Source organism: Microbacterium galbum (genome assembly GCF_032464915.1).
GTDB lineage: Bacteria > Actinomycetota > Actinomycetes > Actinomycetales > Microbacteriaceae > Microbacterium > Microbacterium galbum.
This window is the reverse complement of record NZ_JAWDIS010000001.1, coordinates 166,835-222,899: the sequence shown is the minus strand read 5'-3', so window position 1 is coordinate 222,899 and position 56,065 is coordinate 166,835. Positions and strand designations below refer to the sequence as shown.

The 56,065-nt window shown below is 70.6% G+C and carries 55 protein-coding genes (2 of these 55 cut by a window edge); 49 read left to right on the top strand and 6 right to left on the bottom strand.

The features are described 5' to 3' along the window. Positions 1-363 carry the 5' portion of an NUDIX domain-containing protein gene (locus RWH45_RS01135; protein WP_315993093.1) on the bottom strand. 174 nt of this gene lie to the left of the window's left edge, so the window shows 363 of its 537 coding nt (coding positions 1-363); its start codon is at positions 361-363; its stop codon lies off the left edge, out of view. 95 nt (positions 364-458) lie between these two features. Between RWH45_RS01135 and dapA the strand changes: the two genes are divergently transcribed. The 10 genes from dapA (at position 459) to RWH45_RS01085 (ending at position 10,984) form a co-directional block, all read left to right on the top strand. Continuing rightward, complete coding sequence (dapA, locus tag RWH45_RS01130; RefSeq protein ID WP_315993092.1) at positions 459-1,436, top strand: 4-hydroxy-tetrahydrodipicolinate synthase; 978 nt, start codon at positions 459-461, stop codon at positions 1,434-1,436. Between the two features lie 76 nt (positions 1,437-1,512). Next, complete coding sequence (locus RWH45_RS01125) at positions 1,513-3,189, top strand: ribonuclease J (RefSeq protein WP_315993091.1); 1,677 nt, start codon at positions 1,513-1,515, stop codon at positions 3,187-3,189. Between the two features lie 160 nt (positions 3,190-3,349). Beyond that, a complete protein-coding gene (locus RWH45_RS01120; protein WP_315993090.1) occupies positions 3,350-3,841 on the top strand; it encodes a GNAT family N-acetyltransferase in 492 nt (163 codons plus the stop codon). 50 nt (positions 3,842-3,891) lie between these two features. Then, positions 3,892-6,606, top strand: a complete 2,715-nt coding sequence (locus tag RWH45_RS01115) for an FtsK/SpoIIIE family DNA translocase (protein WP_315993089.1) — start codon at positions 3,892-3,894, stop codon at positions 6,604-6,606. Then, entirely contained in the window at positions 6,606-7,193 is a 588-nt protein-coding gene (gene pgsA / locus RWH45_RS01110; protein ID WP_315993088.1) for a CDP-diacylglycerol--glycerol-3-phosphate 3-phosphatidyltransferase, read from the top strand. The genes RWH45_RS01115 and pgsA overlap by 1 nt, the downstream gene beginning before the upstream one ends. Then, positions 7,190-7,717 (top strand): CinA family protein, encoded by a 528-nt coding sequence (locus RWH45_RS01105; protein WP_315993087.1) that lies wholly within the window; start codon positions 7,190-7,192, stop codon positions 7,715-7,717. The genes pgsA and RWH45_RS01105 overlap by 4 nt, the downstream gene beginning before the upstream one ends. Positions 7,718-7,889: 172 nt before the next feature. Next, positions 7,890-8,198 carry a helix-turn-helix domain-containing protein gene (locus tag RWH45_RS01100; protein ID WP_108319449.1) on the top strand — a complete coding sequence of 103 codons (309 nt, stop codon included), beginning with the start codon at positions 7,890-7,892 and terminating at the stop codon, positions 8,196-8,198. A 12-nt stretch (positions 8,199-8,210) separates the two neighbouring features. After that, positions 8,211-8,435, top strand: coding sequence for a DUF3046 domain-containing protein (locus RWH45_RS01095; protein WP_108319447.1), 225 nt, complete (start codon positions 8,211-8,213; stop codon positions 8,433-8,435). 372 nt (positions 8,436-8,807) lie between these two features. Further along, entirely contained in the window at positions 8,808-9,860 is a 1,053-nt protein-coding gene (gene recA / locus RWH45_RS01090; RefSeq protein ID WP_315993086.1) for a recombinase RecA, read from the top strand. Then, positions 9,860-10,984 carry a RecX family transcriptional regulator gene (locus tag RWH45_RS01085; protein ID WP_315993085.1) on the top strand — a complete coding sequence of 375 codons (1,125 nt, stop codon included), beginning with the start codon at positions 9,860-9,862 and terminating at the stop codon, positions 10,982-10,984. Before recA ends, RWH45_RS01085 begins: the two co-directional genes overlap by 1 nt. Positions 10,985-11,096: 112 nt before the next feature. Here the strand turns inward: RWH45_RS01085 and RWH45_RS01080 are convergent, their stop codons facing one another. Next, positions 11,097-13,691 carry a LuxR C-terminal-related transcriptional regulator gene (locus RWH45_RS01080; protein WP_315993084.1) on the bottom strand — a complete coding sequence of 865 codons (2,595 nt, stop codon included), beginning with the start codon at positions 13,689-13,691 and terminating at the stop codon, positions 11,097-11,099. Positions 13,692-13,862: 171 nt separating this feature from the next. Here RWH45_RS01080 and miaB point away from each other — a divergent pair, with 171 nt between their 5' ends. From miaB to dapF, 4 genes are read left to right on the top strand one after another with little or no spacing between them, the layout of a single operon-like run. Continuing rightward, positions 13,863-15,410, top strand: a complete 1,548-nt coding sequence (miaB, locus tag RWH45_RS01075) for a tRNA (N6-isopentenyl adenosine(37)-C2)-methylthiotransferase MiaB (RefSeq protein ID WP_315993083.1) — start codon at positions 13,863-13,865, stop codon at positions 15,408-15,410. Beyond that, a complete protein-coding gene (gene miaA / locus RWH45_RS01070) occupies positions 15,407-16,339 on the top strand; it encodes a tRNA (adenosine(37)-N6)-dimethylallyltransferase MiaA (protein ID WP_315993082.1) in 933 nt (310 codons plus the stop codon). Before miaB ends, miaA begins: the two co-directional genes overlap by 4 nt. After that, positions 16,336-16,776, top strand: coding sequence for a GNAT family acetyltransferase (locus tag RWH45_RS01065; protein WP_315993081.1), 441 nt, complete (start codon positions 16,336-16,338; stop codon positions 16,774-16,776). Before miaA ends, RWH45_RS01065 begins: the two co-directional genes overlap by 4 nt. Positions 16,777-16,834: 58 nt before the next feature. After that, a complete protein-coding gene (gene dapF, locus RWH45_RS01060) occupies positions 16,835-17,689 on the top strand; it encodes a diaminopimelate epimerase (protein ID WP_315993080.1) in 855 nt (284 codons plus the stop codon). A 182-nt stretch (positions 17,690-17,871) separates the two neighbouring features. On the opposite strand, the gene RWH45_RS01055 is transcribed toward dapF, so the two are convergent. Next, the gene (locus tag RWH45_RS01055; RefSeq protein ID WP_315993079.1) at positions 17,872-18,516 is read right to left on the bottom strand and encodes a class I SAM-dependent methyltransferase; all 645 of its coding nucleotides are present in this window, start codon (positions 18,514-18,516) and stop codon (positions 17,872-17,874) included. A gap of 97 nt (positions 18,517-18,613) precedes the next feature. On the opposite strand from RWH45_RS01055, the gene hflX reads away from it, so the two are divergent. Then, entirely contained in the window at positions 18,614-20,131 is a 1,518-nt protein-coding gene (gene hflX / locus RWH45_RS01050; protein ID WP_315993078.1) for a GTPase HflX, read from the top strand. Between the two features lie 108 nt (positions 20,132-20,239). Here hflX and RWH45_RS01045 read toward each other — a convergent pair whose 3' ends face one another. Both RWH45_RS01045 and lexA read right to left on the bottom strand, forming a co-directional pair. Further along, the gene (locus RWH45_RS01045) at positions 20,240-22,126 is read right to left on the bottom strand and encodes a S9 family peptidase (RefSeq protein WP_315993077.1); all 1,887 of its coding nucleotides are present in this window, start codon (positions 22,124-22,126) and stop codon (positions 20,240-20,242) included. A gap of 117 nt (positions 22,127-22,243) precedes the next feature. Next, complete coding sequence (gene lexA, locus RWH45_RS01040) at positions 22,244-22,933, bottom strand: transcriptional repressor LexA (protein WP_315993076.1); 690 nt, start codon at positions 22,931-22,933, stop codon at positions 22,244-22,246. A gap of 258 nt (positions 22,934-23,191) precedes the next feature. Between lexA and RWH45_RS01035 the strand changes: the two genes are divergently transcribed. The 6 genes from RWH45_RS01035 (at position 23,192) to RWH45_RS01010 (ending at position 27,564) form a co-directional block, all read left to right on the top strand. Then, the gene (locus RWH45_RS01035; protein ID WP_315993075.1) at positions 23,192-23,542 is read left to right on the top strand and encodes a LysM peptidoglycan-binding domain-containing protein; all 351 of its coding nucleotides are present in this window, start codon (positions 23,192-23,194) and stop codon (positions 23,540-23,542) included. Between the two features lie 83 nt (positions 23,543-23,625). Continuing rightward, positions 23,626-24,720, top strand: a complete 1,095-nt coding sequence (locus tag RWH45_RS01030) for a histidinol-phosphate transaminase (RefSeq protein ID WP_315994575.1) — start codon at positions 23,626-23,628, stop codon at positions 24,718-24,720. Next, positions 24,717-25,331: an imidazoleglycerol-phosphate dehydratase HisB gene (gene hisB, locus RWH45_RS01025; protein ID WP_315993074.1), complete on the top strand. Its 615-nt coding sequence runs from the start codon at positions 24,717-24,719 to the stop codon at positions 25,329-25,331. Before RWH45_RS01030 ends, hisB begins: the two co-directional genes overlap by 4 nt. Continuing rightward, positions 25,328-25,978 (top strand): imidazole glycerol phosphate synthase subunit HisH, encoded by a 651-nt coding sequence (hisH, locus tag RWH45_RS01020; RefSeq protein WP_315993073.1) that lies wholly within the window; start codon positions 25,328-25,330, stop codon positions 25,976-25,978. The genes hisB and hisH overlap by 4 nt, the downstream gene beginning before the upstream one ends. Positions 25,979-26,024: 46 nt before the next feature. After that, positions 26,025-26,771 carry a bifunctional 1-(5-phosphoribosyl)-5-((5-phosphoribosylamino)methylideneamino)imidazole-4-carboxamide isomerase/phosphoribosylanthranilate isomerase PriA gene (priA, locus tag RWH45_RS01015; protein WP_315993072.1) on the top strand — a complete coding sequence of 249 codons (747 nt, stop codon included), beginning with the start codon at positions 26,025-26,027 and terminating at the stop codon, positions 26,769-26,771. Beyond that, positions 26,755-27,564, top strand: coding sequence for an SseB family protein (locus tag RWH45_RS01010; RefSeq protein WP_315993071.1), 810 nt, complete (start codon positions 26,755-26,757; stop codon positions 27,562-27,564). The genes priA and RWH45_RS01010 overlap by 17 nt, the downstream gene beginning before the upstream one ends. Positions 27,565-27,901: 337 nt before the next feature. Here RWH45_RS01010 and RWH45_RS01005 read toward each other — a convergent pair whose 3' ends face one another. Then, entirely contained in the window at positions 27,902-28,327 is a 426-nt protein-coding gene (locus tag RWH45_RS01005) for a DUF1844 domain-containing protein (RefSeq protein ID WP_437127315.1), read from the bottom strand. A gap of 207 nt (positions 28,328-28,534) precedes the next feature. Between RWH45_RS01005 and infC the strand changes: the two genes are divergently transcribed. The 28 genes from infC to cmk all read left to right on the top strand — a co-directional run. Further along, a complete protein-coding gene (gene infC, locus RWH45_RS01000) occupies positions 28,535-29,200 on the top strand; it encodes a translation initiation factor IF-3 (protein ID WP_108317775.1) in 666 nt (221 codons plus the stop codon). A 48-nt stretch (positions 29,201-29,248) separates the two neighbouring features. Next, entirely contained in the window at positions 29,249-29,443 is a 195-nt protein-coding gene (gene rpmI, locus RWH45_RS00995; RefSeq protein ID WP_013583375.1) for a 50S ribosomal protein L35, read from the top strand. A 29-nt stretch (positions 29,444-29,472) separates the two neighbouring features. Continuing rightward, positions 29,473-29,856: a 50S ribosomal protein L20 gene (gene rplT, locus RWH45_RS00990; protein WP_013583374.1), complete on the top strand. Its 384-nt coding sequence runs from the start codon at positions 29,473-29,475 to the stop codon at positions 29,854-29,856. Positions 29,857-29,960: 104 nt separating this feature from the next. Then, positions 29,961-30,758 carry a TrmH family RNA methyltransferase gene (locus tag RWH45_RS00985; RefSeq protein ID WP_315993070.1) on the top strand — a complete coding sequence of 266 codons (798 nt, stop codon included), beginning with the start codon at positions 29,961-29,963 and terminating at the stop codon, positions 30,756-30,758. A 96-nt stretch (positions 30,759-30,854) separates the two neighbouring features. Beyond that, a complete protein-coding gene (locus RWH45_RS00980) occupies positions 30,855-31,616 on the top strand; it encodes an amino acid ABC transporter ATP-binding protein (protein WP_315993069.1) in 762 nt (253 codons plus the stop codon). Between the two features lie 136 nt (positions 31,617-31,752). Next, on the top strand, positions 31,753-32,652 hold the full coding sequence (locus tag RWH45_RS00975) for a glutamate ABC transporter substrate-binding protein (protein WP_315993068.1): 900 nt from the start codon (positions 31,753-31,755) through the stop codon (positions 32,650-32,652). Between the two features lie 71 nt (positions 32,653-32,723). Beyond that, the gene (locus RWH45_RS00970; RefSeq protein ID WP_315993067.1) at positions 32,724-33,380 is read left to right on the top strand and encodes an amino acid ABC transporter permease; all 657 of its coding nucleotides are present in this window, start codon (positions 32,724-32,726) and stop codon (positions 33,378-33,380) included. Then, positions 33,377-34,273 (top strand): amino acid ABC transporter permease, encoded by an 897-nt coding sequence (locus tag RWH45_RS00965; protein WP_315993066.1) that lies wholly within the window; start codon positions 33,377-33,379, stop codon positions 34,271-34,273. The genes RWH45_RS00970 and RWH45_RS00965 overlap by 4 nt, the downstream gene beginning before the upstream one ends. A 55-nt stretch (positions 34,274-34,328) precedes the next feature. Next, entirely contained in the window at positions 34,329-35,369 is a 1,041-nt protein-coding gene (pheS, locus tag RWH45_RS00960) for a phenylalanine--tRNA ligase subunit alpha (protein ID WP_315993065.1), read from the top strand. Further along, positions 35,369-37,879, top strand: a complete 2,511-nt coding sequence (gene pheT / locus RWH45_RS00955; protein WP_315993064.1) for a phenylalanine--tRNA ligase subunit beta — start codon at positions 35,369-35,371, stop codon at positions 37,877-37,879. The genes pheS and pheT overlap by 1 nt, the downstream gene beginning before the upstream one ends. A 471-nt stretch (positions 37,880-38,350) precedes the next feature. Then, a complete protein-coding gene (gene argC, locus RWH45_RS00950) occupies positions 38,351-39,400 on the top strand; it encodes an N-acetyl-gamma-glutamyl-phosphate reductase (protein ID WP_315993063.1) in 1,050 nt (349 codons plus the stop codon). Further along, on the top strand, positions 39,397-40,554 hold the full coding sequence (gene argJ, locus RWH45_RS00945) for a bifunctional glutamate N-acetyltransferase/amino-acid acetyltransferase ArgJ (protein WP_315993062.1): 1,158 nt from the start codon (positions 39,397-39,399) through the stop codon (positions 40,552-40,554). Before argC ends, argJ begins: the two co-directional genes overlap by 4 nt. Beyond that, positions 40,551-41,453: an acetylglutamate kinase gene (gene argB / locus RWH45_RS00940; protein ID WP_315993061.1), complete on the top strand. Its 903-nt coding sequence runs from the start codon at positions 40,551-40,553 to the stop codon at positions 41,451-41,453. The genes argJ and argB overlap by 4 nt, the downstream gene beginning before the upstream one ends. An 89-nt stretch (positions 41,454-41,542) precedes the next feature. After that, positions 41,543-42,694 carry an acetylornithine transaminase gene (locus RWH45_RS00935; protein ID WP_315994573.1) on the top strand — a complete coding sequence of 384 codons (1,152 nt, stop codon included), beginning with the start codon at positions 41,543-41,545 and terminating at the stop codon, positions 42,692-42,694. Then, a complete protein-coding gene (gene argF / locus RWH45_RS00930; RefSeq protein ID WP_315993060.1) occupies positions 42,691-43,614 on the top strand; it encodes an ornithine carbamoyltransferase in 924 nt (307 codons plus the stop codon). Before RWH45_RS00935 ends, argF begins: the two co-directional genes overlap by 4 nt. Before the next feature lie 56 nt (positions 43,615-43,670). Further along, complete coding sequence (locus RWH45_RS00925) at positions 43,671-44,720, top strand: heparan-alpha-glucosaminide N-acetyltransferase domain-containing protein (RefSeq protein ID WP_315993059.1); 1,050 nt, start codon at positions 43,671-43,673, stop codon at positions 44,718-44,720. Between the two features lie 59 nt (positions 44,721-44,779). Then, positions 44,780-46,210 (top strand): argininosuccinate lyase, encoded by a 1,431-nt coding sequence (gene argH / locus RWH45_RS00920; RefSeq protein ID WP_315993058.1) that lies wholly within the window; start codon positions 44,780-44,782, stop codon positions 46,208-46,210. Positions 46,211-46,261: 51 nt separating this feature from the next. Beyond that, positions 46,262-46,909 carry a SatD family protein gene (locus RWH45_RS00915; protein WP_315993057.1) on the top strand — a complete coding sequence of 216 codons (648 nt, stop codon included), beginning with the start codon at positions 46,262-46,264 and terminating at the stop codon, positions 46,907-46,909. Then, positions 46,906-47,613 (top strand): hypothetical protein, encoded by a 708-nt coding sequence (locus RWH45_RS00910; RefSeq protein WP_315993056.1) that lies wholly within the window; start codon positions 46,906-46,908, stop codon positions 47,611-47,613. The genes RWH45_RS00915 and RWH45_RS00910 overlap by 4 nt, the downstream gene beginning before the upstream one ends. A gap of 60 nt (positions 47,614-47,673) precedes the next feature. Further along, positions 47,674-48,582: a DUF2510 domain-containing protein gene (locus RWH45_RS00905; RefSeq protein ID WP_315993055.1), complete on the top strand. Its 909-nt coding sequence runs from the start codon at positions 47,674-47,676 to the stop codon at positions 48,580-48,582. Positions 48,583-48,744: 162 nt separating this feature from the next. Continuing rightward, the gene (gene tyrS / locus RWH45_RS00900; RefSeq protein WP_315993054.1) at positions 48,745-50,058 is read left to right on the top strand and encodes a tyrosine--tRNA ligase; all 1,314 of its coding nucleotides are present in this window, start codon (positions 48,745-48,747) and stop codon (positions 50,056-50,058) included. Between the two features lies 1 nt (position 50,059). Then, complete coding sequence (locus RWH45_RS00895) at positions 50,060-50,851, top strand: DUF4184 family protein (protein WP_315993053.1); 792 nt, start codon at positions 50,060-50,062, stop codon at positions 50,849-50,851. A gap of 229 nt (positions 50,852-51,080) precedes the next feature. Beyond that, positions 51,081-51,983 carry a ParA family protein gene (locus RWH45_RS00890; protein ID WP_315993052.1) on the top strand — a complete coding sequence of 301 codons (903 nt, stop codon included), beginning with the start codon at positions 51,081-51,083 and terminating at the stop codon, positions 51,981-51,983. Beyond that, positions 51,967-52,929 (top strand): segregation and condensation protein A, encoded by a 963-nt coding sequence (locus RWH45_RS00885; protein ID WP_437127314.1) that lies wholly within the window; start codon positions 51,967-51,969, stop codon positions 52,927-52,929. The genes RWH45_RS00890 and RWH45_RS00885 overlap by 17 nt, the downstream gene beginning before the upstream one ends. 4 nt (positions 52,930-52,933) lie before the next feature. Next, positions 52,934-53,581, top strand: coding sequence for an SMC-Scp complex subunit ScpB (gene scpB / locus RWH45_RS00880; RefSeq protein WP_315993051.1), 648 nt, complete (start codon positions 52,934-52,936; stop codon positions 53,579-53,581). Beyond that, positions 53,578-54,375 carry a pseudouridine synthase gene (locus tag RWH45_RS00875; protein WP_315993050.1) on the top strand — a complete coding sequence of 266 codons (798 nt, stop codon included), beginning with the start codon at positions 53,578-53,580 and terminating at the stop codon, positions 54,373-54,375. Before scpB ends, RWH45_RS00875 begins: the two co-directional genes overlap by 4 nt. 55 nt (positions 54,376-54,430) lie before the next feature. Then, positions 54,431-55,564 carry a prephenate dehydrogenase gene (locus RWH45_RS00870; protein ID WP_315993049.1) on the top strand — a complete coding sequence of 378 codons (1,134 nt, stop codon included), beginning with the start codon at positions 54,431-54,433 and terminating at the stop codon, positions 55,562-55,564. Further along, positions 55,557-56,065 carry the 5' portion of a (d)CMP kinase gene (gene cmk, locus RWH45_RS00865; RefSeq protein WP_315993048.1) on the top strand. The gene runs 229 nt beyond the window's last position, so 509 of the gene's 738 nt are visible here — the first part of the coding sequence; the start codon lies at positions 55,557-55,559; its stop codon lies beyond the right edge, outside the window. The genes RWH45_RS00870 and cmk overlap by 8 nt, the downstream gene beginning before the upstream one ends.

The window sequence follows — 56,065 nt, the reverse complement described above, 5'->3', positions numbered from 1 at the left end:
CGCGAGGAAGACGTGCTCGGGGGCCTCGGCGATGCCGTTCAGGGCGTTCATCGCTCCCAGATCGTGCCACTCGGATGCCGTCACCCCGGCCTCCTCGAGCAGCTCGCGTCGCGCCGCGAGGAGCGGATCCTCCCCGTCGGACCCGCCCGCGGGGATCTCGAGCGAACGACCCGTCGTGTACCTCTCGAGCTCGACGAAGCAGACGCGCTCGTCGTCATCCAGCGCGACGACGAACACCGCGGGATTCTGCATGCGCACCACCCCGTAGATGCCGTCGCCGTGCGGGCCGGTCACGTCATCCTCGCGGACGTTGATCCAGGGATTCTCGTACACGGTGCGCGTCGCGCGGGTCGTCCAGGCCATGCGCTCACCCTAGGACGCCCTCGCCGTCACGCATTGTTCACACCGACTGCGGGGGAGGCCGGGGGAGGACGCCGCCGAACCGATAACCTGGGATCATGACGCACTCCGGCAATCCCTTCGGTCAGGTGCTCGTCGCGCTCATCACTCCGATGACCGCCGACGGCGAAGTCGATTGGCCCGCCACCGAGAAGCACATCGACGACGTCATCACCGCCGGGGCCGACGGCATCGTCGTCACCGGCACCACGGGCGAGACCTCGACGCTCACCGACCCCGAGAAGCTGCGTCTGGTCGAGGTCGGCAAGAGCGTGTCGGCCGGTCGCGCCAAGATCATCACGGGCGGCGGCTCGAACGAGACCGCGCACGCGATCGAGCTCTACAAGGCCAGCGAGAAGGCCGGCGCCGACGGCATCATGATCGTCACGCCGTACTACAACAAGCCCACGCAGGCCGGCATCCTGACGCACTTCCGTCTCGTCGCCGACGCGACCGACCTGCCGGTCATCCTCTACGACATCCCCGGCCGCACGGGTGTGCCCATCACGTACGAGACGATCCTGCGCCTCGCGAAGCACCCCAACATCCTCGCGATCAAAGACGCCAAGGGCGACTTCAGCGAGGTCAGCCGGGTGCTGAACCAGACCGACCTGATGTACTTCTCGGGCGACGACGCCAACGTCCTCCCGCACCTCTCGATCGGCGCGTCCGGCCTCATCGGCGTCACGGCGAACATCGCCGCCGCGCCCTACCGGACGATCGTGGATGCCGTGAACGCGGGCGATCTGGCGTCCGCCACCGCTGCGCACAAAGGCCTCGAACCGCTCGTCCGCGCCGTCATGACGCACGTACCGGGCACGGTCGCGGCGAAGTACATCCTGCACGGCCTCGGCCGCATCGGCAGCCCCCGGGTCCGCCTGCCCCTCGTCGGGCCGGAGGAGTGGGAAGCCGCCGTCATCGAAGACGAGTTGGCCCTCGTGAAGAACGTGGCCGGCGCCGACTTCTCCAACTTCCGCCCCGACCGCAACGCGGCCGCCGGCGGCGCGCTGCCGAAGGTGCACGGCACCACGAGATAAGCATCGGCGTCCGCCGAACCGCGGCCAGGGACGCCACACAGAGGGATGCCGCACGGCGGCATCCGAGGAGGCACATATGCCCACTACCCCGTTCGATCCGCCCGCGCTCGCCGCGGGCACCCTCCGCGTCATCCCGCTCGGCGGCCTCGGCGAAGTCGGTCGCAACATGACCGTCTTCGAGTACGACGGCAAGCTGCTCGTCGTCGACTGCGGCGTGCTCTTCCCCGAGGAGCACCAGCCCGGCGTCGACCTGATCCTGCCCGATTTCGAGCCCATCCGGCACCGTCTCGACGACATCGTCGGCGTCGTGCTGACCCACGGCCACGAGGACCACATCGGCGCCGTCCCCTACCTGCTCAAGCTCAAGGGCGACATCCCCCTCATCGGCTCGGGGCTCACCCTCGCTCTCATCGAGGCGAAGTTGAAAGAGCACCGCATCCGCCCGTACACCCTCACGGTGGCGGAGGGGCAGCGCGAGCAGGTCGGTCCGTTCGATCTCGAGTTCGTCGCGGTCAACCACTCGATCCCCGACGCCCTCGCCGTCGCGATCCGCACCCCTGCGGGTCTCGTTCTCGCCACGGGCGACTTCAAGATGGATCAGCTGCCGCTCGACGGTCGCATCACCGATCTCCGTGCGTTCGCGCGTCTCGGCGAGGAGGGCGTCGACCTGTTCCTCGTCGACTCCACCAACGCCGACGTGCCCGGGTTCACGCCCACGGAGCGCGGCATCGGCCCCGTGCTCGACCAGGTGATCGCCAAGGCGCCTCGCCGTGTCGTCGTCGCGAGCTTCTCCAGCCACGTGCACCGGGTGCAGCAGGTGCTCGACGCCGCCCACGCGAACGGTCGACGTGTGGCGCTGCTCGGGCGCAGCATGGTGCGCAACATGGGGATCGCGGCCGACCTCGGCTACCTGAACGTGCCGGACGGCGTGCTCATCGACTACAAGAAGGCGCGCGACCTGCCCGACGACAAGATCGTCTACATGTCGACCGGGTCGCAGGGCGAGCCGATGGCCGTCCTCAGCCGCATGGCCAACCTGGATCACGCGATCGAACCCGGCGAGGGCGACACGATCATCCTGGCATCCAGCCAGATCCCCGGGAACGAGAACGCGATCTACCGCGTCATCGACGGGCTGACGAAGCTCGGCGCGACCGTGGTGCACAAGGGAAATGCCAAGGTGCACGTCTCGGGTCACGCCGCGGCGGGCGAGCTGCTGTACTGCTACAACATCCTCAAGCCCAAGAACGTCCTCCCCGTGCACGGCGAGTACCGCCACCTGATGGCGAACGCCAAACTCGCTCGCGAGACCGGCATCCCCGAGAAGAACACCATCCTCGGCGAGAACGGCACGGTCGTCGATCTGCGCGACGGCGTGGCCGAGGTCGTGGGCCAGGTCGACATCGGCTTCGTGTACGTCGACGGGTCATCGGTGGGCGAGATCACGGATGCCGACCTGAAGGACCGACGCATCCTCGGCGAGGAGGGCTTCATCTCGGTCATCGTCGTCGTCGACTCCGCGACCGGCAAGATCGTGTCGGGACCCGAGATCCATGCCCGCGGCGTCGCGGAGGACGACAAGGTCTTCGACAGCGTGAAGCCGAAGATCGCGGCGGCACTGGCCGAGGCGGCGAAGTCGGGGGTCCGCGACAACCACGCGTTGTCCCAGGTCGTGCGTCGCACGATCGGACGCTGGGTCAACCAGTCGCTTCGTCGTCGGCCCATGATCGTACCGATGGTCATCGAGGCCTGAGCAGCCGAGCAGAGCGGAGCGCCGCGGGGATCCCCCCGCGGCGCTCCGTCGTTCCCGGGTTCCGTCTGCGATCACGCCGTGAGGCGAGGCGGGCCTGTTCGGGGCGCCCGGGCGGTCGTCGTGGTCACGCGGGTATGCCCTCGCTCGCTATCATGCGGGCATGCCCGGTCTCCCGATCCGTGCGGCTGTCCGTTCCGACGGCGCCTTCCTCGCCGATATGACCGTCGAGGCCGCCAACTGGCGCGCCGGTGGTGCCCGCCCCCGTCACGAGGTGCTGAGCAGTCCGGACCATCGCCGATACATCGCCGGGTGGCTGCGGCCGGGCGACGCGGGCTTCGTCGCCGAATCGCCGACGGGGGAGCCGATCGGCGCCGCCTGGTATCGGATGTTCCCGCGCGACGAGCCCGGATTCGCCTGGATCGGAACGGGCGTGCCCGAGCTGATCATCGGCGTGCGGCCCGTCTGGCGGTCTCACGGAACGGGACGAGCCCTGCTGCAGCACCTCGTGGACCACGCTCGCGGCGAGGGGTATGCGCGCCTCAGCCTCAGCGTGGAGCGCGACAACTTCGCCGTGTCGCTGTACCGCTCGGAGGCGTTCGCCGTCGTGCGGCGGGGGATCGGCCGCGACGTCATGGTCAAGCGCCTGCGCTGAACCCCGCGTCGGTACCTGCGAATGTCAGGGGTCGCGCCTACCGTGGAGGCATGGCTCGTACCTCGTCCCCGTCCGGCGGTCGCGCCCCCGCGAAGGGGTCGTCGCGATCGAAAGCCTCGGCGCCCGCGCCGAAGCGCTACGTAGACGAGCCCGAGAAGCCTCCCGTCGCCGCCCGCGCGTGGATGGCGGTCGCCCACGGCGTCGGCGGGATGTTCCGGGCGTTCGGCCCCGAGAACCTGGAGCGCGATCAGCGACGCGACGGCTTCCCGTTCTTCCTGGTCGTGCTCGCCGTCCTCGGTGCGGTCGTCGAGTGGTTCTTCATCGGCACAGAGGCCGCTGCCCTCATCAGCGCCTACAGCTTCGGCGCGCTCTTCGGCCGCGTCGCGTTCGTGCTCCCCGTCCTGCTCCTGCTGCTGGCGGGCTGGCTCTTCCGGCATCCCGCATCCGTGCACGACAACGGCCGCGTCGGCATCGGATTCGGGCTGTTCATCGTCACGCTCGCCGGCTTCTGTCACGTCGCCGGTGGTCGTCCCGTGCCGAGCGAAGGCGGACTGCCCGCCCTCAGCCCGGCGGGCGGCATCGCGGGCTGGATCGTGGGGGAGCCCCTGGCCTTCGCGCTCACCGACGTGGGCGCCTACATCGCGCTCTCCCTGGTGGCAGTGCTCAGCGTGCTGATCCTCACCAAGACGCCCCCCAACCGCATCGGACGTCGGCTCGGCGATCTCTACGCCTGGATGTTCGGGGTCGAGCGCTCCGAGCAGAGCGATGCCACCACGAAGGTCCTCGCCGTCGACGACGCCGACGACGAGCCCGCCGAGAAGTCGCTGCCCTGGTGGCGACGCAACAGGTCGGGCCGCGAAGAGGACGCCGACGGATCCCTCGGCTCCGACGACCTCACGACCCTGCTCTCGCCCGGAACGACGCAGGGTGGTTTCGAGTCGGCGATGGTCGAGCCGGAGCCCGTCGCGCCCCGTGCGAAGGCGCCGACCCCGCCGCCGGTCCCGCCCGCGCCCGATGCCCTCACCGAGGTCTTCGACGCGAGTGCTCTCGCCGGTGCCGTATCCGGCCGCGGTCTGCACGACGACTCGTCGATCGATCTGGGCGACGACGACGATCTGCCGGGCATCTCGGGGCTCGGCGGCGACAGTGCCGGTGCGCCGCCCGCCGCGAACTACCGTCTGCCCGCCGTGACGGCGCTCGCGACCGGGACGCCCCCCAAGGCCCGCTCCGCGGCGAACGACGCGGTGGTCGCCGCCATCGAGAGCGTGATGGAGCAGTTCAAGGTCGACGCGCGGGTGACCGGGTTCTCGCGTGGTCCGACCGTCACGCAGTACGAGATCGAGGTCGGGCCCGGGGTGAAGGTCGAGCGCATCACCGCGCTGACCAACAACATCGCCTACGCCGTCGCCTCCAACGAGGTCCGCATCCTCGCCCCGATCCCCGGCAAGAGCGCGATCGGCGTCGAGATCCCGAACGCCGACCGCGAGATCGTGACGCTCGGCGACATCCTCCGATCGGATGCCGCGACCTCGTCGACGCATCCCATGACCATCGGCGTGGGCAAAGACGTCGGCGGCGGCTTCGTCGTGGCCAACCTGGCCAAGATGCCCCACCTTCTGGTCGCCGGATCGACGGGTTCGGGCAAGTCGAGCTTCGTCAACTCGATGATCACCAGCCTCCTGATGCGCGCCAAGCCGTCCGACGTGCGCATGGTGCTCATCGACCCCAAGCGCGTCGAGTTGACGTCCTACGCGGGGGTGCCCCACCTGATCACGCCGATCATCACGAACCCCAAGAAGGCCGCCGAAGCGCTGCAGTGGGTCGTGAAGGAGATGGACATGCGGTACGACGACCTCGCGTCGTTCGGCTTCCGTCACATCGACGACTTCAACAAGGCGGTCGTCGCGGGGGAGATCCAGCTGCCGGCCGGGAGCGAGCGGGTGCTCAAGCCCTATCCGTATCTTCTGGTCGTCGTCGACGAGCTGGCCGACCTCATGATGGTCGCCCCCCGCGACGTCGAGGACTCGATCGTCCGCATCACCCAGCTCGCCCGCGCGAGCGGCATCCACCTCGTCCTGGCGACGCAGCGTCCGTCGGTCGATGTCGTGACCGGCCTCATCAAGGCGAACGTGCCCTCGCGCCTCGCCTTCGCCGTGACGAGCGTCACCGACTCCCGCGTCATCCTGGATCAGCCCGGTGCCGACCGGTTGATCGGTCAGGGCGACGGTCTCTTCCTGCCCATGGGGGCGTCCAAGGCCGTCCGCGTGCAGGGAGCGTGGGTGAGCGAGCAGGAGATCGAGAAGGTCGTCGCTCACGTCACGCAGCAGGCTCGGCCCGAGTACCGCGCCGACGTGCAGGCGGCCGCCGAGAAGAAGGAGATCGACGCCGACATCGGTGACGATCTCGAGCTCCTGCTCGCGGCCGCGGAGCTGGTGGTCTCGACGCAGTTCGGGTCGACCTCGATGCTCCAGCGCAAGCTGCGCGTCGGTTTCGCGAAAGCGGGGCGCCTGATGGACCTGCTCGAGTCGCGCGAGATCGTCGGTCCCTCCGAGGGATCGAAGGCCCGCGACGTGCTCGTCACCAACGAGCAGCTTCCTGCCGTCCTTGCGCGTCTGCGCGGCGATGAGGCGCCCGAGGCCCCCGCGGCCGTCGGCGACGACGACCGGTACGGCGAGGACCCGATCGAGGCGCAATACGAAGGGCTGCCTGTCGTGGAAGACGACGAGGGCTCCGAAGACGCCTGGCAGCTGACGGGACGCGACTGATGGCCGTGCACCCGCAGCTCCCCAACGCGATCACGATCGTGCGCATCCTGTGCGCACCGGTCTTCCTCTGGCTGCTTCTGGCCGACGCGGGGGAGGGCGGTGCACTCCGCTGGGCCGCCGCCATCCTGTTCATCGTCGCCATCGCGACGGACGGGGTCGACGGGTACATCGCCCGGCGATACGAGATCGTGAGCGATCTCGGCAAGCTGCTCGACCCGATCGCCGACAAGGCCCTCACCGGAGTGGCCTTCGTCGGGCTGTCCATCCTCGGCGAGCTGCCGTGGTGGGTGACCATCATCGTGCTCGTCCGTGAGATCGGCATCACGATCTACCGGTTCATCGTCGTCAGCAACCACGTGCTCGCCGCGGCGTGGATGGGCAAGCTCAAGACCGTCTTCCAGGCCGTCGCGCTTTCGATCGCCCTCATCCCGTTCGCCGGCCTCTCCGACGCGGGAGCATGGCAGGGCACCGTGTGGTGGGTCTCGGTCGTGACCATGACGATCGCCGTCATCCTGACCGTCGCCTCGGGCATCGACTACGTCGTGACCGAGGTCCGTGCTGCACGGCGGAGCCGAGGGCGCCGGTGATCGACGGCGTTCCCGACGACCTCGACGAGACGCTCGTCCGCGACCCGCGCGAGAGCGCGGCGGTGCTGCTGGACCGTCTCGCCGAGCTCGGGTGGACGATCGCCGTTGCGGAATCCCTCACGGGAGGTCTCGTCGTCGCATCTCTCGTCGATGTGCCGGGCGCTTCGCGGGTGGTGCGCGGGGGAGTGGTCGCTTACGCGACCGACCTCAAACACAGCGTGCTCGGAGTCGATCACGCCCTGCTCGACGCGCACGGCGCCGTTCATCCCCGCGTGGCACGCCAGATGGCGCGCGGGGTCAGAGATGTCCTCGGTGCGGACGGCGTCCCCGCCGATGTCGGCGTCGCGACGACGGGAGTGGCGGGTCCCGACGAGCAGGACGGACAGCCCGTCGGCACGGTGCACATCGCGGTCTCGACGCCGCTGGGCACCCGCGTCGACTCGCTGGTCATCGCGGGGGACCGCGACCGTATCCGCCGGGAGACCGCCCATCTGGCCATCCGGCGGGTCCTCGCGGCCCTGTGAATCCTCGTCCGTGGAGCATCGACGCCGAGTGCGGGAACAAATGATCGCACACTCCGGTTTCGTCCAGCGATTCCCATCCGGTGCACAGCGCGCGGCATTAGGGTGACCACAGATGGTGTTTTACAGTTGCTCATCCGGGCAGCGACGGAATCAGCAGTGAGGAGGGCCCCAAATGATCCTGGTTCGTCAAGAGATCGGCGAAGTCCTGCGTGACCTCCGCCAGCAGAAGGGCCGTACCCTCCGCCAGGTCGCCAGTCGCGCGAGCGTCGCCCTCGGCTATCTCAGCGAGGTCGAGCGCGGTCAGAAAGAAGCCTCGAGCGAGATCCTCGCTTCGGTAGCCGAAGCGCTCGACGTCCCCATCTCGACCATCATGCGCCAGGTGGGCGACCGGCTCTCCGTGCTCGAGGGCCTCCAGACCTTCCCCGACGTCGTCCCCGACGAACTCGTCGCCGCGGTCGAGCCCGAGCTGTCGCTGCGCTGACGTCGCGTCCGCATGCGTCGTAGCGAATTCGATCGCGCTGTCGCCGATGAGTTCGGCGCCCGCGGTGGCTCCCTGCTGACCGATCTCGTGTTGTCGGCGGTGGGGGGACGCACCAGTGCCGATGCTCTCGCGGCCGGCGTCGATCCTCGCGACGTGTGGCTCGCGCTCTGCGCTGAGACCGACGTACCGGAGAACCGTCGGTACGGCGTCGGGCGGCTCGAACCGCGTCGGTCCTGAGACGTCGATCTCGGTATCGCCTCGGTCGGCCACCCGTGAGGCCGGCTCCCTTCGACAGCGCGGATCGGGGCCGAACGGGTGCGGGCTGATGCACGCGCCCCGCAGGGCAGCGCGCCGCCGGGCTTTCGGGACTCGCAGACGAGATCCCGGCGTGTCATCGAATCTACGTTCGATTCGGGCGTAGGCTCCTTCACAACGAGCTTCGTGCCCCGTTCATCCACAGGAAGGCCGTCTCCCGACACCAATGTCGGAGGCCCTCTCTAACGTGAGGAACGTCGAACGACACTCTGAACGCCTTGTCGGGTGCCCCCATCGTCGATGGGGGACGCGACAGCCTATAGGCGACCGGAACGCGAGCAGAAAGAAGACGTCATGCCCTCACCCGCAGAGCGCGAAAAGGCCCTCGAATCCGCCCTGGCGCAGATCGACCGGCAGTTCGGAAAGGGCTCGGTCATGCGACTGGGCAGCGACGACCGCGCCCCGATCGAGACCATCCCCACCGGCTCCGTCGCCCTCGACGTGGCCCTCGGTATCGGCGGCCTGCCGCGCGGTCGCATCATCGAGATCTACGGACCGGAGTCGTCGGGTAAGACGACGCTGACGCTCCACGCCATCGCCAACGCGCAGCGTGCCGGCGGCATCGCCGCGTTCATCGACGCCGAGCACGCGCTCGACCCCGAGTACGCCAAGAAGCTCGGCGTCGACATCGACGCTCTGCTCGTGTCTCAGCCCGACACCGGTGAGCAGGCCCTCGAGATCGCCGACATGCTGATCCGCTCCGGCGCGATCGACCTCGTCGTCATCGACTCCGTCGCCGCTCTCGTGCCCGAGGCCGAGATCAAGGGCGAAATGGGCGACTCCCACGTCGGTCTCCAGGCGCGCCTCATGTCGCAGGCGCTCCGCAAGCTGACGGGTGGTCTGAACACGACCAAGACCACGGCGATCTTCATCAACCAGCTGCGCGAGAAGATCGGTGTCTTCTTCGGTTCTCCCGAGACGACGGCGGGTGGAAAGGCGCTGAAGTTCTACGCCTCCGTGCGCCTCGACATCCGTCGTATCGAGACCTTGAAAGACGGCACCGAAGCAGTCGGAAACCGCACCCGCGTCAAGGTCGTCAAGAACAAGATGGCGCCGCCCTTCAAGCAGGCCGAGTTCGACATCCTCTACGGCGTGGGGATCTCACGCGAGGGCAGCCTGATCGACTTCGGCGTCGAGCACGCCATCGTGAAGAAGTCTGGCGCGTGGTACACGTACGAGGGAGAGCAGCTCGGGCAGGGCAAGGAGAACGCCCGCAACTTCCTCATCAAGAACCCGGATGTCGCGGCCGAGATCGAGTCGAAGATCAAGACCAAGCTCGGCATCGGTGGAGCGCCTGCTGTGGCGGCACCCGCCGACGACGAGCTCGCCCAGCGCCGCCCGGCGTGATGAGCGACGACACCAAGGGCCCCGTCCGTCCGCGTTCGTCAGGCGGCGAAGACGGGCGGGGTTCCTCGGCGTCGGATTTGCCGGATTCGCCGTGGGCCCATGTCACCGATACAGGGGTCGCAACCGCGAGCGATGACGGCAGCGCGCCAGCGGATCCACCCGCTTCGCGTCACGACGACACCGGCGCGCGCACAGGCTCGACCGCCTCGAGTGAAGACGCCGACGCGCCCACAGATTCGACCGCCTCGCGTGACAGCGCCGACGCGCGCGCGGGCCGGACGGCTTCCCTGCGTGCTGTCGACACCGATCTCGCACCGGTCATTCCCCTGTTCGGGGTGTCGGCGGCGACGCGCTCCGGTCGCGCCTCCGAGGGCGCCCACCCGTCGCGCGGTCGTGCCGCTGCCGCGGATCCCACGACGGCGGGTGATGTCGCGGTCCCTCGGTCGACGCGTCCGCGACTGAGGGCGCTGAGAAGCGACACATCGTCCGGCGAGTCCGCTCACGATTCCCCCGCCGCGGCGTGGAACCTCCCCGGGGGTGATTCGCTTTCGCTCCGTGCGACAGACTCACGCGGAACCGGTGCAGACGCCGACGTCGACGATGCGCTCGAACGTGCCGAAGCGCTTCTGCTTCGCAAACTCCGTTCGCGCTCGTTGTCACTGGCGGAAGCGCGAACGGCCCTCCGCGGCGTCGACGGCGCGGACGAGGTCGTCATCGAAGAGCTGATCGTCAAGTTCGTGGATCTCGGCTATCTCGACGACGCGGCGTTCGCGGAACAACTCGCGATGTCGGCGATCGAGAAGCGCGGCGAAGGTCGTCGGGCTGTGGCCGAGACGTTGCGCAAGCGCGGCATCCCCCGAGACGTCGCGGAAGCCGCACTCGCAGAGCTTCCCGACGACGACGCGGAGCGCGCGCTGGAATTCGCCCGCACCAAAGTCCGCGGCGTGGACGGCAAAGACTACGATGCGTCGCTCCGGCGGCTGGCCGGTCAGCTGGCGCGGCGGGGATATCCGTCGTCGGTGGCTCTGTCGGCCGCGAAGACGGCTCTGAGCGAGGCGGGGATCGGACGGTCGCGGTCTTTCAGCCGGCCGACGTCAGGCGTGCGTTTCACTCCTGACGACTGACCGGGGTGAGGCGTGCGTTCGCCCTCGACCCCTATGGGGCGTGGGTTCGCCGCTGACCGGCGTGCGTTCACCCCTGACCGGTGTTCATCCCTGACCGGCGTGAGGGGAGCGTTCAGCCCTGACGACTGTTCCCGTCGGCATCCTGCGGGTCAGGCGGACGCGCGACGACACCCTGCGCCACGATGCGCGCGAGCTCGCGCCGCGACGGTGCTCCGACTTTCGAGCGCGCCTGGTACACGTGGGACTCCACGGTCCGGACGGAGAGGAACAGACGAGCGGCGATCGCCCGGTTGGTGAGCCCTTCGTTCGCGAGGAGAGCGATCTCACGTTCTCGGGCTGTGAGCTCCTCGGGCGGCGGGGAGGCAACGGGCGCCGGAGCGGGTGCGGGAGCGGGGATCACCGCTTCGGCGGCGGGCGCCGACCACAGCGCGTGAAGCCGAAGCTCATCGACAGGTCGCGCGTCGTCGGCTCCGACTGACCGGGCCGACGCCCGGCGAACCGCGTTCGTCGCGAGGGGGAGGTCCGTCGTGGCGGCCAGCTGCACGAGCTCGTCGATCTCGTCCTGCACGGCGATGTCGAGACTCACGAGCCGGTACAGGTCGCGAATCCGCAGGGCCGCTGCCGTGCAACCGCGGCTGAGATCGGCGGCGGCGCGCGCGGCGGCACGCGCCTCGGCGACCCGCGCCTCCGCGACCAGGACGGTCGTCTCGACGTAGAGACGGCTGCGACGCACGATGAGCGGCCCGTCCTCATCGACATGCGCGAGGATGGCGCGCGCCTCCTCCAGCCGCTGCGCAAGAGCCAATTCCTCCGCGACATCCAGTCGCAGCATCGCGGCCGTGGAGTCGCCCACCGCGGCCGGGTCCCGGCGCATGGCCGAGACCACCTCGCGATACGCCTGCACGGGTCGCCCGGACGCAGCGAACGCGATGGCTGCGGCGACGCCCGCGACGGTCAGTTCGGAAGAGCCGCCCTCACGCGCGGCCGGACCGAGCTCGCGTTCGAGGCGGTGCTGAGCCGCAGTGCCATCGGCCCCGGCGATCTGGTGCCCCACGAGGAGCGAGAGCAACGTCGCCAGCCGATCTCGGGTGGTGATCCCGGGTGGGCGTGGGTCCGCGTCGAGCAGACGTTGCGCGTCGCGGTAGTGGGTTCGAGCGACGGCCCAGCGGCCCCGAAGAGTCTCCATGGTGCCCGCCGTCACGAGAGCCCGCAGTCGCCCCAGGGGCGAGGCGCCGGGGATCGAGATCGCCAGCTCGGCGAGTTCGCTCGCCTTCGCGGAGTCGAGCCGGTCACCCGCCCGCGCCGCCTCGCCGAGCAGGCGCTCCACCTGGGCGTCCGCCTCGGCCTGCTCGGGCGAGATCCGCGCCGCATCGGTGGAGAGCGGCATTCCCGCCGCCGCTCTGTACGCCTGCAGACGAGCGATCCGGCGGCGGGCGGAACCGTCGGCGACGACGCCGTCCGGGTCGACCACATCGGGCCGCGCGAGAGCGGTTTCGATGTGCAGCGCGGGGTCATCGACGGCAGCGAGGCCGCGCGCGGCGTGGGCGGCCGCATGGGCGGGGTCCCCGCGGTCATTCGCCTCTCGCGCCGCGTCGAGTGCCACCCGGGCGCGAAGCGCCGGGTCATAGGCCGTTTCGCCCGAGGCGTCGAAACCGAGACGGTGCCATCGTTCGGAGACGGCGACCGCGATGGTGGAGCTCCACCAGCGGTCGGCCTCGGCGAGCATGCGTCTGCCGGCGCCGTCGATGATCGCATCGACGACATCGTCGCCGAGTTGCCGGTGCGCCTGGAGCGCGAAGAGATCGTTGGCCGTGAGGCGCTGTTCCGCCGAGGAATCGGCGTGGAGGAGGCCGCTGCCGAGAAGCGCGCCGACGGCCTCGGGGTCGAACAGGCGTGTGGCGACCGCGAACTCGAGGTGGGCCAGGCGGCGCACACCGGCCAGGCACTCGAGGTCCTGCCGCAGAAAGCCGGCGACGTGGCGTTCCACCGCGACGGCGAGTCGGCTGTCGGGGGCGACGGAGCGGACCGCCCGGAGCGGATCGCGGCCGTCGCGGGCAGCCCGGAGCGCCTCCAGCACGAGCTGACGCAGCAGTGTGCGGGAGCCGTCCGCGCGCCAGATGAGGCCCGCCCGCGTCGGCACGTCGAGCAGATCCGCGTCAGGGAAGAGCGCGATCATGCGCCGTGCGTCGTCGTCGGTGAGCTCCGACAGGTCGATGCGTCGAGCGAAGCCGTCCATCCAGAGGTCGAGGAACGTGCGGCGCACCTCGTCGGCGTCATCGGGGCGGTACCGCGACCGAGGGCGAGCGGTGCGCAGCCCGACGACAGCGGTCGCCCGGCCTGCGGCCACCGCATGGGCGAGCGCACGCGCTGAGGCGGGATCGAGGGCGTCGACGTCGTCGATGACGACCACGCCCTCGATCCGCGTCGGTGATCCTTCGCTCAGATGGCGCAGGGCGGGGTGGCCGGTAGCGACTAGGGCTCCGAATGGGACGGCCCTCAGCGCTGAGGCCGGCCGGACGATGATGACCTCGCGTCCGCGCTTCTCGACCTCCGCCGTGATGGCCCGGAGGACGTAGCTACGGCCGCTTCCACGTGGCCCCGCCACCACCATGGAGACGCCGGCCTGCACACGGGATGCCAGGTCGATCACATCCCGATCGGAACCGATCACTGCGCGCGACCACGAGGTCGCCTGTTCTGTCCGCATACTTCTCCCCCCGGATACCCGCAGGCGGACGGGTCAGCGTGGGCACACACTATCGATCAGCTATGCGCGCCGCTAGGCCGGTGAACGAAGGAACGTGGGCGTTTCGCGATCAGCGTCGTCCGGCGGTACGCGTCGAGGTCTGGGGGCACGGGCTTTAGAATTGCTCGCATCATGACCACCCCCGTCTCCTCTCCGACGCTCATCGCGCCCTCCGCCGCCGCCCAGGGCGACGCCGGTGCGCGCACCTATGAAGTCCGCACGTTCGGATGCCAGATGAACGTGCACGACTCCGAGCGCCTCAGCGGGTCACTCGAGAGCGCCGGCTACGTGCGCGCCGAGGCGGGCACCGAGGCCGACGTCGTGGTCATCAACACGTGCGCGGTGCGCGACAACGCCGCGGGAAAGCTCTACGGAACACTGGGTCACCTGAAGTCGCGCAAGGACGCGCGAGCGGGCATGCAGATCGCCGTCGGCGGCTGCCTCGCGCAGATGGACAAAGAAGCCGTCCAGCAGAAAGCGCCGTGGGTCGACGTCGTCTTCGGAACACACAACATGGGCTCGCTCCCCGGCATGCTCGAGCGTGCCCGCCACAACGGCGAAGCGGAGCTGGAGATCCTCGAGTCGCTCGAGATCTTCCCGTCCACGCTGCCCACCAAGCGCGACTCGGTGCACAGCGGGTGGGTCTCGATCTCGGTCGGTTGCAACAACACCTGCACGTTCTGCATCGTGCCGAGCCTGCGCGGCAAGGAGAAGGACCGCCGCCCGGGCGACATCCTGAACGAGATCCGCCTGCTCGTCGACGACGGCGCGATCGAGGTCACCCTGCTCGGCCAGAATGTCAATTCGTACGGCGTCGAGTTCGGCGACCGTCTCGCGTTCGGCAAGCTGCTGCGCGCGGCGGGCGAGATCGAGGGCCTCGAGCGCATCCGGTTCACCAGCCCCCATCCGGCGGCCTTCACCGACGACGTCATCGCGGCGATGGCCGAGACCCCGGCGGTCATGCCGCAGCTGCACATGCCCCTGCAGTCCGGTTCCGACCGCATCCTCAAGGCGATGCGTCGGTCGTACCGCAGCGAGAAGTTCCTCGGCATCCTGGACCGCGTGCGCGAGCGCATCCCGCACGCGGCGATCACGACCGACATCATCGTGGGATTCCCGGGCGAGACCGACGAAGACTTCGAAGAGACCATGCGCGTGGTCGAGGCCTCGCGGTTCTCGAGCGCCTTCACGTTCCAGTACTCGATCCGCGAGGGCACACCGGCCGCGACCATGGCCGATCAGGTGCCGAAGGCCGTCGTGCAGGAGCGCTTCGAGCGGCTGATCGCCCTGCAGGACCGGATCTCGGCCGAGGAGAACCAGAAGCAGCTCGGCCGCACCCTCGAGGTCCTCGTCTCGGCGGGGGAGGGCAAGAAGGATGCCGAGACCCACCGCCTGACCGGCCGCGCCGAAGACAACCGCCTCGTGCACTTCGAGCTGCCGGCGGGCTCGGCCGTGCCGCGTCCGGGCGACGTCGTGTCGGTCACGGTGACCCACGCGGCGCCCTTCCACCTGCTCGCCGACGCCGTCGACGGCGCGCCGCTGCGCATCCGTCGCACCCGCGCCGGCGACGCGTGGGACCGGTCGCAGGCCGAGTCGTGCGCAGTGCCGGCGCCCGCCGGCGAAGCCAGCGCGCCGCGCGCGGTGTCGCTCGGACTCCCCACGCTGCGCGTGGGCGTGTGACGAGCCCGTCCCTCTGGGCGGTCGTCGGAGCCACCGGCACCGGCAAGACCGGTCTTTCCCTCGCCCTCGCGGAGGCTCTCGCGGCCGAGGGGCGGCCGGCCGAGATCGTGAACGCCGACGCGATGCAGCTGTACCGCGGCATGGACATCGGAACCGCGAAGATCCCGGTCGCCGAGCGCCGCGGCATCCCGCATCACCTCTTCGACGATCTCACGGTGACCGACGAGGCCGCGGTGGCCTGGTACCAGGATGCCGCCCGCGCGGCGATCTCCGAGATCCACTCCCGGGGCGCCGAGGCGATCCTCGTCGGCGGCTCGGGGCTCTACGTCTCGAGCGTGCTGTGGGACTTCCGTTTCCCCCCGCGGGATGAGGCATTGCGCGCCCGCCTCGAGGCGGAGCTCGGGCGCGAGGGCCCGGGTGCGCTCTTCGCGCGGCTCCGCGAGGCCGATCCCCGTGCGGCGGCGAACATCGACCCGCGCAACGGGCGACGCGTGGTGCGCGCGCTCGAGGTGCTGGCCCAGGGCGGCCAGACGCACGGCGGTGCCCTTCCGGATGCGCCGGAACCGTGGCATCCGTCGACGCGTATCGTGACGACGCACGTGGAACGCGAGCAGCTCGTGTCGATGCTCGACGAGCGCGTCGAGGGGATGTGGGCCGCGGGCCTCGTCGACGAGGTCGAGAGGCTGCGCGGCGAAGGACTCGAGCGAGGCGTCACGGCGTCACGAGCGATCGGGTACGCGCAGGCGCTCGCCCAGCTGCGCGGCGACCTGACGCGCGCGGAGGCCATCGCGCAGACGCAGGCCCTCACCCGGCGGTACGCGCGCCGACAGGTGTCGTGGTTCCGCCGTTACGCCGATGCCCGCGTCGTCGACGCCCGGACGACGGATGCCGCGCACCTCGTGCGCGCGACAGTGGGAGATGATCGATGACCATCGCGATCCGCGCATTCGTGCCGTCCGACGAGGACGCCGTCGTCGCCCTGTGGGAGGACGCGGGGCTGACCAGGCCCTGGAACGACCCGCGCGCCGATATCCGCCGGAAGCTGACCGTGCAGCCCGAGCTCTTCCTCGTCGCCGTCGACGGGGACGCGCTCGTCGGCAGCGTGATGGCGGGCTACGACGGACACCGCGGGTGGCTCTACTACCTGGCCGCCGCGGCCTCGCACCGCGGGCGGGGAGTGGGGCGGACGCTCGTGGCCGAGGCAGAGCGGCTGCTGGAGGAGATGGGCTGCCCCAAGGTGCAGCTCATGGTGCGCCCCGACAACACCGGAGCGCGGGGCTTCTACGACGCGCTCGGCTACGAGCCGTTCGAGACCTGGGCCACCGGCCGGCGACTGATCGTCGACGGTCCCGGACGACCCGACTGAGGCCGCCCGGCCCTGGCACGGCGGATGGCCGGCTGCGGGTCGTCCGTAGACTGGGCGCATGTCCTCTCTCGCGTTCACCAAGGGCCACGGCACCGGCAACGATTTCGTGGTGGTCGCCGACCCCGACGGCGAGCTCGACCTCTCCGACGCGCAGGTCGCCGCGCTGTGCGACCGTCACTTCGGCATCGGCGCCGACGGGTTGCTGCGGGTCGTGCGCTCCGCCGCGATCCGCGACGGCGCCGAGGCGGCGGCATCCGGGGCCGAGTGGTTCATGGATTACCGCAACGCCGACGGATCCGCGGCCGAGATGTGCGGCAACGGCACGCGCGTCTTCGCCCGGTACCTCACCGACACGGGTCTCGCCTCCATCGACGAGGGACTGCGGATCGGCACGCGAGCGGGCGTGAAGACCCTCACGCGCAGCGACCGCGGGTTCGAGGTCGACCTGGGAGCGTACGCGGTCGAGGCCGACGAGACGCTCGTGCGCGCGAAGGGCCTGAGCGTCGCGCGCCCGGGGGTGGGCATCGACGTCGGCAACCCGCACGTGGTCGTCGCCCTGTCGTCGGATGCCGAGCTCGAGGGGCTCGATCTGACCTTCCAGCCCGTACTCGACCCCGCGCCGCGACACGGCGCCAACGTCGAATTCGTCGTCCCGGCCGACCCGCTCGTGCGCGACGGCGTCGGGGCGATCCGCTTGCGCGTGTTCGAGCGCGGGGTCGGCGAGACCCTCAGCTGCGGAACGGGCGTCGCCGCCGCCGCGCTCGCCGTGCGGCACTGGGCGGGCGCCGCCGCTCCCGATCACTGGGTCGTAGACACTCCGGGCGGCACGCTCGGCGTGCGCGTCGCCGAGGGGCGGGTCTTCCTGTCGGGTCCCGCATCGCTGGTGTTCACGGGCGAGGTCGCTCTCGCCTGACACCGGAACGGGGCGTCGGAGCGGAATCGCGTGACGTCAAACGTCGCGGGGAGACGGCGCGTGCGCGCTCGAGCCGTGGCAGCCGGATGCCGGCTCGCGGCGCGAGCGGATGATTCCACCGCGGACGGGAATCCGCTCCCGTGCGCGCCCCCTCCGGCGACGGCGCGGCGGAAGCCATCGGCTCAGCGGACGACGTCGATGAGTTCGCTCGGGGGCGAGCCGTGGCGGCGCACCCGCAGGACGCGGTACCCGCGGCCGGTGGCGGCGCGCTGGACGCCGTAGCCCTCGGGGAAGGTCGCCGCGAGCCAGCGCTGCAGGGAATCGGAGCCGAGGTTGCGCTGGACGACGAACCAGCCGTCGCTGCGCTCCTGCAGGCGCGGGATCCAGTGCTGGAGCATGCCGTGCAGCTCGTTCTTGCCGACCCGGATCGGCGGGTTCGAGCGGATGGTGCGGAACGTCACGTCGTCGGGAACATCTTCCGGGCGCACGGCGTTGATGTTGGTGAGGCCGAGCGACTCGGCATTGCGCCTCACGAGATCGAGAGCACGTTCGTTGACGTCGACCGCCCACACGGTCGCGTGCGGTGACGCGAGCGCCAGCGACAACGAGATCGGACCCCACCCGCACCCCAGGTCGAGGAAGTTCCCACCGGCGGGCGGGGGAGGCGTGTTGGCCAGCAGCACCGAGGTGCCGGCATCCACGTGCTCGGGGCTGAAGACGCCGCCCGCCGTGACCACCTCGAGTTCACGACCGGCCAGCGTCACGCGGATGCGGCGGAGCTGCTCGGGACTCGACGGCGACGCGCTGAAGTAGTGCTCGCTCCCCATCCGCTCAGGATATCCGACCGGAGCCTCGGGCGCCGGGCCGGATAAAGTGCCAGAACATCAGTACCACCGCGGGCCCCGCCCGCGACGAAAGGAACACATGACCGAACAGACCACACCCCCGAGCATCGACGCGTCAGCCGTGGATCCGGTCGACCGTGTGCTCGCGCGCGCCGAAGCGCACCGCGGGGTCCGGGTCTTCGGTGCCGCTCAGGCCCTTCAAGACAGCACCACCGCGTACGGCGGCGACAGCGACGGCGACCAGTGGGACCGCGAGGAACGCGCGGCGCTGCGCCGTGTCGTCGGCCTGTCGACCGAGCTCGAAGACGTCACCGAGGTCGAGTACCGCCAGTTGCGCCTCGAGAACGTCGTGCTCGTCGGCGTGCACCCTCAGGGGGAGCAGACGGATGCGGAGAACTCCCTGCGCGAGTTGTCGGCGCTCGCCGAAACGGCCGGAGCGGTCGTGCTCGACGGCGTCCTGCAGCGTCGGCCCCACCCCGATCCGGCGACCTACGTCGGCCGGGGCAAGGCCGCGGAGCTTCGCGACATCGTCGCCGCCGTCGGCGCCGACACCGTCATCGCCGACACGGAGCTCGCGCCCAGCCAGCGGCGTGCGCTCGAAGACGTCGTGAAGGTGAAGGTGATAGACCGCACGACGGTCATCCTCGACATCTTCAGCCAGCACGCGAAGAGCCGTGAGGGCAAGGCCCAGGTCGAACTCGCGCAGCTCGAATACCTTCTCCCGCGACTGCGCGGATGGGGTGACTCGATGTCGCGCCAGGCCGGCGGACAGGTCGGTGCAGGCGGAGCGGGCATGGGATCCCGCGGACCCGGTGAGACGAAGATCGAGCTCGACCGTCGCCGCATCCGTACGCGTATGGCCCAGCTGCGCAAGCAGCTGCGCGACTTCGCCCCCGCCCGTGAGGCCAAGCGCGCCGAGCGCAAGCGCCACACGATCCCGTCGGTGGCGATCGCCGGGTACACCAACGCGGGCAAGTCGAGCCTGCTCAACCGCCTCACGAGCGCCGGAGTGCTCGTAGAGAACGCCCTCTTCGCGACCCTGGATGCCACGGTCCGCCGCTCCGAGACCACCGACGGGCGCGTGTACACGCTGACCGACACCGTGGGCTTCGTGCGCAACCTCCCGCATCAGCTGGTCGAAGCCTTCCGCTCCACGCTCGAAGAGGTCGGCGACGCGGACGTCATCCTGCACGTGGTCGACGCGTCGCATCCCGACCCGGCCGCCCAGCTCATGACGGTGCGCGACGTGATGGGCGATGTCGACGCGAACTTCGGGCAGGAGATCGTCGTCTTCAACAAGTCCGATCTCGTGAGCGAAGACGACCGGCTCGTGCTGCGGGGTCTCGCTCCGAACGCGAAATTCGTGTCGTCGCGCACCGGTGAGGGCATCGCCGAACTGCGTGCCGCGATCGAAGAGGCGCTGCCGTTGCCGGCGGTCGAGGTGCAGGCGGTCGTTCCGTACGACCGCGGCGACCTCGTGTCGGCGGTGCACGAGAGCGGCCTCATCGTGGCGCAGGAGCACCGCGAGAACGGCACCTATCTGCACGCTCACGTCGGCGCCCGGCTCGCCGCCGAGCTGGCGGCGTTCGAGGGCTGAGGCCCGCGCGGCACGATGGGCCCCTGCGCGTACGCGCGGGGGCCCATCGCCGTGGGGGCGCTCTTCGGCGCGTCGGCGCCGCGGGTGAGTCGCCCGGAAGGCGTCGGCTCAGTCGAGCTCGAGCGCGGGGATACCCGGGGTCTCGAAGCCGAACACCGCGCCGAGGAAGCCGAGTTCGCGCTCGAGGGAGTCGATCACCGTCTCCGACCGGCGGAACCCGTGCCCCTCGCCCTCGTACAGGACGTACGCGTGCGGGACGCCGTGCGCCGTCAGGGCGTCGCGGATGGCCTCCGCCTGCGACGGGGGTACCACCCGGTCTTCCGATCCCTGCAGGATCAGCAGCGGCACACGGAAGAGCTCCGGGCGGCTCAGGGGTGAGCGCTCGACGTACACGGCCTCGGCATCGGGCAGAGGCCCGATGAGCCCGTCGAGGTAGCGCGCCTCGAAGTCGTGGGTGTCTTCCGCGAGGGCGCGTGCGTCGCCCACCCCGTAGCGGGAGATGCCGGCTGCGAACACGTCGGTGCGCGTGACGGCGGCGAGCACCGTCCAGCCCCCGGCCGAGCCTCCCGCGATGGCGAGGCGCTCGGGGTCGGCGAGTCCCGCTTCCGCGAGGGCGGATGCCGCGGCGGCGACGTCATCGACGTCGACCACGCCCCACTGTCCCTTCAGGCGGTCCCGATAGGCGCGCCCGTAGCCGGTGGAACCGCCGTAGTTGACGTCGAGGACGCCGATACCCCGGCTCGTGAAGAACGCCGTCTTCGCCGACGGAGCGGGGCCGACGTGCGAGGTGGGTCCGCCGTGGACGAGCACGACGTACGGCGGGCGCTCGCCTGTCACGGGGGCGACGTCGGGGTTGGTGGGGGCGTAGGCGAAAGCGTGCACCGGACCGTGCGGTCCGTCCGTCGACAGCGCGCGGGCCGTCGGCATCCATTCGTCTCCCCACGGGCCGGCGCCTCCCGTCACGAGGTCGACAGCGCCGGAATCGAGGTCGACGATCCAGAGGCCCGATCGCCCGCCGGCGTCCGAACCCGAGACGAGCACCTGCGACCCGCGGGCGTCGTCGATCGCGGCGCCGGCGACGACGGGGACGTCGAGGGGACGGACGCCGCTCGGTGCGATCTCGACGACCTCATCGGCCCCGTTCGTCCGGACGGCGACGACGCGCCCGTCGTCGGCCGCTCCGAACCACCGGGTTCCGAGTACCCACAGGCCCCCGCCGGTGTCGGCGTCCGCCGGGGCGAGCGGCTGCGCATCGCCGTCGAGGGGGCGACGGAAGAGGTTCCATCGGCCTTCGGGATCGTCCGCGTAGAGGAGCTCGTCGTCCGCGATCCACACGGGTTGCACGGGCGCGCGGTGCGCACCGCCCGCGACGTCGTGGACCTCGCCCGTCTCGAGGTCGGCGACGCGGAGGACGGTGGCATCCCACGGCATGTCGGGGTGATCCCAGGCCACCCAGGCCAGGCGGCGACCGTCGGGCGAGAGGGCCGGCTGGGCCAGGAAGTCACTGCCCTCGGCGAGGACCTCCGCCGGCCCGTCGAGGGGGATGCGGACGATGGCCCGGGCCGGGACCCGCGACGACCCGTGGGTCTCGCGCACGGCGAGGAGGACCCCGTGCTCCCAGCGCAGTCCGCCGTGTCGCACGGCGTCGTCGGCGGGGGTCAGCGGGCGCGAGGTCTCGCCCGGGCGGAGCGCGTAGACCCGCTGGTCGGCCTTCTCGACGTAGTACAGCTCCCCGTCGTCGGACGCCGTCCAGGCGCCGCCACCGTACTCGTGCACCGCGGAGCGCGCGTCGGCGGGTGCGGGAAGCACCGTCTCGACGGAGCCGTCGCCGCGGCGACGCTTCACGGCGACGCGACCGGCCTCGTGGGGGACGGACTCGCCCCACCACACCTCGTCTCCCACCAGTCGTGCGCCGTCGACGCGCGGCGAGGCCTGGGCGACGGACGCGGGCGTGATCGGGGAGGGCCAGGAACCGTAGGGGAGGGTGTCAGCCATGACTCCAGCCTAGGCAGGGCATCCGACATCGACGGAGATCCCCGGTACTCGCGACGAGCGAGCCGAGAGGGGCGGATGCCACGCCCGAGCGCGCATCCGGCCCCGGGGCGGGGAAGGTCAGACGGCGCGCAGGACGGCGACGACGCGGCCGAGCACGACGGCCTCGTCGCCCAGGATCGGCTCGAACGCGCTGTTGCGGGGGAGCAGCCAGGTGTGGCCGTCGCGGCGGCGGAACGTCTTCACGGTCGCCTCGCCGTCGAGCATCGCGGCGACGATCTCGCCGTTCTCGGCCGTCGCCTGCGATCGCACGACGACCCAGTCGCCGTCGCAGATGGCGGCGTCGATCATCGAGTCGCCCGACACCTTGAGCATGAAGAGCTCGCCCTTGCCCACCAGTTGGCGGGGGAGGGGGAAGATCTCCTCCACCTGCTGGTCGGCGGTGATGGGCACGCCGGCGGCGATGCGGCCGACGAGGGGCACGAGGGCGGCGTCGCCCAGCGCGGGAGCCGTGTCGGCCGGGTTCTCGGCGGAGGCACCGGGGAGGTCGATGAGGACCTCCATGGCGCGCGTCTTGCCCGGGTCGCGCCGCAGGTAGCCGCTCAGTTCCAGCTGGTTGAGCTGGTGGGTCACGCTCGACAGCGACTTCAGGCCGACCGCGTCGCCGATCTCGCGCATGCTCGGCGGGTAGCCGTGCCGGGCGATCGATCGCTGGATGACCTCGAGGATGGCGAGCTGCTTGTCGCTCAGGTTCTTGCGTCGCCGAGTCTGCGGACGTTCGCGGCCGGCGGCGGTCGTCGCGTCGGTCATCTGTGCTCCCCTCGCGCCGCTGTCGATGCGGCGGAAATTCGAATGTCGGAGGTTGGTGATGAGGTCTCCGTGTCGAAACCGTATCCGGTGAACGAGCCGGAGGGCAGGGAACGGCGCGCGTGTCGCGTTCGATCCGTCTGCGATATCCGCGGTCTTGACACATCGAAAGTATCGAAGATAGATTCGGAATACAGATTCGCACCGCCGCCCTCCCGGCCGAGGGCGGGGTGCGAATCTCTCCCCACCGAGGAGCACATCATGAGCAGCATCGCCATCACCGCCCCGACCACCCGCCTGCGCATCACCGCGCGCGGACGCCGTGTCGTCGCGTTCCTGGTCGCCCTTCCCCTCGCCATCGCCCTGGGTTTCGCCGTCGTCGGCGGGGGAGCCGCGCTCGCCTCGAACGAGGCCGGGGCGCCCGTCGGGTCGTTCACCGAGATCACCGTCATGAGCGGCGAGACGTTGTGGTCGATCGCCGAGGAGCTCGCGCCCGCGGCCGACCCGCGCGATGTGGTCGCCGAGATCTCGCGTCTCAACGCCCTGTCCGGCGGTTCCGTCACGGCGGGTCAGCGCATCGCCATCCCCGCCGAATACGCTCCCGCGAACTGACCGTCCGCACGGGATCGACGCCGACGGCAGGGGCGATCCGCCCGACCCGCGAGCGTGATCCGTCGGTGTCACCGCCGCCTACGATGGGTGAGGTGAACGTACGCCTCGACGACCTCCCGCTTCGCGACGATCTCCGGGGCATGACGCCCTATGGGGCACCGCAGGCCGCGCTGCCCGTGGCGCTGAACGTGAACGAGAACACGCACCCCGTTCCGTCCGAAGTCGCCGACGACATCCTGGATGCCGTGGCTCGCGCCCTCCGCGATGTCAACCGGTATCCCGACCGCGAATTCACCACTCTCCGTGAGGCCTTCGCGCAGTACCTCGGGCACGGACTGAACCCCGATCAGATCTGGGCGGCCAACGGCTCGAACGAGGTCCTCCAACACATCCTCCAGGCGTTCGGCGGTCCTGGCCGCACGGCGATGGGATTCGCCCCCACCTACTCGATGTACCCGATCCTCACCCGCGCCACGGGCGCCCGGTGGATCGCCGGGGAGCGCGCGCACGACTTCACCCTCTCCGCCGAGTCCGCGGCGACGCAGGTGCGCGAGCAGCGTCCCGACATCGTCTTCCTCTGCGCCCCCAACAACCCCACGGGCACCCCCCTGCGCCTCGACGTCATCGAGGCCGTGTACGACGCCTTCGAGGGGGTCGTCATCGTCGACGAGGCCTACGAGGAGTTCGCCCCGCGCGATGAGCCGTCGGCCATCTCGCTGCTGCCCGGGCGCCCGCGGCTGGTCGTCTCGCGCACCATGAGCAAGGCGTTCGCCTTTGCGGGAGCCCGCGTCGGCTACCTCGCCGCCGACCCGGCGTTCGTCGACGCGCTCCGCCTGGTACGGCTGCCGTACCACCTCAGCGCGCTGACGCAGGCCGCCGCGACGGCCGCTCTCGGGCACGCCGACACCATGCTTTCGATGGTCGACGAGATCGTCGCGCAGCGCGACCGCATCTCGGCGACCGTGTCGGCGCTGGGGTACACGGCGCACGAGTCCTGGACGAACTTCGTCCTCTTCGGGGGCGTCGACGATCCCGCCGCGACGTGGAAGGCGCTCTACGACCGGGGCGTGCTGATCCGCGACGTCGGCATCCCCCACCACCTCCGCGTCTCGGCCGGAACGGCCGACGAGACCACCGCGTTCCTGGACGCCCTCGCCTCGATAGGATCCCGAGCATGACCGCCCCCGCCACCCCCCGCACCGCCTCGATCACGCGCGAGACGAGCGAGTCCCGCGTCGAGCTCGAGCTCGACCTCGACGGTCGCGGCGTCAGCGACATCTCCACGAGCGTCCCGTTCTTCGATCACATGCTGACGGCGTTCGCGAAGCACTCCCTGACCGACCTGCGCGTGCGCGCGACGGGCGACACCCACATCGACGCGCACCACACCGTCGAAGACACCTCCATCGTCCTGGGCCAGGCGATCCGCCAGGCGCTCGGAGACAAGTCCGGCATCGCGCGGTACGGCGACGCACTCGTTCCGCTCGACGAAGCTCTGGCGCAGGCGGTCGTCGACATCAGCGGACGCCCCTACCTCGTGCACACGGGGGAGCCCGCGGGCTTCGAGCACCACCTGATCGGCGGGCACTTCACCGGCTCGCTCGTGCGCCACTCGTTCGAGGCCATCTCGATCCACGGCGGCCTCACCGTGCACGTGCGCGTCGTCGGGGGACGCGATCCGCACCACATCGCCGAGGCGGAGTACAAGGCGTTCGCGCGTGCCTTCCGTCAGGCCAAGGCCCTCGACCCGTTCGTCGACGGCATCCCGAGCACGAAGGGCGCGCTGTGACGGCCAAGCCGGTCGTCGCCGTCCTCGATTACGGCTCGGGCAACGTCCACTCCGCGGTCAAGGCGCTCGTCGAAGCCGGAGCCGACGCGCGGCTGACATCCGACCGCTCGTTGCTGATGGACGCCGACGGCCTCCTCGTCCCCGGCGTCGGCGCGTTCAGCGCCGTCATGGGCGCCCTGAACGCCAGTCGTGGGGGCGAGATCATCGATCGCCGGCTCGCGGGCGGTCGTCCGGTGCTCGGCATCTGCGTCGGCATGCAGGTGATGTTCGAGCGCGGCATCGAGCGCGGCACAGACACGCCCGGACTCGGTGAGTGGCCGGGCACCGTCGACGAGCTCGCCGCCCCCGTGCTGCCGCACATGGGTTGGAACACGGTCGCCGCGGGGGAGGGATCGCGTCTTTTCGAGGGCATCGAACGGGAGCGCTTCTACTTCGTCCACTCGTACGCGGCGCAGGAGTGGTCGCTCGAGGTCACGCCGCCGTTCCCGCAGCCCGCCGTGACGTGGTGCACGTACGGTGCCCCCTTCATCGCCGCGGTCGAGAACGGTCCGCTGGCCGCGACGCAGTTCCACCCCGAGAAGTCGGGAGATGCCGGCATCCGTCTTCTCGCCAATTGGATCGACGGGCTGCGCACGACTACTGTGTGACCTCGTGCCCGGGGCTGGCGAGAGGCGCCTACCGGCACGAGGAGCCATGAACGATTTCGCGTCCACGCCCGAGCTTGTCCTTCTTCCCGCGGTCGACGTGGCCGATGGGAAGGCCGTCCGTCTGACCCAGGGGGAGGCGGGCACCGAGACCAGCTACGGCGACCCCGTCGACGCCGCGGCCGACTTCGCGCGTCAGGGCGCGCAGTGGATCCACCTCGTGGACCTCGATGCCGCCTTCGGACGCGGCGGCAACGCGAATGTCATGCGCAAGGTCATCAAGCAGGTCAAGGGCGTGCAGGTCGAGCTGTCGGGCGGCATCCGCGACGACCGCTCCCTCGAAGCCGCCCTCGAAAGCGGTGCGACCCGCATCAACCTCGGCACGGCCGCGCTCGAGAACCCCGAGTGGGCCGCCGACGTCATCAACCGCTACGGCGAGGCGATCGCCGTCGGGCTCGACGTGCGCGGCACGACCCTCGCGGCGCGCGGTTGGACCCGCGACGGCGGTGACCTGTGGACCGTCCTGCAGCGCCTGGAAGACGCGGGCTGCAGCCGCTACGTCGTGACCGACGTGACGAAGGACGGCACGCTGCGCGGTCCCAACATCGAGCTTCTGCGCGAGATGACCCAGCGCACCCCCAAGCCCATCGTCGCCTCCGGCGGCGTGTCGAGCCTCGACGACATCGCGGCGCTCCGCGAGCTCGTGCCGCTGGGGGTCGAGGGCGCCATCGTGGGCAAGGCCCTCTACGCGGGACAGTTCACCCTCGCTGAGGCGCTGGATGTCGCCGGACACTGACGGTCCTCGCGCCGGCGGTCCCCACGACCACGGGCACCGCGCCGATTCCGCGGGCGTTCCCTGGGAGGGGCGTCGTTTCGAGTCGAACCCGCACTCCGGTGACGACGGCTCGGCCGACCCGGCGCTGCTCGCTGCTCTCGTCGCGTTCCGCGCGGGCGACGGCGACGCGCGCGCCGTCGTCGACGCCTATCGCGACGCGCGACTGCTGATCCCGCTGGTCGCCGAGAAGGGCGACCACGGTATCGGTGTTCACGGCCTCGAGGTCGACAAGACGCAGGAGTTGTCGATCGTGACGGTCGCCGCCCCCGACGGTCGCAAGGTGCTCCCCGTGTTCACCTCGGTGACCGCCCTGCAGACCTGGGATGCCGCAGCCCGCCCCGTGCCGGCCGACGGGCGTCGCACGGCCCTGGCTGCAGCGTCCGAGGACACCGAGCTCATCGTCATCGACCCGGCGTCGGAGACGGAGTTCGTCATCCGGCGCCCCGCCGTCTGGGCGATCGCGCAGGGGGAGTCGTGGGAACCGGCCCACACGTCTCCCGCGATCTTCACCGGCCTGCAGGAGAGCATCTCGGGCGAACTCGCGGTGCTCGACCTCGCCGTCGAGTCGGGCGACCCCACCGGCCGCCTGCGTGGTCCCGAACTGGTGGTGCACCTCCAGCTCATGTCGGGCCTCGAGCAGGAGGAACTGGATGCCGTGCTCGCCCGCATCGCACGCCGATGGTCGGCCGACGACCGCATCGCGGTGCTGGTGGATTCCCTGACGGTGAAGCTGCACCGCAGCAAGGACGTCTGAGGAACACGTTCCCGCCGGACGTCACCAGAACAGGGGATGCCACGGCAACAGGCCGTTTTCGACGCTGTCGACCTGTTCTCGTGGCATCCCCTGTTCTCACGACAGGCCGGGGCCCCCGCGGGTGTCACGGCGGAGCCGGCCTGCGGCGGGAGAGGGCGGAGGGATGCCGCTTCGCTGGGCAATCGGGGCAGGGTCCCATACGCCCGCGGGTGTCACGGCGGAGCCGGCCTGCGGCACAGGGCGCAGTGATGCCCCCTTCCCAGGCAATCGGGGTAGGGGCCCTGCTCTTGCCTGGGGGAGGGGGCATCACGGAGCCCGGTACCCCAGAACGAACGACTTACGTGACGGGACCCGTCCACTTCTCGCCCGGCCCCTTGCCGATCGGGTCGGGGATGACGGAGGCCTCGCGGAACGCCAGCTGCAGCGAACGCAGCCCGTCGCGCAGTGAGCGCGCGTGCATGTCGCTGATCTCCGGGGCGCCCGCGGTGATGAGGCCGGCGAGGGAGTTGATGAGCTTGCGGGCCTCGTCGAGGTCGAGCTGTTCGGCGGGGTTGTCGGCCAGGCCGGTCTTGACGGCGGCGGCGCTCATGAGGTGGACCGCCGCGGTGGTGATGACCTCGACCGCGGGCACGTCGGCGATGTCGCGCGTGGCGGAGGCCGAGGCGCGCTCCTGCTCCTCCCAGCGCGCGAGCCGCTCGTCTTCTGCGCCGTGGCGGTGCGCGGCCTGGTCGTCGGCGGGCTGGTCGGAGGGGATCGTGTCCACGTGAATCTCTCTGCTAGACTATGGCGGGCTTCGGAGTGTCTCACTCCGTACGAAAGAGGATCACATCCCACCCGCGCTTGCCGCTCCAGGCTACCGGGTTCCCGCACTCCGCTCCGTTTCGCACGGGGTCGCCAGGGTGCAGAAGCCGGTGCTGACAGCACCGTGCCGGGTGGCGTGTGTACTCCTCTTCGCCCGCGATTCGATCGGATCGCGGCGGCCACCACCCGCACACAAGAGGAGTTCCGCATCAGCGATCCCCGCACCAACGAGCGCATCCGAGTCCCGGAGGTCCGTCTCGTCGGACCCAACGGCGAGCAGGTCGGCATCGTCCGAATCGAAGCTGCGCTGCGCCTGGCCCAGGAAGCGGACCTCGACCTGGTCGAGGTTGCGCCGAGCTCGAAGCCGCCCGTGGTCAAGATCATGGATTACGGCAAGTTCAAGTACGAGGCCGCTCAGAAGGCCAAGGAAACGCGTCGTAACCAGGCGAACACGGTCCTCAAAGAGGTTCGTTTCCGTCTGAAGATCGAAGCCCACGACTACATCACCAAGCTCAAGCGCGCCGAGGGGTTCCTGCAGGCGGGCGACAAGGTGAAGGCCATGATCCTGTTCCGTGGTCGTGAGCAGTCGCGTCCCGAGCAGGGTGTGCGCCTGCTCCGCAAGTTCGCCGAAGACGTCGCCGAGTTCGGCACGGTCGAATCGAACCCCACGATCGACGGCCGCAACATGGTGATGGTGGTCGCTCCTCACAAGAACAAGTCCGAGGTCAAGACCGAGCAGAACGCGCAGCGCGCGGCGAACCGCGAGGCGGCGCGCAGCGCGGCCCGCGGCGATTCGGCCCCGGAAGAAACGCCGACCTCGGCCCCCGCCGAGTAAAGCTCCCCAGACTCCCGCTCCGCCGGGAACACCAACGAAGGAAGACAGATGCCGAAGCAGAAGACCCACTCGGGTGCCAAGAAGCGCTTCAAGCTCACCGGTAGCGGCAAGCTCATGAAGCAGCAGGCCGGTATGCGCCACAACCTCGAAGGCAAGGCCTCGAAGCGCACCCGCCGCCTCAACCAGGAGCAGGTCCTGGCCAAGGGTGACTCGAAGGTCGCCAAGAAGCTCCTCGGTCTCTGAGCGCCGACGCACGTTAGGAAGAAACAGAAATGGCTAGAGTCAAGCGGGCAGTAAACGCCCACAAGAAGCGTCGCGTCATCCTCGAGCGCGCCTCCGGTTACCGCGGACAGCGTTCGCGCCTGTACCGCAAGGCCAAGGAGCAGGTCACCCACTCCCTGGTCTACGCGTACCGCGACCGCCGCAAGCGCAAGGGCGACTTCCGCCGTCTGTGGATCCAGCGCATCAACGCCGCATCCCGTCAGAACGGCCTCACCTACAACCGCTTCATCCAGGGCCTCGGCCTCGCGGGTGTGCAGGTCGACCGCCGCATGCTCGCCGAGCTCGCGGTGAACGAGCCCGCCGTGTTCGCCTCGCTCGTGCAGACCGCCAAGGCTGCGCTGCCCAGCGACGTCAACGCTCCGAAGACCGCGTAAGTCGCATCTTCTCCCGAAACGGGCGTCCTCCTCGGAGGGCGCCCGTTTCGTCGTCCGCGCGCGGCATCCCGGGCCCCATGCCATCAGCGCCATACACTGGTCACGTGCTGGAGAACCCCCGTTCGCCGCGGGTGCGCGCCGTGGCCAAGCTCAGCAAACGCGCTGCCCGCCAGGAGACCGGCCTGTTCCTTCTCGAGGGTCCGCAGGCTGCCAGAGAGGCGCTCGCCTACGCGCCCGAGACCGTTCTGGAGCTCTACGCGACGCCGACGGCGATGGAGAAGCACACCGACGTGCGCGAGGCCGCGGAGCGCGCCGACGTCGAGGTGCAGTACACGACCGAAGCGGTGCTGGACGCCATGGCCGACACCGTGACGCCGCAGGGGATCATCGCGGTCGCCCGGCAGTCGCCGACGGCGTTGAAGGACGTGCTCGCAGCCGGCCCCCGTCTCGTCGCGATCTGCGAAGAGGTGCGCGATCCCGGCAACCTCGGCACGATCATCCGCGCCGCGGATGCCGCCGGGGCCGACGCCGTGATCCTGACCGGTCGCACCGTCGATCCGTACAACCCGAAGGTCGTCCGCTCGACCACCGGATCCTTGTTCCACGTCGCCGTGGCCGTCGACCTCGAGCTCCCCGACGTCGTCGCCCGGATGCACGAGGCGGGGCTGCGCGTCGTCGCGGCCGACGTCGACGGCGACGACTTCCTGGCATCCCGCGATCGCCTGGCCGAGCCCACGGCCTGGTTGTTCGGCAACGAGGCACGCGGACTCGACGACGATGCCCTGGCTCACGCCGACCTCGCCCTCCGCCTGCCGATCTACGGTCGTGCGGAGTCGCTGAACCTCGCGACCGCCGCGAGCGTCTGCCTCTACGAGACCGCGTTCGCCCAGCGGGCCGTCTGAGTGCGGCAGAGATCGCTGCGCTCCCGGCTGTTACAGAACGGTTAAGGCGCGCGCCGGAATGTGGTCCGACGCACAACATCCTCATAGGGTGAAGGCATGGCATCCGTTCCCCCGGCGGGCTCTGCGCCCCTCGTCGTCGTCTCCGATGTGCAGAAGCACTACGGCCAGTTCCAGGCGCTGAAGGACATCGACCTCACCGTCGACCGCGGCGAGGTGGTCGTCGTGATCGGCCCGTCCGGGTCGGGCAAGTCGACGCTGTGCCGCACCATCAACCGTCTCGAGACCATCACGAGCGGCTCGATCACCATCGACGGCAAGGAACTTCCCAAAGAGGGGAAGGGCCTGGCCGAGCTGCGTGCCGATGTCGGCATGGTCTTCCAGTCGTTCAACCTGTTCGCCCACCTGACGATCCTCGAGAACGTCATGCTCGGTCCCCTCAAGGTCCGCAAGATGAAGAAGGCGGATGCCGAGAAGGAGGCGCGGGCGCTCCTGGAGCGCGTGGGCGTCGGCCACCAGGCCGACAAGCTCCCCGCCCAGCTCTCGGGAGGTCAGCAGCAGCGCGTCGCGATCGCCCGTGCCCTGGCGATGAAGCCCAAGGTCATGCTGTTCGACGAGCCCACCTCGGCGCTCGACCCCGAGATGATCAACGAGGTGCTCGACGTCATGGTCGGCCTCGCCAAGGACGGGATGACGATGATCGTCGTCACCCACGAGATGGGCTTCGCCCGCAAGGCCGCGAACCGCGTGGTCTTCATGGCCGACGGGCAGATCGTCGAGCAGGCGGCCCCCGAGCAGTTCTTCACGCAGCCGGAGTCCGACCGGGCGAAGGACTTCCTCTCGAAGCTCATCACGCACTGACGCGTGACCCCGGACGGCAGAGGACGAGGAGGTTCTGGCCGAGATTCGAGCCTCGCTCCACCTCGTTCCGATGACGCGCGCCGTCCCCGTTGACCCTTATTCGCACAGCACACATTCGTTACCAAGGAGACATCACATGCGTAAGACACGTTTTCTGGCCGGCGCGAGCATCGTCGCCGCCGGCCTGCTGGCACTGACCGCCTGCAACAGCGGCGCCCCGGGCGCCGCCCCCGCCGAGGGCGACGGCGCCGACACCACCCAGCTGTGGGAGGTCGCGTCCGACGTCTCGCTCGACGGCAGCCCCACCTACGACCGCATGGTCTCGGCCGACAAGGTCGTCGTCGGCGTCAAGGAGGACCAGCCCGGTCTCGGGTTCAAGGACCCGATCAGCGGCGACCGGGGCGGTTTCGACGTCGAGATCGCCCAGTGGATCGCGGCTTCGCTCGGCTTCGACGCCGACAAGATCGAGTACAAGACCATCCCCTCCGCGAACCGCGAGCAGGAGCTGGTCAACGGCAACATCGACTACTACGTCGGCACCTACTCGATCACCGACAAGCGCAAGGCGCAGATCGACTTCGCGGGTCCGTACCTCATCACGGGTCAGGGCCTGCTCGTCGCAGCCGACAACGAGGACATCACCGGACCGGACGACCTGGCCGGCAAGATCGTCTGCTCGGTGACCGGTTCGACGCCGCTGCAGCGCATCCGCGACGAGTACAACCCGGGCGACACGGTCGAGTACGACACCTACACGCAGTGCCTCGAGCAGCTGCGCGCGGGCTCGGTCGACGCGGTCACCACCGACCAGGCGATCCTCGCCGGCTACGTGGCCCAGGAGCCCGAGACCTTCAAGATCGCCGGTGACACCTTCAGCGAGGAGCGCTACGGCGTCGGCCTCCCCAAGGGCGACACGGTGCTGAAGGACCACATCAACACCCTGTTCAACGACGGCGGCGACGTCTGGACCGCGCTGTTCGAGAAGAACCTCGCGCCGGCCGGCATCAAGGGCGAGCAGCCCACCGCCGACGAGTGATCCGATCGGGGGCGGTGCGGCTGTCCGCGCCCGCCCGCCCCCGATTCCCTCCTTCGAGATAAGGACCCTGCATGGGTGTCATCACCGACAACCTCGACATCTGGAGCCAAGCGCTCGTCGGCACGCTCGTGCTGTTCTTCGCCGGCGGCGCGCTCGCGCTCGTCCTCGGGATCATCGTCGGCGCGATGCGCGTGTCGCCCGTGCCGATCGCGCGCGGAGTCGGGACGTTCTACGTCAGTGCCATCCGCAACACCCCCCTCACGCTGGTGTTCTTCGCCTTCGTGTTCGCTCTGCCCCCTCTTCTCGGACTCCGCCTGACCGGTGAGGTGTCGCTGGTGCTGGGCATCTGCGCCCTGGGCATCTACACCGCCACCTACGTCGCCGAAGCGATCCGATCGGGTGTGAACACGGTCCCGGTCGGTCAAGCCGAGGCCGCGCGCGCCCTGGGCCTGACCTTCGGGCAGGTCATGTCACTGGTCGTGCTGCCCCAGGCGTTCCGCTCGGTCATCCCCCCAATGGTGAGCGTCTTCATCGCCCTGCTGAAGAACACCACCGTCGCCGCGGGCTTCTCCATCGTGAACTTGGGATCGGTCCGCAACTACCTCAGCGAGCGGGGAGAGAACGCGTTCGTCGTGATCCTGTGGATCATGATCGTGTTCGTCGCGCTCGTGCTCCTGCTGTCATGGGTGCAACGAACGCTCGAGAACCGATGGAGGGTCGCCCGATGAGCAGCGTCCTGTACGACGTCCCCGGCCCCAAGGCCGTCCTGCGCAATCGCATCCTGGGCGTGCTCACGATCCTGGTCGTGCTCGCCATCGTGGGCTTCTTCGTGTGGCGACTCGCCGACACGGGCCAGTTCACGGCCAAGAAATGGTCGGCGTTCACCTACACGAACGTGTGGGCGAGCATCCTGGATGCCACGCTGGCCACGCTCGCCGCCTTCGCCGCCGCCGCCGTCGGTGCTCTCGTGCTCGGTTTCGTCCTCGCGATTGGGCGTCTCTCCGATCACGCGTGGGTGCGCTGGCCCTTCACCGCCGTGATCGAGGTCTTCCGCGCGATTCCGGTGCTCGTCTTCATGTTCCTGCTCTACTACGGGTTCCCCGTCATCGGGATCCGCATGGAGCCGTACTGGGCGGTGGTCATCGCCCTCGTCTGCTACAACGGATCGGTCCTCGCGGAGGTCATCCGCGCCGGCGTCGAGTCGCTGCCGAAGGGGCAGTCGGAGGCGGGATACGCGATCGGTCTGCGCAAGGCCGGCGTGATGCGCCTCGTGCTGCTGCCCCAGGCGATCCGCGCCATGATGCCCGTCATCATCGCGCAGCTCGTGGTGACCCTGAAGGACACCGCCCTCGGCTTCGTCATCACCTACCCCGAGCTGCTGTTCTACGCGAAGTACATCGGCGCGCAGCCCGTCGTCGGTTCGCCGATCGTCCCGGCGACGATCGTGGTCGGCGCGATCTACATCGCGCTCTGCCTTCTGCTGTCGTTCGTGGCGACCCTCGTCGAGAAGCGGCTCCGTCGCTCGTCGCGCGGCGACGTCGCCGCGCCCGTGCAGCCCCTGCAGCAGGGAGCGACCGACACCTCGCTGATCGTCGCCCAGCGCGGCGGGTCAACGATCTGAGTCATCGCACCGACGGGCGGGGGAGTGTCCCCGCCCGTCGGTAGACTCTCATCTCGTGTCCGACGCACCCGAGATCACCCCCGAGGCCGTCGCCTCCGCCGTCGAAGCCGCTCTCGCGGCCATCGCCGCGGCCGCGACCACGGCCGAGTTGAAAGCCGCCCGCTCCGCGCACACCGGGGAGCAGTCCTCCCTCGCGCGCCTGAACGCCCAGATGCGCCACGTTGCCCCCGAGCAGAAGGCCGCGGTCGGCAAGCTCGTCGGCCAGGCGCGCGGCCAGGTCAATCAGGCGCTCGCCGCTCGCGAGGCCGAACTCGCCGCCGCCGAGACGGCTGCGCAGCTCGAGGCCGAGCGCATCGACGTCACGGCGCTGCCGCAGCGCGCCCGCGTCGGTGCGCGGCATCCCATCTCCCTCCTGCAGGAGCAGGTGTCCGACATCTTCGTCGGCATGGGATGGGAGATCGCAGAGGGGCCGGAGCTCGAGCACGAGTGGTTCAACTTCGATGCCTTGAACTTCGACGTCGACCACCCCGCGCGCCAGATGCAGGACACGTTCTTCGTGGATCCGGTCGCCCGTCACCTGGTGCTGCGCACGCACACGAGCCCCGTCCAGGTGCGTTCGATGCTGGAGCGCGACCTGCCCATCTACGTGCTGTGCCCGGGCCGGGTGTACCGCACCGACGAGTTCGACGCGACGCACCTGCCGGTGTTCACACAGTTCGAGGGGCTCGTGGTCGACAAGGGCATCACCATGGCTCACCTCAAGGGCACCCTCGACCACGCCGCGCGCGTGCTGTTCGGGCCCGAGGCCAAGACGCGCTTCCGCGCCAACTTCTTCCCGTTCACCGAGCCGAGCGCAGAGCTCGATCTGTGGCATCCCACCTTCAAGGGCGGGGCGCGATGGATCGAGTGGGGCGGTTGCGGAATGGTGAACCCCAACGTCCTGCGGGCGGCCGGCATCGACCCCGAGGAGTACTCGGGCTTCGCCTTCGGCATGGGCATCGAGCGCACGCTCATGTTCCGCAGCGACGTGCAGGACATGCGCGACATGGCCGAGGGCGATGTGCGCTTCAGTGAGCAGTTCGGAATGGTGGTCTGATGCGCGTCCCTCTCTCATGGTTGCGCGAGTACGTCGACGTGCCCGCCGAGGCCACGCCCGACGACGTCCTGGCGGCGCTCGTCTCGGTCGGCTTCGAAGAAGAAGACGTGCACCGCTTCGAGCTCGGCGGTCCCATCGTCGTCGGACAGGTGCAGGAGTTCACCCCCGAGCCGCAGTCCAACGGCAAGACCATCCGCTGGTGCCAGGTCGACGTGGGCGAGGCCCACGGGGGAGTCCGCGGCATCGTGTGCGGGGCGGGCAACTTCTTCCCCGGCGACAAGGTCGTGGTGACACTTCCCGGCTCCGTGCTGCCGGGGCCGTTCACGATCGCGGCGCGGAAGACGTACGGGCACGTGTCCGACGGCATGATCGCCTCGGCCAAGGAGCTCGGGCTCGGCAGCGAGCACAGCGGCATCCTGCGTCTGGTCGACCTCGGGATCGATGCGCCGGTGGGGACGGACGCCATCGCGCTGCTGGGTCTCGACGACGTCGCCGTCGAGATCAACGTCACCCCCGACCGCGGCTACGCCCTGTCGCTGCGCGGCGTGGCGCGCGAGTACTCGCACGCGACGGGCGCGGCGTTCCGCGACCCCGGGACGGGGCACGACGAGGCCGTCTCGCGCACGCCGTCGGGCTTCCCGATCGCCGTCGACGACCGCGCGCCCATCCGTGGACGCGCCGGGGCGAGCGAATTCGTCGCGCGCATCGTGCGCGACGTCGACCCCTCGCGCCCGACGCCGCCGTGGATGATCACGCGGCTGTCGCTGGCCGGCGTCCGTTCGCTCGGTGTGCTGATCGACATCACCAACTACGTCATGCTCGAGCTCGGCCAGCCGATCCACGGCTACGACCTCGACCGCCTGCAGGGCGGCATCACGGTCCGCCGCGCCGAGGAGGGCGAGAAGCTCGAGACCCTCGACGGTCAGGTGCGCACCCTCAGCGCGGAAGACCTGCTCATCACCGACGAGTCGGGACCGATCGGTCTCGCGGGCGTCATGGGCGGCGGGCCGACCGAGATGAGCGATGCGACGCGCAACGTCCTGATCGAGGCCGCGACCTTCGACCAGGTCACGATCGCGCGGACCGCGCGGCGCCACAAGCTGCCGTCGGAGGCCTCGCGCCGCTTCGAGCGCGGCGTCGACCCGCTGGTGCCGTACGTGGCGGCCGAGCGCGTCGCCTCGCTGATGGTGGAGCTCGCCGGCGGCACGCTCGACACCGAGCTCGGTGGATCGCTGTCGTCGTCGCACCGCCGCGAGTCCCTCACCCTGCCCGCCGGCTTCGTCTCGGGTCTGATCGGCGTGGACTACACCGACGACGAGACCGTCTCGGCTCTCCGGCTGATCGGATGCAGCGTCGACGAGCACGACGGCGGATGGGCGGTGACGCCTCCGTCGTGGCGCCCCGATCTGACCGACAAGTGGACGCTCGCCGAGGAGGTCGCCCGCATCGAGGGCTACGACCGCATCCCCTCGGTGCTCCCCACGCCGCCGTCGGGCCGCGGTCTGACCTCCGCCCAGCAGGGGCGTCGTCGCGTGGCGAACGCCCTGGCCGCGGCCGGTTTCGTCGAGACGCCGTCGTTCCCCTTCACCACCGAGGAGCAGAACGCCCTTCACGGCTCGCCCTCCGGCGACCCGCTGCCCAGCGTCAAGCTCGCGAACCCGCTCGACGGTCTCGCGCCGTTCCTGCGCCGCTCGCTGATCCCGGCGCTGTTGCAGGTGGCGCACCGCAACGTCTCGCGCGGCATCGTCGACCTCGCGCTCTTCGAGACGGGGACGGTGTTCCTTCCGAAGCCCGGGGTGCAGTACGGCACGCCCTCGGTTCCGCCGCTGGCCGTGCGGCCCGACGCCGCCACCCTCGCCGCGCTCGACGCGTCGATCCCGCCGCAGCGCCGACACGTCGCGATCCTGCTGGCCGGACACTCCGTCGCCAAGCAGCCCGGGCAGCCCGCTCTGGCCGCCGATCTCGCGGATGCCGTCGACGCGGTGCGCGTGCTCGCCGCGGCCGCGGGGCTCGACATCGAGCTCGTGCAGGCCCAGCGCGCGGCTCTGCACCCCGGGCGCACCGCCCGCGTGCTCGCCGCGGGCCAGGACATCGGCTACGTCGGCGAGTTGCTGCCGACCGTGTCGGCCGAGGCCGATCTGCCCGGACGCGTGCTGGTGGCCGAGCTCGACCTCGACGCGATGCTCGAGCTCGCGCAGTCGCGCGTGGTCGCGGCATCCCTGTCGGCATTCCCGGCCGCGACCCAGGACGTGTCGCTGACCGTGGCCTCGGACGTCGCTGCGGGGGAGGTGCGCGCCGCGCTCGTCGAGGGAGGAGCGCCACTCCTCGAGGGCGCCCGCCTCGTCGACGACTACCGCGGCCCGGGGCTCGCCCAGGGCACGAAGAGCCTCACGTTCGCGCTGCGCTTCCGCGCCGCCGACCGCACGCTGACGGCGGCGGAGGCGACCGATGCCAAGCTCGCGGGCGTCGCGGTGGCCGCCGAACGATTCGGCGCGGCGATCCGCGACTGACGACGCCGCTCCTGGAGCGCCGCCCGGCTCACGCCGCGCGGCGCTCCCGTGCGTTCGGGGGGCGTGGACGGTCCGTGGTCGGATGCCGAGCAGGCGGAGAACTGCCCTCATCGCCGGTAAGGGGGCAGTCGGAAGTGCCCGGCGATGAGGGCAGGGTGACAGCATACCCTTTTTCTGTCCCCCATTTGGGGGACAACGACGAGGGCGTTCGAACGTTCGACGGCGGGTCCTGCGAAAGAAGCGGTGGGGCCCCGATTTGCCCCGTCCGCCCCGTGGCGGATACCCTCGCCACTATGTCGTCGACCACCGCGCGCACCGAGGAGCTCTTCGTGAGCACCGGTGACGAGCGTCGACGTCGGGTCGCGCGCCGATTCTCGGCGACCTCGTAACCCGCCATCGGTCGGGCATACGGGCGTCGCCGCCCCGCTTCACGCTGCGTGCAGCATCAGCCCCGACTCGTAAGGTGGATACATGACCCTCTCGGTCGCCGTCTCCGGCGCTTCCGGCTACGCGGGTGGCGAGATCCTCCGCCTCCTCGCCGACCATCCCGACGTCGAGATCCGCACGGTCACCGCGCATTCCAGCGCCGGCCAGCGGCTCGTCGCCCATCAACCGCACTTGCGCTCCCTCGCGCACCTCGAGCTGCAGCCGACCACGCCCGAGGTGCTCGCAGGTCACGACATCGTCGTGCTCGCCCTGCCCCACGGGCAGTCGGCGCAGTACACCGACGCCCTCACCGGCACCCCGCTCGTCATCGACGCGGGTGCCGACCACCGTCTGACATCGGCGGACGATTGGGCCGCGTTCTACGGCGGAGAGCACCCCGAGCCGTGGGCGTACGGCGTCCCCGAGCTCGTCGTCGGCGGCGCGAAGCAGCGCGAGCACCTCCGCGGTGCCACCCGGATCGCCGCGCCCGGGTGCAACGCGTCCACCGTCGCCCTCTCCCTCGCGCCGGGTGTCGCAGCGGGGGTCATCGACCCGGGCGACATCGTCTCGGTCCTCGCCGTGGGCCCGAGTGGAGCCGGCAAGTCCGCCAAGACGAACCTCCTCGCCAGCGAGATCCTCGGCACCGCGAACCCATATGCCGTCGGCGGTACACATCGCCACATCCCCGAGATCCGCCAGGCTCTGGCCGCCGCGGGGGCGCCGCGCGACGGCATCCGACTGTCGTTCACGCCGGTCCTCGTGCCGATGGCGCGCGGCATCCTGGCCACCTCTTCGGCACCGATCGTCGATGGCGCGACGGATGCCGAGATCCGCGACGCATGGGAGAACGCCTACGCCGACGAGACCTTCGTCGAGCTGCTCCCCGCGGGCGTCTTCCCGCGCACGGCCGACGTGCTCGGCGCCAACATCGCGTCGATGGGCCTGGCGATCGATCGCGCGGCCAATCGCGTGACCGTCGTCGCCGCGGTCGACAATCTCGTCAAGGGCACGGCGGGAGCCGCCGTGCAGTCCCTCAACATCGCGCTGGGCCTCGCTGAGACCACCGCCCTTCCCGTGAACGGAGTCGCCCCGTGAGTGTGACGATCCCCGCTGGTTTCGAAGCCGCCGGCGTCGCCGTCGGTCTGAAGTCGTCCGGTGCGCGCGACGTGGCCGTCGTCGTCAACCGCGGACCGCTCAAGGTGGGTGCGGCGGTGTTCACCTCGAACCGCGCCAAGGCCAACCCCATCCTGTGGTCGGAGCAGGTCGTGAAGGACGGGGTGATCGAGGCCGTCGTGCTCAACTCCGGCGGAGCGAATTGCTTCACGGGATCCTTCGGATTCCAGACCACGCACCAGACCGCGGAGCGCGCGGCGGAGCTGCTCGGTGCGAGCGCGGGCGATGTCGTCGTGTGCTCGACGGGGCTGATCGGCACGGGCGACGAGGTCTTCCGGTCCAAGGTCCTCGACGGCGTCGAGAAGGGCGTCGCCGCGCTCTCGACCGACGGGGGAGAAGACGCTTCGCTCGCCATCATGACCACCGACTCGAAGCCGAAGCGCGCCGCGCACCGGGGGCAGGGGTGGAGCATCGGCGGCATGGCCAAGGGCGCCGGGATGCTCGCGCCGGGGCTCGCGACGATGCTCGTCGTGCTGACCACCGACGTCGTGCTCGACGCGGCCGGCGCCGACGCGGCGCTCCGTGCGGCGACGCGTGTCAGCTTCGACCGACTCGACTCCGACGGCTGCATGTCGACCAACGACCAAGTGACGCTCCTGGCGAGCGGGGCCAGTGGCATGCGGGTGGATGCCGAGGAGTTCGCCGCAGCCCTCGCCGCCGTCTGCGATGACCTCGCCGCGCAGCTGCAGGGCGACGCCGAGGGCGCGAGCCACGACATCACGATCCGCGTGACGAACGCGGCCAGTGAAGAGGACGCGGTCGAAGTGGGCCGCTCCATCGCCCGCAACAATCTCTTCAAGGCCGCCATCTTCGGCAACGACCCCAACTGGGGCCGCGTCCTCGCCGCGATCGGCACGACCGACGCCGCCTTCGACCCGTACGACGTCGACGTGTGGATGAACGGCGTGCGCGTGTGCACGGCGGGCGGCCCCGATCGCCCTCGCGAGGACGTCGACCTCACGCCGCGCGCCACCGACCTCGTCGTCGACCTCCGCGTCGGCGAGGCCTCGGCCACGATCCGCACCAACGACCTCACGCACGATTACGTCCACGAGAACAGCGCCTACTCCTCATGACCCACGTCGATCTTCAAGACACCGATCCCGCCGCCGCCAGCGAACGGGCCGTCACGCTCGTCGAGTCGCTGCCGTGGGTGCGCAAGTACCGCGATCAGGTCGTGGTGGTGAAGTACGGCGGCAACGCCATGGTCAGCGACGAGCTTCAGGACGCCTTCGCCGCCGACATCGCGTACCTGCGCTACGTCGGCGTGAAGCCCGTCGTCGTGCACGGCGGCGGTCCGCAGATCTCGTCGATGCTCGACCGTCTCGACATCCCCAGCGAGTTCCGCGGCGGGTATCGGGTGACCTCGACCGAGGCCATCGGGGTCGTGCGCATGGTGCTCACCGGTCAGATCAACCCGCAGCTCGTGGCCAAGGTCAACGCGCACGGGCCGCTGGCCACCGGCCTGAGCGGCGAGGACGCGGGCCTGTTCGGCGGTCGTCGACGCGGTGTCGTCGTCGACGGCGTCGAGCACGATCTCGGGCGCGTGGGCGACGTCGTCACCGTCGACCCTCAGCCGGTGCTCGACCACCTCGCCGCCGGTCGCGTGCCGATCGTCTCGAGCATCGCCCCCGACCTCGACCACCCCGGTGCGTCGCTGAACGTCAACGCGGATGCCGCGGCGGCGGCCCTGGCCATCGCGCTGAACGCGAAGAAGCTCGTCGTGCTGACCGATGTGCCGGGCCTGTACGCCGATTGGCCCAACCGCGACTCGCTGGTGTCGCACCTGACCTCGACGGAGTTGCGTGCGATGGTGCCGAAGCTCGAGTCGGGCATGATCCCCAAGATGCAGGCGTGCCTGGACGCCGTCGACGGGGGAGTTCCCACGGCGGCCATCATCGACGGACGTGTGCCGCACTCGGTGCTCGTCGAGCTGTTCACCAACAAAGGAATCGGAACGGAGGTGGTCGCGTGAACGCGGACACGACTCAGGAACCCGCGACGCCCCGCGCCGCCTGGCAGGACGACGCCGGACGCGACCTCGTGCGCAGCTTCGGCGACCGCATGGCGCTGTTCGTGCGCGGCGAGGGCGCGTACGTGTGGGACGGCGACGGGAAGAAGTACCTCGATTTCCTCGCCGGCATCGCCGTCAACGCCCTGGGCCACGCCCACCCGGTGTTCGTCGAGGCGATCACCGCGCAGGCCTCGACCCTCGCTCACGTCTCGAACTACTTCGCCACGCCGCCGCAGCTGGCCATGGCCGCACGGCTCAAGCGCCTCGCCGGCACGGGGGAGTCGGGCCGCGTCTACTTCGGCAACTCCGGTGCCGAGGCCAACGAGGCCGCGCTCAAGCTGGCTCGTCTGCACGGCCGCGGCGCCGACCGCACGCGCATCCTCACGCTCAAGGGCGGCTTCCACGGGCGGACGATGGGCGCGCTGGCACTGACCGGCAAGCCCGCTCTGCAGGCCGACTTCCTGCCCATGGTGCCCGGGGTCGAGCACATCGACGCCACCATCGAGGCTCTCGAGGCCGCCATGGACGATCGCGTCGCGGCGCTCCTCGTCGAGCCCATCCAGGGCGAGGCGGGCGTCGTCGAGCTGCCGGAGGGCTACCTCCGGGCGGCGCGCGAACTCACCCAGCGCCACGGCGCCCTGCTCATCGTCGACGAGATCCAGACCGGCGCCGGCCGCACCGGCGCGTGGTTCGGCTTCCAGCACGCCGGTATCGTCCCCGATGCCATCACCGTGGCGAAGGGCATCGGCGGCGGCTTCCCCATCGGGGCGCTCATCACCTTCGGGGCCGCGAGCGAGCTGTTCTTCCCCGGCACGCACGGCTCCACCTTCGGCGGCAACGCCCTGGGCACCGCCGTCGGCGGCGCCGTGCTGAACGAGATCGAGTCGGCCGGGCTCCTCGACAACGCCGCCCGGCGCGAGACGCAGCTGCGCGAGGGCATCGCCGCGCTCGGCTCGCCGCTCGTCGCGGGTGTGCGCGGAAAGGGCCTGCTCCTCGGCATCGGCCTCACCAGCCCCGTCGCCAAGGCCGTCGTGGCCGCCGCCCAGCAGCACGGTCTCGTCGTGAACGCCGCGAACGACGACACGATCCGCATCGCGCCGCCGCTGACGATCGGGGATGCCGAGGTCGCCGAGTTCCTCGACCTCTTCGGCGCCGCGCTCGCCACCGTGAACGACGCCCTCATCGTAGGAGTACCCGCATGACCCGCCACCTGCTGCGCGACGACGACCTCACCCCGGCCGAGCAGGCCGAGATCCTCGACCTCGCGATCGAGCTGAAGAAGGACCGCTGGGCCCAGAAGCCGCTCGAAGGACCCCAGACCGTCGCGGTCATCTTCGACAAGTCCTCGACCCGCACGCGCGTCTCGTTCGCCGTCGGCATCGCGGATCTGGGCGGGTCACCGCTGATCATCTCGACGGCCAACAGCCAGCTCGGCGGCAAGGAGACCCCCTCCGACACCGCTCGCGTGCTCGAGCGTCAGGTGGCCGCGATCGTGTGGCGCACCTACGCGCAGGCGGGCCTCGAGGAGATGGCCCGCGGCACCCGCGTGCCCGTGGTGAACGCCCTCAGCGACGACTTCCACCCGTGCCAGCTGCTCGCCGACCTCCTCACCATCCGCGAGCACAAGGGCGAGCTGAAGGGGCTGACGCTGTCGTTCTTCGGCGACGGGCGCAGCAACATGGCCCACTCCTACGTGCTCGCCGGCGTCACCGCGGGCATGCACGTGCGCGTCGCCGCTCCCGACGACTACGCCCCCCGCGCCGATGTGATCGCGGATGCCGAGCGCATCGCCGCCGAGACCGGCGGGTCGGTGACACTGGTGGCCGACCCCGAGGTCGCGGCATCCGGAGCCGACGTCGTCGTCACCGACACGTGGGTGTCGATGGGCAAGGAGGAGGAGAAGATCGCGCGCATCCGCGACCTCGGCGGCTTCAAGGTCACGAGCGAGCTCATGACGAGCGCGGCCGACGACGCGATCTTCATCCACTGCCTGCCCGCCGACCGCGGGTACGAAGTCGACGCCGAGGTCATCGACGGCCCGCAGAGCGTCGTGTGGGACGAGGCCGAGAACCGTCTCCACGCCCAGAAGGCGCTGCTGGTGTGGCTTCTGCGCCAGGGCTGACGTCGCGACTCGGCCGGCTCTGGTCCCGTTTCGACGGGCCGAGCCGGCTGAGCGGCGTGGATCTGGCGCGCGGGCTCGCCGTGCTGGGCATGCTCGCGGCGCACCTCCTCGACACCGAGCGCGTGCTGACCCCCGACCCGGAGTCGTGGATCACGCTGGTCAACGGCCGGTCGTCGATCCTCTTCGCCGTGCTCGCGGGGCTGTCGATCGCGCTCGTCACGGGGGGCACGCGTCCGCTGCCGGCCGAGCGGCGTCCCCGCGCGGCGGCACGCCTGGCGATGCGCGGGGCGATGCTCTGGGTCATCGGGGTGCTGCTGGTGATGACCGGCGTACCCGTGTACGTCATCCTGCCCGCGTACGCGGTGCTCTTCGTGCTCGCGCTGCCGTTCCTCGGCCTGCGCGCGCGAGGTCTGCTCACGGCGGCCGCGGTCTTCGCCCTCGTCATGCCGTGGGTCCAGCCCGTCCTGGATGCCGCGCCCATCTGGTCGGGGCCCGGCGGCGACGAGCTGGCGGCGTTGATCGGGTGGAACTACCCGTTCACGACCTGGATCGCGTTTCTCCTGGCCGGGATGGGACTGGGCCGCCTCGACCTGCGGGCGCCCGCGCCGCAGGGCCTGCTCGTCACCGTGGGCGGGTCGCTCGCGCTCGCCGGGTACGGAGCGGCGCTGCTCACGGCTCCCGCGGTGCGGGGGAACGCCTATCTCGCGGTCGTCCTGACCGCCGAGGACCACTCGGCGGGGTTGTGGGAGGTCATCGGGTCGGGCGGGTTCGCGATCGCCGTCATCGGCGCGTGTCTGCTGCTGTGCCGCACCCCGCTGCGCTGGGTGGCGGTGCCTCTGCGCGCCGTGGGGTCGATGCCGCTCACCGCCTACGTGCTGCAGCTGGTGGTGTGGGCGATCGTGGCCCTGGCGTTGCTGGGCGACACGTCGGATCTGTACGGCATCCGGGAGGCGGGACTGTTCGCTCCGCTCGTGGCGGGTCTCGTGGTGCTCTGCACGGTCTGGGTGCTCGTGATCGGGCGGGGACCGCTCGAGGCGCTCATCGACAGGGCGGTGCGTGCGGTCGTCGGCGGGGACGTCGTGAGACCGGCGGCGCAGCTGCGCTGAACGGGCGGGCGCCGTCCCCCGGCTCGGGGGATGTCGGTCGCCCTCGATAGGCTGGGGGGATGAGCAGCGAGACCGGTCAGGCGACGAACGAGGGGGCCCTGTGGGGTGCCCGTTTCTCGGGCGGACCGTCTCCCGAACTGGCGGCGCTGAGCCGCTCCACCCATTTCGACTGGGATCTCGCCCTCTACGACATCCAGGGTTCGCACGCCCACACGGCGGCGCTCGAGGCGGCCGGCTACCTCGACGCCGACGAGGCACGGGCCATGCACGACGGCCTCGACGATCTCGCCGCCCGCGTGAAAGACGGCTCCCTCGTCGCATCGCCCGGTGATGAAGACGTGCACGGGGCGCTCGAGCGGGTGCTGATCGACACGGTCGGACCCGCCCTGGGCGGCAAGCTGCGGGCCGGTCGCAGCCGCAACGATCAGATCGCGACCCTCGTCCGGCTCTACCTGCTCGACCACTCCCGCACCCTGACCCGCGAACTGCTCCGTCTCATCGACGCCCTCGTCGCTCAGGCCGAGGCCAACGGCTCCGCGATCATGCCCGGGCGCACGCACCTGCAGCACGCGCAGCCCGTCCTGCTCGCCCACCACCTGCAGGCCTACGGCTGGGCCTTCGTCCGCGGCATCGAGCGGCTGCGCGACTGGTCGGTGCGCGCGTCGGTCTCGCCGTACGGCGGAGGGGCGCTCGCCGGGGCCACTCTGGGGCTCGACCCGCAGCTCGTCGCCGACCATCTGGGCCTGGCCCGCCCGTCGGAGAACTCCCTCGACGGCACCGCGTCGCGCGACGTCGTGGCCGAGTTCGCCTTCATCACCGCGATGATCGGCGTCGACCTGTCGCGTCTGTCCGAAGACGTCATCCTGTGGAATACGCGGGAGTTCGGCTTCGTCACACTCGACGACGCGTATTCGACCGGTTCGAGCATCATGCCGCAGAAGAAGAACCCCGACATCGCCGAGCTCGCGCGCGGCAAGGCGGGGCGTCTGATCGGCAACCTGTCGGGCCTGCTCGCGACCCTCAAGGGTCTTCCGCTGGCCTACAACCGCGACCTGCAGGAAGACAAAGAGCCCGTCTTCGACTCGGTGCGCACCCTCGAGCTCGTGCTCCCGGCGTTCTCGGGCATGATCGCGACGTTGCGCTTCCACGCCGACCGGATGGCCGAGCTCGCCCCGCAGGGGTTCTCCCTCGCGACCGATGTGGCCGAGTGGCTCGTGCGCCAGGGCGTGGCGTTCCGCGACGCCCACGAGATCTCCGGCGCCCTCGTCCGTGCGTGCGAGGAGCGCGAGATCGGCCTGGAAGACGCCGACGACGAGCTGTTGGCCTCGGTGTCTCCGGCCCTGACCCCGGCCGTCCGCGAGGTCCTGACCATCGACGGGTCGGTGGCCAGCCGCACCGGCGTCGGCGGCACCTCACCGGTGCGCGTGGGCGAGCAGCGCGAAGAGCTCGTCACGCGCGCCCAGTCCGCCGCGCGCTCTCTCGTGTCGTGAATATCAGCTTTTCGCTTATCAAAAGCGGTTTATAAGCGTTAGGCTTATCGCATGAGCGTTGCCGTCATCGCGGACATCGTCGCCTCGCGACGACTGGCCGACCGCGCGGGAGCGCAGCGCGCGATCGCCGACGCCGTCGCCGGGGTCGAGAAGGTGCTCCCGGTCGCAACGGCACCTCTCGCCGCGGTGGTCGGAGACGAACTGCAGGGGGAGTACCCCTCGCTGTCGGCGGCCCTCGCATCGCTCCTGTTGCTGCGTCTCGCCCTTCCCGAGGGCGTCGACTGCCGATTCGGGGTCGGGGTCGGCGAGGTGCGACCCATCGCCCTGCAGGGCCGGGAGGTTCCCGAGGGGCCGGCCTGGTGGGCGGCCCGCGCCGCGATCGAGCAGGTCGAGCGGCTGCAGCAGCGCGCCGCGCCGCTCGCGCGCACGTGGATCGAGCCGGCGGAGGGAGAGGATGCCGCCATGACCGAGACCATCGCTCTGGCCACCGCGTACGCCCTGAGTCGCGACCAGTCCGTCTCGGCCATGAGCGAGCGCGCCCGCCGCCTCACCTACGGCCGCTGTCTCGGACGATCGCAGCGCGAGCTCGCCGAGCAGGAGGGGATCAGCCAGTCGGCGGTGTCGCAGGCGCTCGCCTCAGCGGGGTCGGCCGCCATCGTCGAGGGGTACGACGTGCTGGTCGCGGGGGCGCGCGCATGATCGCCGCCGGGCTCCTGCTGCTCGCCGTGGGCGGGGTCGACCTGCTGCGGCGGATGATCCACTCCCGTCGCTGGATCGTCTTCTCCGTGGCCGCGGTGCTGCTCGTCGTCGTCTCGGCCGGGCTCGACGCCGTGGTCGCCGGTGTCCTCGCCGTCGCCGTCGCGGCCATCTGGACGCGGGTGCTGCCTGAGACGGGCGCCGCGCGCGCGGGTCTCTGGCCGGTCGCGCTGCTGGGGCTGGCGGCCGCCGCGTGCGTCGTGATCGCTCCCGGCCGCGCGCGCCCGGGTCTCATCGGCGCGGCCTGGTCCGCCTACCGCCCCGGTGAGGCGGTCTCGATCGACGTGGTGCTGCTCGTGGTGGGCTGCCTCGTCTTCCTGCTCGAGTCGGGTAACGCCGTCGTGCGCATCGCGCTGCGCTCCGAGATGGGCGGAGCGGCAGGCGACGAGCAGTCCCCTCCCACCCTCAAGGGCGGACGTCTCATCGGCCCCCTCGAACGCATCCTCGTGTTCGTGCTCACCCTCGCGGGCGCCTACACGCTGCTGGCGGCCGTGCTGGCCGCGAAGGGCATCGTGCGCTTCCCCGAGATCTCGCGCGATCGAGACGACGGCGACCGCGCCGAGTACTTCCTGATCGGCAGCCTCGTCAGCTGGGTGACCTCGCTCGCCGCGGCCTTCCTCGTCTGGTGGGGTGTGAACGCCGGGTGAGCAACCGCTCGCGCAGGCGACGGCGTGCGGTTAGGGTCGAGCGATGCGAGGGGGGACGCGATGACCGCTGAACCGGGATGGTACGACGCCGGGACGCCGGGGAAGCTGCGCTGGTGGGACGGGGCGCAGTGGACGGCGCACGAGGCCCCCGTTCCCGAGGGCCGGGCTCCCGAGGAGGCGCGGCCGTCCATGGTGGCCGAGGATCGGCATCCGCACTCCTCCGCCGGCGAGGCGGACGCGCCGCGGCCCGGGTGGTACGCGACCCGTTCGGAGCTCGTGCGCTGGTGGGACGGGAGAGTCTGGTCCGGCTCGCGCATCCGGAGAGGCCGGGTCGGTGTCGACTGGGCCGTCACCGAATCGCCCGCTGTCGCGTGGACGATGGGAGCGGTCTTCCTCTCGCTCGCGTTGCTGCAGGGGACGTTCGCCGCGACGGCCGGCAGCTGGCCGTTCTCCGCGGTGACGACGCTGCTGCTCGGTGCGCTGTTCCTCGCGATGGCCGCGCAGACCACGGCGGTGCGGCGCACCCCCGCACCTCAGGGTGACCCCCTCGACCCGGATGCCGTGCGGCCGCTGCCCGGGGCGGTGGAGGGCCCCGGAGCGGGGTGGTATCCGATCTCCCGCACGATGAGCCGGTGGTGGACGGGGACGCGGTGGACCGCGTACACGCTGACCCGGTGGGGCATCCGTCCGACGTTCCACGCGGAAGCGGCCCTGCAGACGCTCGTGATCGTCGCCATCCTCGTCGCCGTCCTCGCGGTCGCGGCCGTGATCGCGGGGATCGTGACGCTGGTGCTCGCCGCGGGCGGAAGCGACATCACCGCGATCGTCCGGGGGTGGATGCTCGCCGGGGGCGGGGTCGTCTTCGCCGCTCTGGTGGGCGTCATCCTGGCGATGACCCGCGCGCAGACGCGCCTGCTCCTGCTGCCGAGCGAGCCGCCGTCCGTCGCGACGTCTCCGCTTCAGGGCTGAGCGCTCCCGGGTGTCGCGCGTATCGCGGCGCCCCGCCCGCGCGCCGGCGCCCTCGGCCCGAGGACGCCGTCGACAGCCATCCGCGCCCCCGGCGTGCGTGTCCGTCGGTGGAACCGGACCCCGCCATCCGGCGCCCGGCGAGCCCGCTGGTAGCCTGAACCGGTGTCTGCCTCCACCGATGCGGCGCCCGTGAGCGCCCTCGCACCCGCCAACGATCCGACGTTCGACAACGTCTGGGATGAGTTGCTGTGGCGCGGCCTGGTCCACGTCTCCACCGACCAGGACGAGCTGCGCGAACTGCTGTCGGGGGACCCGATCGTCTACTACTGCGGGTTCGACCCGACCGCACCGAGCCTGCACCTCGGAAACCTCGTGCAGCTGCTGCTCATGCGTCGCCTGCAACTGGCCGGACACCGCCCGCTCGGACTCGTGGGCGGCTCCACCGGTCTCGTCGGCGACCCGCGGCCCACGGCCGAGCGCACGCTCAACACGCGCGAGACCGTCGCCGAGTGGGTGGCGATCCTGCGCGCCCAGGTCGAGCGATTCTTGAGTTTCGAGGGCGACAACGCCGCTCGCATCGTCAACAACCTCGACTGGACCGCCCCCCTCAGCGCGATCGATTTCCTGCGCGAGATCGGCAAGCACTTCCGCGTCGGCACGATGCTGAAGAAGGATGCCGTGAGCGCGCGCCTGAACTCCGAGGCGGGCATCAGCTACACCGAGTTCAGCTACCAGATCCTCCAGGGCATGGATTACCTCGAGCTGCACCGGCAGTACGGCTGCGTGCTGCAGACCGGTGGCAGCGACCAGTGGGGCAACCTCACCAGCGGCACCGATCTCGTGCGCAAGGTCGAGGGCGTCTCCGTGCACGCCATCGGCACGCCGCTCATCACCAACAGTGACGGCACGAAGTTCGGCAAGAGCGAGGGCAACGCCATCTGGCTGGATGCCGAGATGTGCAGCCCGTGGGTGATGTACCAGTTCTGGCTCAACACCGACGATCGCGACGTGATCGAGCGGCTCAAGGTGTTCACCTTCCTCTCGCGTGCCGAGATCGACGAGTACGCCCGTCTGGTCGAGGACGAGCCCTTCCGTCGCGCCGCGCAGAAGCGTCTCGCGCGCGAGGTCGTCACGACGGTGCACGGCGCCGACACGACCGACAGCGTGATCGCCGCGACCGAGGCCCTCTTCGGCCAGGGAGACCTGACCGGACTGGATGCCACGGTGCTCCGCACGGCGCTGCAGGAGCTGCCGCACGCGACCGTCGCCGCCGGCTCGAGCGTCGTGGAGGCGCTCACGGCCACGGGCCTGTCGTCGAGCCTGAGCGACGCGCGGCGCGCGATCGCACAAGGGGGTGTCTCGCTCGACGGCGCGAAGGTCGCGAGCGACGACGCGGTCGTGGAAGGGACGCTCCCGGGCGGGGTGTCGGTGCTGCGGCGCGGCAAGAAGACCCTCGCGGGACTCTTCCTCAGCTGACATGCCGTTCACGCCGAGCCACGCCGTCGTCGCACTTCCGTTCGTGCGCACGCGGCTGGTCCCGGCGGCGATCGCGATCGGGGCGATGACCCCCGACCTGCCGCTGTTCGTGCGCGGGATGTGGCCCGACTACGGCCTCACCCACGACTTCGCATGGCTGCCGGTGACGGTCGTCGTCGCCTTCGTCCTGCTGCTCGTGTGGCGGTGCGCGCTGCGCCCCGCGACGCGCGAGCTGCTGCCGCGGCCGGTGGCCGAGCGGTTGCCGGCGCAGTGGGACACGGATGCCCGCGCGGGGGTGCGCGAGAGCGTCGGCGGGGGAGCCCTCGGCATCCTGTGGCTCGTCCTCTCGCTCGCGCTCGGCGTCGCCTCGCACATCGCCTGGGACCTCTTCACCCACGAGGGGCGCACGGGGGAGGAACTGCTCCCCGCCCTCGCGGAGCGCTGGGGCCCCTTCTCGGTGACGAAGTGGCTGCAGTACGGGTCGGGGGTGTTCGGGCTGGCCGTGCTGGGGATCTTCGCGCTGGTGTGGCTGTCACGGCATGCGCCCCAGCCCGTACGGAGGGTGCTTCCGGATGCCGCCCGCTGGGCGTGGTGGCTCTCGCTCCCGGTTCTGCTGGTCGTGGCATCCCTCGTGGCGCTGGGGGCCAACGGCGGGTTCGGCGAGGAGTACACCACCACCCACCTCATCTACGGTGTGCTGACGAAGGTCGCCGCCGCGTGGGCCGCGCTGACGGCGGCTCTGGCGCTGTTCGTGCAGGCGCGTCGCGCGCGGGTGGCTGTCCGCGCGGGGTAGGGGCGCCCGGAGCCCTCGGTGAGGAGGCGGCTCAGCTCGTCGGAGTCACCGGGCGATCGTGCGCGGGGTGGTGGCGCCTCGGGGAGCGATGGGCAGCGGGGCCCGGTCCCTTCGACGGGCTCAGGGACCTCGGTTGCGTGGCTCGGGGGCCTCGGTTGCACGGTTCGGGGGCGCCGCCCGCGGGTCACACCGGGTGGGAGAGCGGGCGGCGGTTAGACTCGGAAACGTTATGACGAAGGCGGGAGACTCGGTGTCGGCGAGCACGAAGGGCACGAAGACGGGCGCGGACGAGGTCATCCTCGGACCCACCGGACGCCCCTACCAGGGGTTCCCCACCCCGAAGCCGCTCGACGGACACGGTCCCGCCCGCATCATCGCGCTCTGCAACCAGAAGGGCGGCGTCGGCAAGACGACGACGACCATCAACCTCGCGGCCTCCCTCGCGGGCTACGGCCGTCGCGTCCTCGCGATCGACTTCGACCCGCAGGGCGCGCTGTCGGCGGGTCTCGGCATCCAGACGCACGACGTGCCGACCATCTACGACCTGCTGCTGGACACCAAGCGCGACCCGCGCGAGGTCATCGTGCACACCCGCGTCGAGGGTCTCGACGTGATCCCGGCCAACATCGACCTGTCGGCGGCCGAGGTGCACCTGGTCAACGAGGTCGCCCGCGAGACGATCCTGGCCCGCGTGCTGCGCAAGGTCGCGGCCGACTACGACGTGATCCTCGTCGACTGCCAGCCCTCGCTCGGTCTGCTCACCGTCAACGCCCTCACCGCGGCGCACGGCGTGCTCATCCCGCTCGAGTGCGAATTCTTCGCCCTGCGCGGTGTCGCACTGCTGGTCGAGACCATCGACAAGGTGCGCGACCGCCTCAACCCGGCGATCGAGCTCGACGGGGTGCTCGCGACGATGTACGACCCCCGCACCCTCCACTCGCGCGAGGTGCTCGAGCGGGTGGTCGAGGCGTTCGGCGACGACGTGCTCGAGACGGTGATCGGTCGCACGGTGAAGTTCCCCGACGCGTCGGTCTCGGGCATGCCGATCACGGAGTTCGCCCCCGAACATGCCGCCGCACAGGCCTACCTGCGGCTGGCGCGGGAGCTGGTCGCCCGTGGCGCCGTCGCCTGACGACACCCCCACGGGCAGCCCCGTCGCGGCGCCGCCGGGTCCCGAGCCCGCGGAAGGCACCGACGCGGCGAGTCCCGGTGGCTTCGACGGGCTCAGCCACCTCGCGACCGGCGACCCCCTCCCTGCTGAGGTCCCTGAGCCTGTCGATGGGACCGGGACCGACGCTGGCGGTTTCCGCGTTTCCCTGCCCGACTTCGACGGACCCTTCGACCTGCTGCTGACGCTCATCTCGCGTGCTGAGCTCGACGTGACCGAGGTGGCCCTCAGTCGGGTGACCGACGAATTCATCGCCTATCTGCGCGCCCTCGGCCCCGACGCCGACCTCGACGAGGCATCGGAGTTCCTCGTCGTCGCCGCCACCCTGCTCGACATGAAGATCGCCGGACTGCTCCCGCAGGGAGAGCTCGTGGATGCCGAATCGGTGGCGCTGCTGGAGGCCCGCGACCTGCTCTTCGCGCGTCTGCTGCAGTATCGCGCGTTCAAAGAGGTCTCGGCCTGGTTCGCGCGCTGCCTCCAGCGCGAAGACAAGAGGCACACGCGCGCCGTGCGCCTCGACGAGAAGTATCGCAGCGCGGTCCCCGAGCTGAAGTGGACCCTCACCGCCGCCGACTTCGCGGCGCTGGCCGTCGTCGCCCTCGCCCCGAAGCAGATCCCGACCGTGGGACTCGATCACCTGCACGCCCCGCTCGTCAGCATCCGTGAGCAGGCCGCGATCGTCGTCACGCTGCTGCGCTCGGCGGGCACGCTGAACTTCCGGGATCTCGTCGCAGGTGTCACCGAGACGGGGGTCGTCGTCGCGCGCTTCCTGTCGATCCTCGAGCTCTACCGCCACGCCGCCCTGTCGTTCGAGCAGCTGGAGCCCCTCGGTGAGCTGACGCTGCGCTGGACCGCCGAACGGTGGTCCGAAGAGAACCTCGCCGCCCTCGGAGCCGACTATGACCGCTGATCCCATGACTTCGCCCGCGGCGCAGGAAGCGCCTGCGGGGCCCCCGACCGCCGAGACCGCGCCCGCGCCATCTCCCGCGCCGCGGTCGGCCGACCCGGCATCCGTCGCTCGTCGCCTCGAGGCGATTCTGCTCGTGCTCGAGGAGCCGCAGAGTCTCGTGAGCCTCGCCGCCGCGGTCGGCGCTCCGGTTCCGGCCGTCCGCCAGGCGGTCGAGGCGCTCGTCGCCGACTACGACGGCGAGACCGGGGGACCGCGCCGCGGGTTCGAGCTGCGCGAAGTCGGGGGCGGATGGCGCCTGTACGTGCGCGAGGAGTACGACGTCGTCGTGGGGGAGTACGTCAACACGCAAGCGCCCTCGCGACTGTCGCAGGCCGCGTTGGAGACCCTGGCCGTCATCGCGTACAAGCAGCCCGTCACGCGCGGACAGGTGGCATCCATCCGCGCCGTCAACGTCGACTCGGTCGTGCGCACCCTGCTCGCCCGCGGACTGATCACCGAGGTGTTCACCGACCCCGACACGGGGGCGATCCACTACGGCACGACCGACCAGCTGCTGATCAACCTCGGCATCAACTCGCTCAACGAGCTGCCGCACATCTCGCCGTTGCTCGACGACGGCTCGGACGGATTCGACGGAGAGGTACTGAAATGAGCGACGCTTCGACAGGCTCGACGACCGGGGGCGCAGGCTCGGCGAGTGAAGAGGGCGTGCGCCTGCAGAAGGTGCTGGCCAACCGGGGAGTGGCGTCACGCCGCGTCGCCGAGCAGATGATCGTCGAGGGGCGCGTGCGCGTGAACGGCCTCGTCGTCACCGAGCTGGGCCGCCGCATCCACCCCGAGACCGACCTCGTCGACGTGGACGGGACCGCCATCCAGCTCGACGAGTCGAAGCGCTACGTCATCCTCAACAAGCCCACCGGGGTCGTGAGCTCGATGAGCGACGACCGCGGCCGCCCCGACCTGCGTCGGTACACGAAGGACTGGGACGAGCGGCTGTACAACGTCGGACGACTGGATGCCGACACGAGCGGCCTGCTCGTACTGACCAACGACGGCGACCTCGCCCACGTGCTCGCGCACCCTTCGTTCGGGGTGACCAAGGTCTACATCGCGAAGGTCGAGGGGCAGGTGCTGCCGCAGACCATCCAGCGCCTGCTGAAGGGCGTGGAGCTCGAAGACGGACGCATCGCCGCCGACAAGGCGCGCCTCCTGGACGCCTCGCGGGGGGAGAGCCTGGTGGAGCTGACCCTCCACTCGGGCAAGAACCGCATCGTGCGCCGCATGATGGCCGAGGTCGGTCATCCGGTCGTCGAACTGGTGCGGCGGCAGTTCGGACCCCTTCACCTGGGAACACTCCCGGTGGGCAAGGCGCGCGAGTTGACTACAGTAGAACGTGGTGCCCTGCTCACGCTGTCTCGTCGAGACGGCGACGCTCCGGTGGAGTGAGCCTCCCGGGCGTCTCGCGGTGCGTGCGGCACCGCCCAGGGCAGCAGGAGACCCGATGAGCGAATCGAACGAGGCGTCCGCGCGCGCGGCGGGGCCTTTGGCGACCCGCACGAGCGGCACGGTCCGTGTCGTGGGCTCCGGGCTCCTCGGCGCGAGCATCGGCCACGCACTGACCGCGCGCGGGGTCGACGTGGTGCTCGTCGACGCGTCACCCTCCCAGCTGCGGCTGGCGATCGATTACGGCGCCGGTCGCGCGGAGCGCCCCGACGACGCCCCCTCGCTGATCGTCGTGGCGGTACCGCCCGACGTCACGGCCGACGTCGTCGAGCGCGAGCTCGCCCGATACCCGGATGCCGTGGTCACCGACGTCGCGAGCGTGAAGCTCGAGCCCCTGCGCACTCTGCGGGCACGCGGGGTCGACCTGACCCACTACATCGGCTCCCACCCCATGGCGGGGCGAGAGCGCGGGGGAGCCATCTCGGCGCGCGCCGACATCTTCGTGGGCCGCCCGTGGGTGGTCTGCCGCGACGGCGAGACCTCGGCGCACGATCTGTCGCTCGTCGAGGGGCTGGCTCTCGACCTCGGCGCGACGCTCATCGAGATGACGCCCGAGGAGCACGACGAGTCCGTCGCGCTCATGTCGCACGTGCCGCAGCTCGTCGCGAGCCTGCTCGCCGGACGCTTCGTGGAGGCGCCCGACGGCTCCCTCCGTCTCGCCGGCCAGGGCGTGCGCGACACGACGCGCATCGCGGCATCCGCTCCCGAACTCTGGGTGCAGATCCTCGGCGCGAACGCCGCCCCCGTGGTCGACGTGCTCGATCGGCTCGCCTCCGATCTCACCGACGTGGCCGACGCCCTGCGCGATCCCGATGTGCCCGGTGCCCGCCGGACGGTGGCCGACACCATCCGCCGCGGCAACGAGGGCGTCGAACGCCTGCCGGGCAAGCACGGACAGAACCGCCGCTTCGATACCTTCGTCGTCATGGTCGACGACACCTCCGGACAGCTGGGCCGCCTCTTCGGCGAGCTCGGAGACCTCGACGTCAACGTCGAAGACCTGCGCCTCGAGCACTCGCCCGGTGCCCCGTTCGGCCTCGCCGAGATCAGCGTCGTGCCCGACGCGGTCCGTCGAGCCGTCGACGGGCTCCAGCAGCGCGGTTGGCGGATTGCGAGCACCACCCATGACTGAGCCCCTCCTCAAGCCCGCCTTCGGCGCCCCGGCCGAGGGGTCGGCATCCGCGGCTCCCGTCGTCGTCGCGATCGACGGCCCCGCCGGCAGCGGCAAGTCGAGCGTGTCGAAGGCTGCGGCCGCGCGCCTCGGCTACGGCTTCCTCGACACCGGCGCCGCCTACCGCGCCCTCGCGTGGCACGCGCTCGAACACGGGGTCGACACCTCCGACGCCACCGCGGTGCTCGAGGTGTTCGGCGACTTCGACTACGCCATCTCGCTCGACACCACCGACCGGTGGGTGCGCGTCGGGTCCACCGACGTCACGGCCGCGATCCGGGAGCCCCGGGTCACCGACGCGGTGAGCGGGGTGGCGCGCGTCGCCCCCGTGCGGCACGCGGTGAACGAGCTGTTCCGTCGGCTCGTGGCATCCGCGGGTCTTCCCGGCGTGGTAGTGGAGGGGCGCGACATCACGACGGTCGTGTACCCCGACGCGCCCGTACGCATCCTGCTGACCGCGGC

What these genes read in the sequence shown, in the direction of transcription:
- RWH45_RS00970 (WP_315993067.1), top strand. Translation starts at nt 32,724, where the DNA reads ATGGGTGTCATCACCGACAACCTCGACATCTGGAGCCAAGCGCTCGTC.
- RWH45_RS00890 (WP_315993052.1), top strand. Translation starts at nt 51,081, where the DNA reads ATGACGAAGGCGGGAGACTCGGTGTCGGCGAGCACGAAGGGCACGAAG.
- dapA (WP_315993092.1), top strand. Translation starts at nt 459, where the DNA reads ATGACGCACTCCGGCAATCCCTTCGGTCAGGTGCTCGTCGCGCTCATC.
- argH (WP_315993058.1), top strand. Translation starts at nt 44,780, where the DNA reads ATGAGCAGCGAGACCGGTCAGGCGACGAACGAGGGGGCCCTGTGGGGT.
- RWH45_RS00975 (WP_315993068.1), top strand. Translation starts at nt 31,753, where the DNA reads ATGCGTAAGACACGTTTTCTGGCCGGCGCGAGCATCGTCGCCGCCGGC.
- RWH45_RS01080 (WP_315993084.1), bottom strand. Translation starts at nt 13,691, where the DNA reads ATGCGGACAGAACAGGCGACCTCGTGGTCGCGCGCAGTGATCGGTTCC.
- RWH45_RS01035 (WP_315993075.1), top strand. Translation starts at nt 23,192, where the DNA reads ATGAGCAGCATCGCCATCACCGCCCCGACCACCCGCCTGCGCATCACC.
- RWH45_RS00875 (WP_315993050.1), top strand. Translation starts at nt 53,578, where the DNA reads ATGAGCGACGCTTCGACAGGCTCGACGACCGGGGGCGCAGGCTCGGCG.
- dapF (WP_315993080.1), top strand. Translation starts at nt 16,835, where the DNA reads ATGTCCTCTCTCGCGTTCACCAAGGGCCACGGCACCGGCAACGATTTC.
- hflX (WP_315993078.1), top strand. Translation starts at nt 18,614, where the DNA reads ATGACCGAACAGACCACACCCCCGAGCATCGACGCGTCAGCCGTGGAT.
- priA (WP_315993072.1), top strand. Translation starts at nt 26,025, where the DNA reads ATGAACGATTTCGCGTCCACGCCCGAGCTTGTCCTTCTTCCCGCGGTC.
- RWH45_RS00905 (WP_315993055.1), top strand. Translation starts at nt 47,674, where the DNA reads ATGACCGCTGAACCGGGATGGTACGACGCCGGGACGCCGGGGAAGCTG.
- lexA (WP_315993076.1), bottom strand. Translation starts at nt 22,933, where the DNA reads ATGACCGACGCGACGACCGCCGCCGGCCGCGAACGTCCGCAGACTCGG.
- RWH45_RS00870 (WP_315993049.1), top strand. Translation starts at nt 54,431, where the DNA reads ATGAGCGAATCGAACGAGGCGTCCGCGCGCGCGGCGGGGCCTTTGGCG.
- pgsA (WP_315993088.1), top strand. Translation starts at nt 6,606, where the DNA reads ATGGCCGTGCACCCGCAGCTCCCCAACGCGATCACGATCGTGCGCATC.
- RWH45_RS01115 (WP_315993089.1), top strand. Translation starts at nt 3,892, where the DNA reads ATGGCTCGTACCTCGTCCCCGTCCGGCGGTCGCGCCCCCGCGAAGGGG.
- RWH45_RS01085 (WP_315993085.1), top strand. Translation starts at nt 9,860, where the DNA reads ATGAGCGACGACACCAAGGGCCCCGTCCGTCCGCGTTCGTCAGGCGGC.
- rplT (WP_013583374.1), top strand. Translation starts at nt 29,473, where the DNA reads ATGGCTAGAGTCAAGCGGGCAGTAAACGCCCACAAGAAGCGTCGCGTC.
- recA (WP_315993086.1), top strand. Translation starts at nt 8,808, where the DNA reads ATGCCCTCACCCGCAGAGCGCGAAAAGGCCCTCGAATCCGCCCTGGCG.
- RWH45_RS01125 (WP_315993091.1), top strand. Translation starts at nt 1,513, where the DNA reads ATGCCCACTACCCCGTTCGATCCGCCCGCGCTCGCCGCGGGCACCCTC.
- pheT (WP_315993064.1), top strand. Translation starts at nt 35,369, where the DNA reads ATGCGCGTCCCTCTCTCATGGTTGCGCGAGTACGTCGACGTGCCCGCC.
- RWH45_RS01100 (WP_108319449.1), top strand. Translation starts at nt 7,890, where the DNA reads ATGATCCTGGTTCGTCAAGAGATCGGCGAAGTCCTGCGTGACCTCCGC.
- RWH45_RS00910 (WP_315993056.1), top strand. Translation starts at nt 46,906, where the DNA reads ATGATCGCCGCCGGGCTCCTGCTGCTCGCCGTGGGCGGGGTCGACCTG.
- RWH45_RS01065 (WP_315993081.1), top strand. Translation starts at nt 16,336, where the DNA reads ATGACCATCGCGATCCGCGCATTCGTGCCGTCCGACGAGGACGCCGTC.
- RWH45_RS00935 (WP_315994573.1), top strand. Translation starts at nt 41,543, where the DNA reads ATGGCGCTGTTCGTGCGCGGCGAGGGCGCGTACGTGTGGGACGGCGAC.
- RWH45_RS01030 (WP_315994575.1), top strand. Translation starts at nt 23,626, where the DNA reads ATGGGTGAGGTGAACGTACGCCTCGACGACCTCCCGCTTCGCGACGAT.
- argF (WP_315993060.1), top strand. Translation starts at nt 42,691, where the DNA reads ATGACCCGCCACCTGCTGCGCGACGACGACCTCACCCCGGCCGAGCAG.
- RWH45_RS01045 (WP_315993077.1), bottom strand. Translation starts at nt 22,126, where the DNA reads ATGGCTGACACCCTCCCCTACGGTTCCTGGCCCTCCCCGATCACGCCC.
- rpmI (WP_013583375.1), top strand. Translation starts at nt 29,249, where the DNA reads ATGCCGAAGCAGAAGACCCACTCGGGTGCCAAGAAGCGCTTCAAGCTC.
- RWH45_RS01120 (WP_315993090.1), top strand. Translation starts at nt 3,350, where the DNA reads ATGCCCGGTCTCCCGATCCGTGCGGCTGTCCGTTCCGACGGCGCCTTC.
- RWH45_RS00895 (WP_315993053.1), top strand. Translation starts at nt 50,060, where the DNA reads ATGCCGTTCACGCCGAGCCACGCCGTCGTCGCACTTCCGTTCGTGCGC.
- RWH45_RS01055 (WP_315993079.1), bottom strand. Translation starts at nt 18,516, where the DNA reads ATGGGGAGCGAGCACTACTTCAGCGCGTCGCCGTCGAGTCCCGAGCAG.
- scpB (WP_315993051.1), top strand. Translation starts at nt 52,934, where the DNA reads ATGACTTCGCCCGCGGCGCAGGAAGCGCCTGCGGGGCCCCCGACCGCC.
- argC (WP_315993063.1), top strand. Translation starts at nt 38,351, where the DNA reads ATGACCCTCTCGGTCGCCGTCTCCGGCGCTTCCGGCTACGCGGGTGGC.
- RWH45_RS00980 (WP_315993069.1), top strand. Translation starts at nt 30,855, where the DNA reads ATGGCATCCGTTCCCCCGGCGGGCTCTGCGCCCCTCGTCGTCGTCTCC.
- hisB (WP_315993074.1), top strand. Translation starts at nt 24,717, where the DNA reads ATGACCGCCCCCGCCACCCCCCGCACCGCCTCGATCACGCGCGAGACG.
- RWH45_RS00965 (WP_315993066.1), top strand. Translation starts at nt 33,377, where the DNA reads ATGAGCAGCGTCCTGTACGACGTCCCCGGCCCCAAGGCCGTCCTGCGC.
- RWH45_RS01095 (WP_108319447.1), top strand. Translation starts at nt 8,211, where the DNA reads ATGCGTCGTAGCGAATTCGATCGCGCTGTCGCCGATGAGTTCGGCGCC.
- argB (WP_315993061.1), top strand. Translation starts at nt 40,551, where the DNA reads ATGACCCACGTCGATCTTCAAGACACCGATCCCGCCGCCGCCAGCGAA.
- RWH45_RS00915 (WP_315993057.1), top strand. Translation starts at nt 46,262, where the DNA reads ATGAGCGTTGCCGTCATCGCGGACATCGTCGCCTCGCGACGACTGGCC.
- miaB (WP_315993083.1), top strand. Translation starts at nt 13,863, where the DNA reads ATGACCACCCCCGTCTCCTCTCCGACGCTCATCGCGCCCTCCGCCGCC.
- RWH45_RS01010 (WP_315993071.1), top strand. Translation starts at nt 26,755, where the DNA reads ATGTCGCCGGACACTGACGGTCCTCGCGCCGGCGGTCCCCACGACCAC.